The sequence below is a fragment of the Paraburkholderia monticola genome (assembly GCF_001580545.1).
GTDB classification, from domain to species: domain Bacteria; phylum Pseudomonadota; class Gammaproteobacteria; order Burkholderiales; family Burkholderiaceae; genus Paraburkholderia; species Paraburkholderia monticola.
Genome location: NZ_LRBG01000035.1, coordinates 1 through 56,265 on the forward strand (window position 1 = coordinate 1; position 56,265 = coordinate 56,265).

The following is a 56,265-nucleotide window of genomic DNA, read 5'->3' on the forward strand; positions in this document are numbered from 1 at the left end:
GAGGAGTAGTTTGGTAAGCAAGCAGAAGAAGGAAAGCGAGAGGGAGAGAGGTACCGTGTGGTCGAGGATGAGGATAAGAGACAGGACCACGAGCGACACCTTCGCGCCGAGCGAGGCGCGCAGCAACTCGCGGCACGACGGCAGCCAGCGTTCGAGCGACAGCGTCTCGGTGCGCAGCGGCTGCTTGCGCGCGACGCCGAGCAGCTGCCGCGTCAGCGACTGGCCGCTTTTCAACGCCCGCTCCATCGCCGACATTTCGCGCTCCAGGCCGCCGACGCCGCGTCGTCGCATGATCTGCACGTTGGCCGACAGGATCATCAGCAGGTTGTTGAAGTCGTGCGCGACGCTGCCGACCAGCGTGCCGAGCGCTTCCATCTTGCGCGACTGGCGGTACGCGGATTCGACCGAGCGGCGCATCGACGCCTCGGCCTGCCAGCGCCGCCACGCCTCCTCCTCCGCGCCGAGGCGGCGCAGCGACAGCCAGATCACGCACCACAGCGCGATCGACGGCGTGAACATCGACAGGATCAGCACGCTCAGGTGCCGGTACCAGCCGGCCCAGACCGCCGACGTGCGATAGCTGCACAGCACGTAGACCGGATACGAGCCGACGTGGCGGAACGCGACGATCACGTTGCCGTTGGCGAAGCTCGAGCGCATCCGCACGACGCCGGAGCGCTGCCCCTGCCTGACCGCTTCGGCGAACGGCGAATCGGCCGCGAGCGCGCTCGGCTCGCGCGGGCCGCGCGGGAAATGCGCGAGCACCGCGCCGTCGGTGCGCACGAGGCTCATGATGATCGGCGTGTCGTCGCCGCTACCGAGCAGCTCGCGATAGAACGCATCGAAATAGCTGGGCCGCAGCGCAATCGACACGATGCCCGCGAACGAGCCATTGGGCGCCTGGCGCTCGACGCCCATGTTGAACACCTGCTCGCCGCTCACGGTCCCGGTCATCACTTTCGACACGTGTTCGAGCACGTTGCCGCTGCGGATGCCGACGAAATCGTCGCGCTGGCCGATCGAGATCGCCGGCGACGGATAGAGCCGGCTACTGACGAGCAGCGCGCCCTCCTGACCGAAGATCGACACCGAGGCCACCTGCGGATAGCCGCCGCCCATCGAGCGCAGCTTGTCGTGAATCGTGTGTTCGCTTCCGCGGATGCCGTCGTCGTCGAGGCCCGCGGTCAGATCGACGATGCGCGAGTTCAGCGTCTCGTTCATGTCGAACACCTTCAACGCGTGTTCTTCGGCGACGCGCACCGTGCGCAGCGTCAGATCGGTCGCGTCGGCCTCGCGCGAGCGCAGATCGGCGAATGCCATCGCCGCGACGTAGACGAACGGCAGGACGATCGCGGCGACCAGCAGCGCGATCAAGGTGACGCGGCGCACCTGGAAATTCTGTTCCGGCACGGCGGGAAACGACGCGTCGTCCTGCTCACGGGCAGGATGACCCGAAAGGCGGCCCGCACGCGCGGAGTCGACCCGGTCTGATGTCATTGTGGTTGATGCAAAAAGTCGTTCGAAACTGGCAGCCCCGTATCGTCGGGCCGGTACCGGCACCATGCCGCCTTCAGAACAAGCATAGACGCAGCGCGGGAGAATTTGGCGCAAAGCGTGGAGAGCGAGCGTTCGACGCGCCAGCCGTTCATTAAAAGCGGCGTTAAATCAGCGACGAATCGGGAAGCGCAAACGTACACAAAAGTATGAACATAGAAAAATATCCCCCGGTACGATAGATTCATTTCTCAAATGGGCCAAGCGTGGAAACGAATCGTTACCGTCGGCGATTCTCGCGAGTTGCCTTTACGCGGCTTTGCTTCGACAATCCTCGCTACGATAAAAGGGCCGTTGTCACGTCTGTGGACCGGATCGTCAAGGTCCGTCAAACGCGTCCTGCTGCATTTGTCTTCCTCTCGCCAACGGCAACTGCAATGCGACAGGCGCCACTGTAGCTGGTCGCGCGTCGGTCGGCATCACGCGAAGGCGTGCCGCCGTCCGCTGTCGGCAACAACGAAAAACGCACGATAACCCGGCGCGCAAAACGCGCAAACGAACGAGCCGATTCTCTTATCCGACCTATCGAAACCGCCCGAGCCGCCGCTGCCATGCTGCCCATTGTGATCGCCGACGATTCGCTGCTCGCCCGCAAGTTGCTCACGAAGGCACTGCCGGCGGACTGGCACGTCGACGTGTCCTACGCGACTAACGGGCGCGAGGCGCTCGAACTGTATCGCGCGGGCAAGGCATCGGTGATGTTCCTCGATCTGACGATGCCGGACATGACCGGCTACCAGGTCCTCGAGGCGTTGCAGCAGGAAGACCTCAATACTTTCGTGATCGTCGTGTCCGCCGACGTGCAGCCGCTGGCCCAGGCGCGCGTGCGCGAGCTGGGCGCGATCGCGTTCATCGCCAAGCCGGTGACGCCGGAGGCGGTCCTGCCCATCCTCAAGGAGTACGGCTTGTATGTCTGAGCCCGCCTTCACCGAAGACCAGCGCGACGCGCTCCAGGAAATCGCCAACCTCGCGATGGGCCGGGCCGCGACGCGGCTCGCCCGACTGCTCGATTCGTTTATCGAGCTGTCGGTGCCGCGCGTGCGAATGGTCGCGGTGAGCGAGGCGGCGCGCACGCTGCGCGAGATGACCCGCATCGACGACACCGTCAGCGCGGTGCGGCAGGGCTTTCGCTCGGACATCAAGGGCGAGGTGCTGGTGATCTGCCGCAGCGACAGCATCGCGCAGCTGTGCTCGCTCGTGAGCGACCCGTACGCGCGCTCGAGCTACGAGTCGGTCGGCGAGCAGGAGCTGATGCTCGACGTCGCGAATCTGCTGTCGGGCGCGTGCGTGTCGTCGATCCTCGACCAGCTTGGCCGGACGCCGGTGTTTTCCGCGCCGGGTCTGCTCGGCGACACGCTGACGCTCGACGAAGTGTTCCAGCCCGGCGTGCTGCAATGGCAGGTGGCGCTGCTCGTCGAAGTGAATTTCGCGCTCGAACACCAGAGTTTTCGCGCGCATCTGGTGATGCTGATGGCCGAAGACTCGATCCGCCATATGAATGAAGCGCTCGACGCGCTGCTGTCCAGTCTATGAATGTCTCCGTGGAATCCTTGAGCGACCTCGTGGTGGAGCGGGTCGGCTTCGGCATCTTCGTGCTCGACCGCGATCTGAACGTGCTGATGTGGAATCGCTTCATGCAGGACCATAGCGGCCTGTCGGCGGAGCAGGTGGTCGGGCGCTCGATCTTCCTGAACTTTCCGGAGCTGCCGCACGTGTGGCTCTCGCGCAAGATCGAGAGCGTGTTCCAGCTCGGCAGTTTCGCGTTCAGCTCGTGGGAGCAGCGCCCCTATCTGTTCAAATTCGACCACGACCGGCCGATCACCGGTGGGGTCGACTTCATGCAGCAGGACTGCACGTTCATGCCGCTGATGCGCGGGCGTGAAGTGGTGGCCGTGTGCGTGACGATCTCGGACGTCACGCACGTGAGCATCGTGCAGCGCGAACGCGAGGAGGCGGTCGCGAAGCTGCAGGAGTTCGCGAATCGCGACGGCCTGACCGGCATCGCCAACCGGCGCTTTTTCGAAGGGCGGCTGCGCGACGAGTTCACGCGCTGGCAGCGCTACGGCGGTGACATGTCGATGCTGCTGTTCGATCTCGATCACTTCAAGAAGATCAACGACCAGTTCGGCCACGGCGTCGGCGATACGGTGTTGCGCGTGATGGCGCAGCGCGTCGCGGGCGTGGTGCGCGCGCAGGACACGTTCGGGCGCTTCGGCGGCGAAGAGTTCGCGCTGCTGCTGCCGTGCACGCCGCTCGACGACGCGATGCTGGTGGCGGAGAAGATCCGTCTCGTGATCGAGCAAACGCCGGTCGAGCTGATCGGTACCACGGTGCCGGTCACGGTGAGTCTCGGCGGCGCGGCCGCGCGCGAAGGCGTGCCCGCCTACGACGTGCTGATCAACGAGGCCGACGCGGCGCTCTATAGCGCAAAGCGTCAGGGCCGCAACCGTGCGGTCGCGTTCCGGCTCGCGGGAGCCTGATGCCTTAGCGAGGGCGGCGCGGTTCAAACCCGCCGCCCGGCACCCGGCGCGGTGCGAGCCTTCCTTTCCGTCCCTCATTAGTCCTCGAAACTGCGGTCACCGGCAAAGATTGCTATACTTTTCGCCGTTTCCGGCCGCCCAGCCGGATGTTTCGCGCGTGTCCGCGCGCGCGGGCCCACAGCCCTGCGGGTCGGCATAAAAACTTCTTTGATCGCCTTTCAGCGGGCGCCTCCAGCGGAGATCGTCTTGGCTGTTTCCAATCTTGTCGTGGACGATACTGAAATCGACGCCGCTGCCGCCACGTCCGGCAGCTCGTTCTATCTCGCGATGCGCATCCTGCCGGCGGCGCAACGCGATGCGATGTATCAGGTCTACGCCTTCTGCCGTGCCGTCGACGACATCGCCGACAGCGACCTGCCGCGCGCCGAACGTGCGGCCGGGCTCGAGCAATGGCGTGCCGACATCGACGCGTGCTACGCCGGCCAGCCGCGCGCTTCGCTGCGCGCGCTGACGCGACACATTCACACGTTTCATCTGCAACGCGAGGACTTCCACGCGATGATCGACGGCATGGCGATGGACGCGGCCGCCGACATCTGCGCGCCCGACGACGCCAGGCTCGACCTCTATTGCGACCGCGTTGCGAGCGCGGCCGGCCGTCTGTCGGTGAGGATATTCGGGATGCGCGAGGAGCCGGGCCGGCTGCTCGCGCACCATCTCGGCCGCGCGCTGCAACTCACCAACATCCTGCGCGATATCGACGAAGACGCCGCCATCAACCGCTGCTATCTGCCGCTCGAACTGCTCGCGCGCGAAGGCATCGCGGTCACGAACCCGAAGCAGATCGCCGACGATCCGACGCTGCCGCGGGTCTGCGCGACGCTCGCCGAGCGCGCGAAGCAGCACTTCGCCGAGTCCGACGCGATCATGGCTCGCGAGCCGCGCGGCCAGGTGCGCGCGCCGCGCATCATGTCGGGGGTTTATCGCGTGCTGCTCGAGCGCACGCTTGCGCGTGGCTTCGACGTTCCGCGCGAGAAGGTCAGCAAGCCGAAGCTGCGCCTGCTGTGGATCGTCGCGCGTTACGCGTTTTTCTGAGCTGATGCCGAAGCTCGTCCACGTGGTCGGCGCGGGCGTGGCCGGGCTCGCCGCCGCCGTGCAGTTGCAACGGCGCGGCGCGCGGGTCGTGCTACACGAAGCGCAGGATTACGCGGGAGGCCGCTGCCGGTCCTACTACGACGCGCAGCTCGGTGCGACGCTCGACAGCGGCAATCACATCGTGCTGTCGGCCAATACCGCGACGCTGAACTACGTGCGCGCGATCGGTGCCGCCGAGGAACTGGTCGGCCCCACGCAGCCCGAGTATCCGTTCGTCGATCTGGCCACGCGTTCGCGCTGGACCGTGCGTCTGTCGCCGGGCCGCTTGCCGTGGTGGATTTTCGATGGAGAAGCGCGCGTGCCGAACACGGGCCCGATCGACTACCTGTCGCTCGTGCCGCTGCTGTTCGCGAAACCGGGCCGCAGCGTCGCACAGACGATGCGCTGCGACGGACCGCTGTGGGACCGGCTGCTACGGCCGCTGCTGCATGCGCTGCTGAATCTGGAGCCGCGCGAGGCGTCGGCCGAACTGACCGGCGCACTCGTGCGCGAAACGCTACTCGCGGGCGGGCTCGCGTGCCGGCCGCTCGTCGCGCGCAATGGTCTTGGCAGCGCGTTCGTCGATCCGGCGCTGCGGCTCCTGCAACATGGCGGCGCGACGATCCGGCTCGGCGCGCCGCTGCGCGACATCACGTTTGCGGCCGAGCCGGCGAGGGTGCAAGCACTGCATTTCGCCGACGAGAGCATGACACTCGGCGCGAACGAGGCGGTGATTCTCGCGCTGCCGCCCGATGCCGCGGCCGCATTCGTGCCGGGTCTGCGCGCACCGACACGCTTTGCGGCCGCACTGAGCGTGCATTTCGCGGTCGAGCCGCCGTTCGGCTTGCCGCAGGTCACGGCGCTGCTGAACGGGACGGCCGAGTGGCTGTTCGCGTTCGACGAGCGCCTGTCGGTGACGGTGAACGGCGCCGAGCGGCTGCTCGACACGCCGCACGACGAACTCGCGGCGACCGTCTGGGCCGAGGTCGCGCGGGCGGCGAATTTGCCGCTCACGCCGCTGCCCCGGTGGCAGGTGGTGACGGAACCGCGCGCGACGTTTGCCGCGCTGCCCGCGCAGGAGACACTGCGACCGGGCACGCGCACTCGCTGGAACAATTTGCTGCTCGCGGGCGACTGGACGGCCACCGGCCTGCCCGCGATGCTCGAAGGCGCGATCCGCTCCGGCCAGAAGGCCGCGGATACGCTGCTGAATCAACCGATGGAACGCAGATGAACGACTTATCCCAAACCCAGCCCGTCGACGCGGTGCTGCCCGAAACCGCCGATGCGGCGCTGAACCCGGCCGAAGCTGCGGTGCTTGCCGACGCTCCCGCCGTGCCGGAGGCATTGGCCGCCGCAACGCCGGCATCGCCGCAAGGCGCCGACGCGAGCGCGCTCGACGCCTCGATCACGCGTGCGACCGACGCGATCCTCGCCGCGCAACAGCCCGACGGCCATTGGGTCTACGAACTCGAAGCCGACGCCACGATTCCGGCCGAATACGTGCTGCTGGTTCACTATCTCGGCGAAACGCCGAACCTCGAACTCGAACAGAAGATTGCGCGTTATCTGCGCCGCATCCAGTTGCCGAGCGGCGGCTGGCCGCTCTTTACCGACGGCGCGTTCGACGTCAGCGCGAGCGTGAAGGCGTACTTCGCGCTGAAGATGATCGGCGACCCGGTCGACGCGGAGCACATGGTGCGCGCGCGCGACGCGATCCTCGCGCACGGCGGCGCGGAACACGTGAACGTGTTCACGCGCATCCTGCTGGCGCTGTTCGGCGTGGTGTCGTGGCGCGCGGTGCCGATGATGCCGGTCGAGATCATGCTGCTGCCGATGTGGTTCCCGTTCCATCTGTCGAAGGTGTCGTACTGGGCGCGTACGGTAATCGTGCCGCTGCTCGTGCTCAACGCGAAGCGGCCGCTCGCGCGCAATCCCCGCAAGGTGCGCATCGACGAACTGTTCTGCGGCGCACCAGTGAACACCGGCATGAACCAGCGCGCACCGCATCAGCATGCGGGCTGGTTCGGCTTTTTCCGTTGTGTCGATACGGTGCTGCGGGCGGTCGACGGTCTGTTGCCGAAAGCGACGCGCGAGCGCGCGATCCGCGCGGCGGTCGCGTTCGTCGACGAACGGCTGAACGGCGAGGACGGCCTCGGCGCGATTTTCCCGGCGATGGCCAACTCGGTGATGATGTACGACGTGCTCGGTTATCCGGCCGATCATCCGCATCGCGCGATCGCTCGCCAGTCGCTCGACAAGCTGCTCATCGTCAAGGACGACGAAGCCTATTGCCAGCCGTGTCTGTCGCCGGTGTGGGATACCTCGCTCGTCGCGCACGCGTTGCTCGAAACCGGCGAGGCGCGCGCGGAGCAGGCGGCCGAGTGCGGGCTCGCCTGGCTGCGCCCGCTGCAGATTCTCGACGTGCGCGGCGACTGGATTTCGCGCCGCCCGAACGTGCGGCCCGGCGGCTGGGCGTTCCAGTACAACAACGCGCACTACCCGGACGTCGACGATACCGCGGTGGTCGTGATGGCGATGCATCGCTCGGCCGCGCTCACGCAATCCGATGTCGATCGTGAAGCGATTGCCCGCGCGCGCGAATGGGTGGTCGGCATGCAGAGCAGCGACGGCGGCTGGGGCGCGTTCGAGCCGGAAAACACGCAGTACTACCTGAACAACATCCCGTTCTCCGATCACGGCGCGCTGCTCGATCCGCCGACCGCGGACGTGTCGGGCCGGTGTCTGTCGATGTTCGCGCAGATCGGCGAGTTGCCGCACGGCAGCGAGCCGGCGCGGCGCGCCATGGCGTATATGCAGCAGGAGCAGGAGTCCGACGGCAGCTGGTACGGCCGCTGGGGCATGAACTATATCTACGGCACGTGGACCGCGCTGTGCTCGCTAAACGCGGCCGGCATGCCGCACGACGACCCGAGCATGCGCCGCGCGGTGCAATGGCTCGTATCGATCCAGAACGAGGACGGCGGCTGGGGCGAGGGCGGCGAGAGCTACAAGCTCGACTATCGCGGCTACGAGCGCGCGTCGAGCACCGCGTCGCAGACCGCGTGGGCGCTGCTCGGGCTGATGGCGGCGGGCGAGGTCGATCACGAGGCGGTGGCGCGCGGCATCGACTATCTGCAGCGTGAGCAGCGCGAGCATGGCTTGTGGGACGAAACGCGCTTTACCGCGACGGGCTTCCCGCGCGTGTTTTATCTGCGCTACCACGGCTATCGCAAGTTCTTCCCGCTGTGGGCGCTGGCGCGCTTCCGTCATCTGAAGCGCAATGGGCTCACGCGCGTCACGGTCGGGATGTGACCGATGGCTGTGTCGATGACGCCGTCCGTCGGGACGGGAGCTAGCAGCTTGCCGGTGATCGTCGTGACGGGCATGGCGTTCGAAGCGCGCATCGCGCGCGGCGACGGCAGCGAACCCGTCGAGGTCGTGTACGCGGCGCGTGCCGATCTGCTCGAACGCGCGCTGAGTGCGGCGGTCGCTCGCGGCGCGGCGGGGATCGTCAGTTTCGGCACAGCGGGCGGCCTCGCACCGGATCTGGAGCCGGGCGCGCTGATCGTCGCGGATTCGGTGCATGGACCGTTTGGCCGCATCGACACCGACCGGCAATGGACCGAGCGGATTGCCGCCGCCGTGACGGCCGGCAGCAACGCTGCGGGGCTCGCGGGGCGTCTGCGCCGTGGCGCGATGGCGGCGGTCGCCGCGCCGCTGATCACCGCCGCAGACAAGCGCGCGCTGCACGACTCGACCGGCGCGCTCGCGGTGGACATGGAATCGCACATCGCCGGCGCGACCGCTGCTGCGCACGGTCTGCCGTTCGCCGTGTGTCGCGCGGTCGTCGATCCGGCCTGGCGTACGCTGCCGCCGGCCGCGACGGCGGGGTTGCGCGACGACGGCAGCACTGCGCTCGGGCCGATTCTGCGCGAATTGCTGCGCCAGCCGTCCCAACTCGGCGCGTTGCTACGTCTCGCTGCCGATGCGCGTGCCGCGCGGACCACGCTGGTCGAGGCGCGTGAGGCCTTGGGGAAGGGCGGCGCACTGCGGATGACCACCGTTGCTTGAGACGGCGGCGCGGCGAACCAAAGGCATTGCCTATCAGCGCAATTAATTATGCAATCGTTGAAATACTAGGGAAAACCCCTATATTTGGTACAATATTAGTGTTAACCCTAGGTTCGAGGCGCGCAATGCGCCCGGCCGGGAGCCTCAGACACGGAGTGCCAAATGAATTTCCATACCAGAAAGTGGGTCAAGCCCGAAGACCTGAACCCGAACGGGACGTTGTTCGGCGGCAGCCTGCTGCGTTGGATCGACGAAGAAGCGGCGATTTACGCGATCTCCCAGCTCGACAACCAGCGGGTCGTGACCAAGTTCATGTCCGAGATCAACTTCGTCAGCTCGGCGCGCCAGGGCGACATCATCGAACTGGGCATGACTGCCACGCATTTCGGCCGCACCTCGATCACGCTGCGTTGCGAGGTCCGCAACAAGATCACGCGTAAGAGCATTCTGACGGTCGAGAAAATGGTGTTCGTCAATCTCGACGAAAACGGCGATCCCGCGCCGCATGGGCGCACGCGCATCCGTTACGCGGACGAGCAGTTCGCCCACTATCGCGCGAACTCCAAGCCGGTGCCGCAAAGCGCAGCGGTGGCAGCCGTCGACGAAGAGCGGGTCGCGGCGCGCAGTGAGGTCGAGAGCCTGCATTGAGCAGGTTGCTGCGCGGTGAGCGGCGCTTCAGGGGGAATTGAAGCGAGGTCGCTCGACGTAAATATTTCGTCAAATCCCATGCCAAAAATAGACTCCTTTTTGCGATAGAGGTAAAGAACAAATTCCTCTTAACAAGGAGTTTGATAAACATGGCATGGGATAAAGTCGGTGCGGTGCATTACCTTCAATCGCACGCGGAGCCAAGGAGTCTGAGCCGGTGCGCGGAATATACGCGGCGGGCAACTGGATGGGGCGGTCTCTCGCTCATGCACACAGCTCTATCGCCACGACTGAAATGAAAAAATATTTTGCAGTGGTTTGTTTTGCGCTGGCATTCGTTTCAGGGATTATTCAGCCCGCACAAGCCGCAGAGTCAAGTACCCCCGAGGCCACCGTACGGGCGTTTTACACGTGGTATTTGCAGCGGGAAAGCGGTCCTTACCAGTTGACGGATAATGCGATCTATCGCTTTGTAGCGAAGTCAACGGTAGATAATCTGCGGGATGAATATCGGCATCACCGCCTGCCGGGCGGAAGTGATTATTTCACGCGGGTTCAAGACCTTGACGCGCGAGACTGGCTTAGTCACATGGTTGTTCACCCGACGATCATGCTCGACGGGACGGCGGTCGTGCCCGTGACGTTCGGGACAGCGGAAAAACAGAACCTCGTGGTGTTCGTGCGGTTAGAGCAAGGACTTTGGAGAATCACCAAGGTGGAGGATACGGAAGGGTATCTGGGCTTTCATCAATACGACCCGACAGACTGAAAATCCAGAATCAGCAGCCCGCGCAGTGCGGGCTTTTTTCGTGCACAGTCAATCGCGCGGACGACCCAGCCAGCGGCGCGCTCCGGATGGCATTGCGGGCCGCCGCCGCGGCCACCTGCCGGCAACCGCGGACGCTACTGCGGCGCCGATGCCGGCACAGCAGGCGCGGCCGGCATTGCGCCCGCGCCGCTCTCACCCGGATCGGTGTAATTCGGCAGATCCCCACTGGGCGCGTTTTGCGCGCCGCCGGAAGCTCCGTCGGGCGCCGGCGCGGACTCACCCGGATCGTTGTAATTCGGCAGCGCGCCCGGCGCGCTCTTGCTCGCGCCGCCCGCTCCCGAAGCGCCATTCGGTGCCTCCCCCCCATCGCCCGGATCGGAATAGTTCGGCAGCCCGCCCGCCGGCGCGCCGCCGGCGGGCGCGGCCGGGCTCGTATCCCCGTGATCGTCGTGATCCTCGTAATTCGGCAGCGGCGGATTGGCATTGGTCGTGCCGCGCAGACGCGCGAGGCGCTGCTGCGTATAGGCATCGCGGACGAACGAGTATTTGTCGAGCGCGGCCTGTTGCAACAGGTTGGTCGCGCCGAGCAGATCCGAACGCGTGCTCACGAACTGCAGCACGTACAGCGGATTGCGCGTCGCGGGTTCGATATAGTTCAGCGGATTGAACTTCACATCGACGATGAGCCCCATGCTGTCGCGCACCGTGCTCGGCCCAAACAGCGGCAGCACAAGAAACGGACCCGACGGAATGCCCCAATGCCCGAGCGTCAGGCCGAAGTCCTGATTATGTTTGGGCAGCCCGGCCGGCGTCGCCCAGTCGAGCAGGCCGCCAATACCAAACACCGAGTTGAACGCGAAGCGCATGATGTCTTCGGTCGCATCGGTGAATTTCAATTGCAGCAGGTTGTTCGCGGCGTTGGTCAGGTCGCCCAGGTTCGAGAAGAAATTGCTGACAGCGGTGCGCAGCGGCTGCGGCGTCACTTTCTGGTAGCCCTTCGCGACCGGCTGGGCGATAAAGCGATCGACACCGTCGTTGAAATTGAAGATCACCCGGTTCACCGGCTCGAACGGATCGCCCGGCTTGCGGTCGGGGGCGGTTGCGCAGCCGGAAATAAGACCCGCGGCGGTGAGCGCCAGCGCGGTGTTACGCAGCTTCATGCTTATATTCCTTTTTGCTTCCCGCGACGTTGACGCGGCTTGCCCATCAGCACCGGCTGGAACACCACCGCGCCGATCAGCGTGCAGAACAGCGAAAGCGCGAGCAGCCTCCCCATACTGGACGTGCCCGGATGGTGCGACAGCCACAGGCTACCAAACGCCGTGGCCGTTGTCGCAGCGCTGAACAGCACCGCATGCGTGAGGCTCGATTGCAACAGGCCGGTCTGGCCGTGCCGCCACGCCATCACGAAGTAGATTTTGAACGCAACGCCAACCCCGAGCATCAGCGGCAGCGCGATGATGTTCGCGAAGTTCAGCGGCATGCCGAACACCACGCACAGCTCGAGCGTAACGAGCGCCGAGACCAGCAGCGGCACCAGCGTGCGCAGCACGTCGCTGACTCGACGCAGCGCGACCCACAGCAGCACGGCGATCGACAGCAGCGCGTAGACCGCCGCTTGCAGGAACGCCTTGATGATCGTCTCGGCCGAATGCAGGATCGAGATCGGTCCGCCGATCGCGCCCGGCTCGGCCTTTTTCACCGCGTGGGCGAAGCGGGCGAGCATCTGGTCGTCGTTCGGATCGACGCCGGGCGGCACCTTCGGCGCGATATCGACGAGCGCGCGACCACCCTTGCCGATCCACATCGCGGTGATGCCTGGCGGCAGATTCTGCTGGGTGATTTCAGTCGGCTGCAGCAGGTTCTCCAACTGCTTCAACGCGATGCGCAGCGTATTGGACATCGCGACTTCGGCGCGCTCGCGCGTGGCGGCGTCGGCGGCGGCCAGCTTTTGCAAGGTCGCCGACAGGTGTTGCGCTTCCGCCGCGCCCGGACCTGGATGGTCCTCGGCGGCGAGCGACAGCTGATTCGCCGCGCGCTTCAGTGCGGCGACGCGGACTTCGTCGGTGGCCTGCGGCGCGGGCTGCTGTTGCAGCGCCGGCAGCAGTTGCTGCGCGGCGCTCGCGATCAGCATCATCTTCTGCTGCTGGTCGGTCGGCAGGAAGGTGCTCAGCGTGGTGACGCGGCCCACTTCGGGCAGCTTGCGCAGACGCTCGGCGATCGCGTCGGCGCCGGCAAGCGATGGCGCGAGCGCCTGCACGTTGTTGACCGCGGCTTCGGGCGAATCCTTCAGCGACAACAACGTCGCCATCGATTCCGTATGCGGATCCTTCAGATGCAGCGGATTGAAGTCGAAACGCAGGTGCGTGAGCAGCGGCGTCGCACCGAGCACGACGATCAGCGTGCCGATCAGCACAGGCTTGCGATTGCGGTCGAGGAAGTCGTCGACGGGCGCGAGCTGCTGGAAGCCCGGCGAGGCGGCTTCGCCCGGCGGATTGAAGAGCTTCAGCAGCGCCGGCAGCAGCGTCATGTTCGTGAAATACGCGACGAACATGCCGACACCCGCGATCTGACCCAGCTCCGACACGCCCCGGTACGCGGTCGGCAGGAACGAGAAGAAGCTCAGCGCGACGGCGACGGCCGCGAGCGTGAGCGGCACGCCGATGCTGTGCGCGGTGTGCATCAGCGCGGCCGATAGCCGGTCGTCGCGATTGCGCTCCTCGCGGTACTTGACGCCGAACTGCACGCCGAAATCGACGCCGAGCCCGACGAACAGCACCATGAACGCCACCGAAATCATATTGAGCGCGCCGACCATCATCAGGCCCAGCGCGGCCGTGATCGCGAGGCCGACGAACAGCGTGATGAACACGGCGGCGATCATGCGGCCCGAGCGCAGCGCGAGCCACAGAATGACCAGCACGACGATGAAGGTGCCGATGCCGTTCAGGACCGCGCCGTCCTGCACCGAGGCGAACTCCTCGTCCGCGAGCGGCTGCTCGCCGGTCAGTCGGACCGTCGCGCCGTAGCGCGATTCGAGATGCAGCGAGACCGCGGTCTCGCGAATCGCCCTCGATGCGCTCGCGCCCGGCTCCAGCGCGTCGTAGTTGACGACCGGCTGGACCACGACGAACGAGCGCGCCGGCTCGGTGGCGGCGCCCTTGTCGACCAGCGCGCGCCACGAGAACGCGGCGGGCTGGCCGGCCAGCACGCGATCGAGCGTGTTCGCACTTTGCGCAAGCAGCCGGCTCATGTCGGGGAGCTTGACCTGGCCGAGTTGCAGCGGCAGCAGCAGGGTCGTGGTCAGCGTGCCAGCGAGGCCGGTCAGGCTTGGGTCATGCGCAAGGGTGTTGACGAGCGGGCGCGACTGCACGAGTTGCGAGGTGGTGGACATCACCTCGTCGGTGGGCAGGAACAGCAGGCCGTTGTGTTCGAAGAACGGGCCGCCGGAAGGCTGCGAGACCGACGTGAACTCCTTTGGATCGGCCCTGAGCGCGGCGGTCAGCGCGTTGGCGGCGGCATCGGCGAATTCGGGCGCGCGTGCCTCGACCACCACCAGAACGGTGTCGCCACGGTCGGGGAAAGCGGCATCGAGCGCGTTCTGGACTGCCGACCACTGCTTGTCGGTCTCGATGAGGCGGCTGATGTCCGTGTTGATCTTGAAGTTATGCGCGACATAGATGGCGCTCAGAACAGCGAGCACGATCGACAGCGCGATGATCCTGAGCGGATGACGCACCGAGTACGCGACGATACGGACGATATATGGCTTCAGCATGTAGGCGTACGTGGCCTTATCACGGGTGTTGTTTTTGACGAAGGTGCATAAGTATACAGAGCCCGGGCAAGCAAGCCCGACTTCGGTAGCAAGTACGACTCCCGACCGGTCTGCCGAAATGGGAACGTAATCCCCGCTATACTGGTCTACCCCTCTTTGGCCAGGCGGCTGCGGCCCGCCGGCGCTACTTCTTTCGAGTCACGACAAGCGTATGAAACGATATCTGTCAGCTTTTCTGGCTGCGGCCGTGGTCTCCACCGCAGCGTTCGCCCAGAGCGCGCCCGACGCGGTGGTAAAAAGTGCAGTCCAGGGCACGGTGACTGCCATGAAGGCCGATCCGCAGGCGCGTGGCGGCGACATGGCGAAGATCACCCAGGTCGTCCAGACGCACTTCCTGCCCGCTACCGATTTCCAGCGCACCACGCGTATCGCGATCGGCAAGCCATGGGCGACCGCGACGCCGGAGCAGCAGAAGCAGTTGTACGAGCAGTTTACGCTGCTGCTCACGCGCACCTATGCTGCCTCGCTGTCGCAATTGCGCGACCAGGACGTGAAGTTCCAGTTCGCGCCGGTGAGCGCGCCAGCGGGCGCCACCGACATCGTTGTGCAATCGCACGTGATCAGCAACGGCGGTGACGATGCGATCGACTACCGGCTCACCAAGAGCCCGTCGGGCTGGAAGATCTACGACATCAACATGATGGGCGCGTGGCTGATCCAGGTGTATCAGACGCAGTTCGCCGACCAGATCAACAAAGGCGGCATCGACGGGCTGATCAAATTCCTGACCGAGCATAATGCGCGCGGCGCGTAAGCGGGTCGACAGAACTTTTAATCGGTAAAAGAAAAGCGCGGTGGCCAACCATGGCCACCGCGCTTTTTTCATGCTGCATGCGCTCACGATCATGCGCAATGCAGGGGCGGCGCACGGCCGCCATCCTGTCGAACCGGTCAGTGCGCCGCCGTGACGGTCTCCACCTTCTTGCCCTTGCCGGCGCGCGTGATTTCTTCGAGCTTGATTTCGACGTGCCGCGAGAACACGTACTCGGCGGGCCGCTGTTTGTCGAGCGGGATGTCCTTGGCGAACGCGCCCGTGGTCTTCGGGCCGCGCATGCTGACCTTCAGTGCCTTGAGCGGATGCGCGACCGTGTCCATCACGGCCGTCGCTTCGAAACCACAGTGGACCATGCAATCCGCGCACTTCTCGTAGTTGCCGGTGCCGTACTTGTCCCAGTCCGTGGTTTCCATCAGCTCCTTGAAGGTCTTCACATAGCCTTCGCCGACCAGATAGCACGGCTTCTGCCAGCCGAACACGGTACGCGCCGGGTTGCCCCACGGCGTGCATTCGTAGGTCTGGTTGCCCGCGAGGAAGTCGAGGAACATCGCCGACTGGCTGAACGACCAGTTCTTGCCGTTGTTGCCGCGCTTGAAGATTTCGCGGAACAGCTGCTTGGTCTTGTCGCGGTTCAGGAAGTGCTGCTGGTCCGGCGCGCGCTCATAGGCATAACCCGGCGAGACCGTGATGCCGTCGACGCCCATCGGGCCCAGCGTGTCGAAGAACTTCGCCACGCGTTCCGGCTGCGCGTCGTTGAACAGCGTGCAGTTGATGTTCACGCGGAAGCCGCGGCGCTTCGCTTCGCGGATCGCGGCGACGGCCTTCTCGTACACACCTTCCTGCGACACCGAGTGATCGTGTGCTTCCTTGTCGCCGTCGAGGTGGACCGACCAGACGAAGTACGGATTCGGCTCGTAGTCGTCCATCTTCTTTTCCATCAGGAGCGCGTTCGTGCACAGGTACACGAACTTCTTGCGCGCCATGATGCCCTTGACGATTTGCGGCATTTCCTTGTGCAGGAGCGGCTCGCCGCCCGCGATCGAGACGACCGGCGCGCCGCATTCGTCGACGGCTTGCAGGCATTCTTCGAGCGACAGACGCTGGTTCAGGATCGGATCCGGATAGTCGATCTTGCCGCAGCCATTGCAGGCGAGATTGCAGCGAAACAGCGGCTCCAGCATCAGGGCGAGCGGATAGCGTTTGTTGCCGGAGAGATGCTGGCGCATGATGTATGCGCCGACGCGGACTTTCTGTAGCAGCGGAATAGACAAGGCGTCCTCCTTAAACTTCGCGTGCAGCGAGTGGTTGCATCAGTTTCGATGGCAACTTGAATTCGACTTTTTCTTCACGGCCCGCCATCGTCGTGACATCGACGGGCCCCAATGCGCGGAGCGCATCGATTACGTTCTCAACCATTTCTTCCGGTGCCGACGCGCCGGCCGTGATGCCGACCGTCCGCACGTTGGTGAACCATTCCGGCTTCACTTCGGAGCCGTCGGCGACGAGATAGCTCGCCACGCCGCTCTCGCTACCGATTTCGCGCAGCCGGTTCGAGTTCGAGCTGTTGGTCGCACCAACCACCAGCAGCACCTCGACCTCTTTGCTCAACTCGCGCACCGCCGCCTGGCGGTTCTGCGTCGCGTAACAGATGTCGCGCGTGTCCGGACCGACGATGTCGGTGAAGCGGCGCAGCAGCGCATCGATGATGCCGCGCGTGTCGTCCACCGACAGCGTGGTTTGCGTCACGTAGGCGAGCGGCGCGTCGATCGGCAGGTCGAGCTGCGCGACTTCGGCTTCGCTTTGCACGAGCAGCACCGTGCCGGGAATCTGGCCGATCGTGCCTTCCACTTCCGGATGGCCGGCATGGCCGATCAGGATCAGCGTGCGGCCGGCGGCCACGTACTGACGACCTTGCACATGCACCTTGGTCACGAGCGGGCAGGTCGCGTCGAGCACATCGAGGCCGCGGGCTTCAGCGTCACGTTCGACGGTCTGCGCGACGCCATGCGCGCTGAATATCGCGACCGCGCCTTGCGGCACTTCATCGAGTTCCTCGACGAAACGCGCGCCCTTCTGGCGCAGATTATCGACCACGTGCCGATTGTGGACGATCTCGTGGCGAACATACACGGGCGCGCCGTGTTGCTGTAGCGCACGATCGACGATTTCGATTGCGCGGACAACACCCGCACAAAAGCCGCGGGGCTGAGCAAGGATGACTCGCATAAGTTGGCGAACTCCGACTAACGCGGGTTTCGAAGAAGTCGTGAAGCTGACTTTATCGCCGCGCTCATCATGATTAGTTGACGTCTTGAGCCCCGGCGACCGGCCGGTACAGCAAAACCAAACGCGCATTCTAACGCTATCGGGGCCGCCGTGCTTTTTGGCGCGGCCCGTGTGTTGGGCGCTCGCCGCAGGCGCAGGGCCTTGCAGTGAACCGTGACCGCGAGGGTTACAACGATGTAAGCAGACCCGCGCGACAATGCCTCGTCGCGCGCCGGGCCACCACCTTACGCTGCACCGCCGCGGCGGAACCCTTAAACTACCGATCCTCGCTGCGCGCTCAGCGCGCCGCATTACAGAATGGTTTCGAGGCTCGCTGGTTGGACGTCGATCAGCACGAAGACTTTCCGCTCGCGAGCGTGTTGCTGCCCAAGGCGCTGCGCGCGCCTGTCGGTATTATCTACCAGGTCGTGCGCAGCGCGGCTGATATCGTCGAGGAAGGCGACGGGTGCGTGGTGACGGCGCGCACCCTGACAATGCAACTATCCAGACGCGTCGGCGTGGCGGCGCGCTCCATCGAGGGTCATGCTTAATGGCGGTAGTCCTGTTCATTCTTTCGTGTGTTTCCCTGCTGATCTGGTGCGTGCTGCTATTCGCGCGCGGCGGCTTCTGGCGTGCGCGTCCCGCCGCGTCGCTCGCCATCGCGTCGCGCGACGCCTGGCCTGCCGTCGCGGCCGTCGTGCCGGCGCGCAATGAAGTCGATGTGATCGCCGAGGCGGTCACGTCGCTGCTCAAGCAGGACTATCCGGGCGCGTTCCATGTGATCGTCGTCGACGATCACAGCACCGACGGCACCGCCGATGCCGCACGTGCCGCCGCGCTACAGCTGCAATGTCCGGAGCGGTTGACGGTGTTGAGCGCGAAGCCGCTGCCGCCGGGCTGGTCCGGCAAGGTATGGGCGCAGTCGCAAGGCATCGAGGCGGTGCGCACGCTCGATCTGTCCGCCGAATTCCTGTTGCTGACCGATGCCGACATCGGCCATCCCGTCGACGCGCTGACGCAACTCGTCGCTCGCGCGGATGCCGAAAAGCGCGACCTCGTCTCGCTGATGGTCAGGCTGCGTTGCGATTCGTTCTGGGAAAAAGCGCTGATCCCGGCGTTCGTGTTCTTCTTCGCGAAGCTGTATCCGTTCGCGTGGGTCAACAATCCACGCAATCGCACCGCGGCCGCGGCGGGCGGCTGCATGCTGGTGCGCCGCGCGGCGCTCGAGGAAGCGGGCGGCATCGAGTCGATCCGCGCCGAACTGATCGACGATTGCAGCCTCGCCGCGCGCATCAAGCATCGCGGTAGCGGGCATCATCCGATCCGCCTCGACGTGGCGGCGAAGAGCGTGTCGCTGCGTCCTTACGATAGCTGGCGCGACATCTGGAACATGATCGCGCGCACCGCGTTCACGCAGCTGCGCTACTCGCCGTTGCTGCTCGCGGGCACGCTTCTCGGCATGGCGATCATCTACCTGTTGCCGCCGGTCGCGGCGTTGTTCCTCGGGCCGCTCGGCTGGCCGGCCTGGCTCGCGTGGGCGGCCATGGGCTGCGCGTATGCGCCGATGCTCGTCTACTACCGGCGCTCGCCGCTGTGGGCGCCGTTTCTGCCTCTCGTGGCGCTGTTTTATGTCGGCGCGACGTTCGCGTCGGCGGTGCGTTACTGGCGAGGCAAGGGTGGGCAGTGGAAGGCGCGCGTGCAGGCGCCGGTGCAGGAGCGTTGAAATAAAAAAGCGGCGTTACGCCGCTTTTTTTACATCACGCGTTCGTCAGCATCATGTACATCTGGATCACGACGTCCGGCGAGAACGTGAACGGCACCCAGCCGTGGCCGGTGTGACGCATCACCAGCAGACGATCGCCGTTCGACTGCTTCTGCACGGCCATCATCGGATTCTTCGTCGAGACGAATTGCCAGCCCGGCGGAATGCCCTGCGGCTGCTCCGGCGTCATCGACGCACGCGCATTCGACAATTCCTCGACCAGCCGGCTGATCTGATCCGGGCGCAGCACGACGGTCTGATTGCCGATCGTCATCGTGATTTCGTCGCGCGTGGGGCGGTTGATTTCGAGCGTCGGCTGGATTTGCGGGGCCGGCGCCTCGTCCGCTTCGCTGGGCGCGGGCTCTTGCGCTGCCGCTTGAGTCGTTTGTGTCGTTTGTGCCGCGTCTGCCGATACATCGTGCGCGGCAGGCTCCGACGCCGCGGGCGATGCCGTCGCGTCAGTGTTTGTCTCGGGAGTGTTCTCGGCCTGCGTGGCCACGACAGCCTGAATGAGCTGATCGACGCCCGTTTCGAGCGCGCCGAGCTGTTCGTGAAGGTTCATGCGAGGTTTCTCTGATAGGACCCGCGATTTTACCTGCTGCGCGAGGCCTTTGACCCGTCGCGGGCGCGGGACTTGTAACAAAATGCTTACGGCCGCGCTTCAGCTCTTCAGATAGCCTGCCTGCCGGAACCATTCGAGCGCATCGGCGAGACCCTCGCGATAAGGACGCGCGCGATATCCCAACTCGCGCTCCGCCTTCGCCGACGTGAAATACATCTTGTTCTTCGACATCTTCAGCCCGTCGACGGTGACGAACGGTTCGCGCTTCGTGAACTTCGCGACTGCTTCGGCGCCCATCGCGAGGGGATACAGCGGCCAGCGCGGCAGGCTCAGCGTCGGGGCCTTGCGGCCGGTCAGCGCGGCGATATCGGCGAGCATCTGCTGCAGCGGCAGATTTTCGCCGCCGAGGATATAGCGCTCGCCGATCTTGCCGCGTTCGAGCGCGAGGAAATGGCCGGCGGCGACGTCGTCGACGTGCACGAGGTTCAGCCCCGTATCGACGAAGGCCGGGATCTTGCCGAGCGCGGCTTCGACGATGATGCGCCCGGTCGGCGTCGGCTTCACATCGCGCGGGCCGATCGGGGTCGACGGATTGACGATCACCGCGGGCAGGCCGTCCTCGGCGATCATGCGCTCGACCGCGCGCTCGGCGAGCACCTTGCTGCGCTTGTAGACGCCGATCGCCTGGTCGGCGCGAAGCGGCGAGGTTTCGTCGGCGGACTGGCCGGAACTGGTCACCTTCAGCGTCGCGACGCTGCTCGTGTACACGATACGTTCGACGCCTTCCTTCAGCGCCGCGCGCATCGTCGCCTCGGTGCCTTCCAGATTCGCGCGCTCGATCTCGCCAGGGTCCGGCGCCCACAACCGATAATCGGCGGCCACGTGCAGCAGATAGCGCACGCCGGAGAGCGCGTTGCGCATCGACGCTTCGTCGCGCATGTCGCCGACGACGATTTCCGCATCGAGCGACTCGACGTTCTGGCGCGGACTCGTCGCGCGCACCAGCACGCGCACGCGGAAGCCCTTGCTCTGCGCAATGCGCGCCACCGACGAGCCGAGGAAGCCGGACGCGCCGGTCACGAGCACGAGATCGCGATTCTGTTCGGTCATTCTGAGTCCATCTCCTGCATGAAGGTCGACGGATTGTACGTGGCACGCGCGACGGATGGGCGCCGTCGAGCACGCTCGCCGCGACGCGACTAGAATGCCGGCTTGAAAGACTGTCAGGCATCAAGAGGAGGTAGTGGCATGGCCCCGGATCTGGACGAACGGATCGAAACGTATTACGCGCGGGTGCGCGGCACCGTGCAGGGCGTCGGCTTTCGGCTCGCGACAGTGCGTCAGGCGCACGCGCTAGGCATCAAGGGATGGGTCGCGAATGTCGACGATGGCTCCGTCGAGGCGATGTTGCAGGGACCGGCCAATCAGATCGACCGGATGCTGTCGTGGCTGCGGCACGGACCGCCGGCGGCGCGCGTGACCGAGGTGAGTGGCGAGGAACGCGTGACGGACAAACGTTACGAGCGGTTCGAGCAGCATTGAGCTTGAGCTGCGCAGGTAAAAAAGCGGCGCGCCGCTTTTTCGTTCGAGTCGTAGTTGCGCTGGTTTGCCGGGTCGTCACCGCCGCTTAGCGCGCCAGCAGCAAACTCTCCGCGAATCCCCACTCATCCTCGATCCATTGATGGCTGCACACGAAGCCGGCGTCATCGGCGATCGCGGGCAATTCTTCCGCGCGATACTTGTGGCTGCTTTCGGTCCAGATCGTCTCGCCCGCCTTCAGCGACACCGTCAGCTTCGCGGCACGAACGTGCGCCGTGATATCGCGCTTCGCGCGCAGGTGCATCTCGATGCTGCGCGCGTCCGGATTGAAGCGCGCGACGTGCTCGAACGCCTCGAGCGGGAAGTCGCCGTCGAGCTCGCGGTTGATTCGCGCGAGCAGGTTCAGGTTGAACGATGCGGTCACGCCGACGGCGTCGTCGTAGGCGGCAACCAGCATCGGCGTCGGCTTGATCAGGTCGGTGCCGAGCAGCAGCGCATCGCCCGGCGCGAGCATGTTGCGGATGTCGCGCAGAAAGCGCGTCGCCGCGAGCCGGCCGAAGTTGCCGATCGTGCTGCCGAGAAACAGCACGAGTAGCCGGTCGCCCGGCGCGCGCTGGCGGCTCACTTCGGCGAGGCCGGCCAGATAGTCGCGCTCATAACCGACGATCGAAATCCGCTCGATGTCGCCGAGTTCGCGCCGGCACAACTGCAACGCACTGCGCGAAATTTCAATCGGGCAGTACGAAGTAGGGCGCTTTTTACACAGCGCTTCGAGAATGCGCCGTGTTTTACGGCCGCTGCCGCTGCCGAGTTCGGCGACCGTCACGTCATGCGGCAAATGCTCGACGATATCGGCCGCGTGCTTCGTGAGCAGCCGCTCCTCGGCGCGCGTGACACCGTATTCGGGCAATACGGTAATCACTTCAAAAAGTGCGGAGCCGACTTCATCGTACAGATATTTCGACGGCAGCTCTTTCTGCGGCGAGTGGGTGAGGCCGGCGTACACCTCGGCGGCGAAGGCGCGGCGTAGTTCGGAAGGCGAGTTGCTAAGCGATAGGGCTGGCTGGGTCATGCTGGCTCCAGTAGTCACATTCGATGAGCGGGATTGCTGCCGGGTGGTGGCATGCGCGATAAAACGCGGTTGGGGCATGCCGTGGGCGAGATGCGCGGGCGTCGGTTCGTATTGGACTCCAAGACTACGCTCAGAGCTGCATTCGCCGACCCGGCTCGTGGGTGCTGCTCGTTTCGTGCCACTGTGGTTATCACTCGCGCGGGCAACGCGGCCACAGCGTGCAAAACTTCGTAGCAAGATTCGCGCGCGAGGCGATGACGAACCGGAGTGGCATTCGTTGGCCGCGGCGCGCAAAGTTATGTTCTAGTGCATCGACGCGCAATGCGCACGACTAATTGCAGCCGATTGACGGAAAAGCGCAGGCCCGTTATTAGCGCGAACAGGCCCTAGCCCGTCTAGAATGCCCGTTTCTCACCATCTTTGCTGCCGCTCCAGACCAACAAAGCAGCGTCGGCCGCGTTGCCCGCCTGCCCACGAGACATCAGATTCATGACCAGCACCCACGCCGCGCGCCTCGATCGCGCGCCGCAAGCCCTCGCGCCACACCGAGCCTGGACCGCGCGATGAACCACAACGACTTCAGGCGCGGCATCGCATTGGCGGTCGGCGCGTCGGCGATGTTCGCATTACTGTCCGCTTACGCGACGCTGCTCAAACCGCTCTCGGGGCTCGACATCTTCGCGTGGCGCATCGTCTGGACCGTGCCCGGCGCGCTGCTGCTCGTCGCGGTGCGCAAGCGTCTGCCGATTCTGCGCGCGCTCGTTGTCCAAATGATGACGCAGCCCTTGCTCGCCGCCGCGATGATCGTGGCCGCGGGCTTGCTCGGCCTGCAGCTATGGTTGTTTTTGTGGGCGCCGCTGCATGGGCGCATGCTCGAAGTGTCGCTCGGCTATTTCCTGCTGCCGCTCGTCATGGTGCTGGTCGGGCGCTTCCACTATCACGAGCGGCTCGACGGGTTGCAGTGGCTCGCGGTCGCGTGCGCGGCGCTCGGCGTCGGTCACGAACTGTGGGCGACGGGCGCGTTTTCGTGGCCGACCCTCGTCGTCGCGCTCGGCTATCCGCCTTATTTCGTGCTGCGTCGTCGGATCAATCAGGATTCGCTCGCGATGTTCACCGTCGAAATGGCGTTGCTGCTGCCGGTGGCCGTCGTGTGCATTCTCGCTGGCGGCTCGCTGCAAGCGATCGCCGGCCGCACCGAAGCCGGCCGCGCCGAAATGTGGTGGTTGCTGTTGCCCGGCCTCGGCGCGTTGAGCACGCTCGCGCTCGCTTCGTATCTGAAGGCGAGCCGCATGTTGCCGGTCGCACTGTTCGGGATTCTCGGCTACGTCGAGCCGGTGCTGCTCGTGTTCGTGTCGATCACGCTGCTGCGCGAATCGCTGAGCGCCGGGCAACTCGCGACCTATGTGCCGATCTGGATCGCCGTTGCGCTCACCGCGCTGCACAGCGTGCGCTTCGTTCGGTTCGCGTCGAATTGAGCGGCGGCGCGCGTTCAGCGATGCGCTTCGGCGCGCTGCGGATTGATGCGCGTCGGGCCCACTTGCGCGTCGATCGCATCGCGCAGCTCGGGTCGCCAGCCGACGCCGAATAGCGCTTCGGCCAGCACGAACAACGGGCCGATCAGCAGGCCGACCACGTCGTCGACGAATGCCGGCTTGCGATGTTCGTACGCGACGTGACCGACGAACTGGAACACCCAGCCGATCACGAAGAGGCCAATGCCGGTGGCGAGCCACACGAGCGTCGTTTGCGCGGCGATCCACTCGCCGAACGCAAGACATAGCGCCGAGACGCATGCCATCGTCACGCCGAGCGGCACGTCGAGCGCGAGGTAGTAGACGGTCGCTGCGACGAACAACAGCCACGCTGGCGACAACGTGACCGGAAACATCCCGGCGCCAAACGATGGGCGGCTCAGCAACACCGCCAGCGCGAGCACGATCATCGGAATGCCGACGAAGTGCGTGGCGATATTGCGCCGGTCGCGATGGTAGGCCGCGTATTGCGTCAATTGCTGCGTCAGCGTTCTCATCAATGCCGCTCCTGTGTCAAAGTCAGCATAATCGCGGCCAGCGGATTTTCAAACCATCGGGTAGCCGACAATCAGCGAGGATTGCCCACGGATACCGTCCATGACAGAGCGTTTTTCATCGAATGAGCTTGCCGTGCTGCTCGAACGCAGCGCGTGGTTTCGCGCGGCGCCGGCCGATCTGAGGAGGCAGTTGCTGGACGCGGGGCGCATCGAAAGTCTCGCGGCCGGTCAGCGGTTGTTCACACGCGGCGATGCCGACGACGGCCTCTATTGTGTGCTGGACGGACTGATCAGAATCGGCGCGGCGAGTTCGACGGGCAAGGAAGCGTTGCTCGCGGTGATCGAGCCGGTCAACTGGTTCGGCGAGATCGCGCTGTTCGACAACCGTTCGCGAACCCACGACGCCTATGCCGAACGCGATTGCGCGCTGTTTCATGTGCCGCGCGCGGCGCTCGCCGCGTTGCTCGAGCGCACGCCGGCCCACTGGCATGCGTTCGGCCTGCTGCTCGCGCACAAGCTGCGCCTCGCGTTCGAGGCGATCGAGGAAACCGCGCTGCTGCCCGCCGCGCCACGTGTCGCACGGCGCCTGTTGCTGATGGCGGGCAGCTATGGCGAACCCGGCGCATTGCGCAGCGTGCTGAAGGTCCCGCAGGAAGATCTCGCGATGATGCTCGCGTTGTCGCGACAGACGATCAACCAGGTGCTCAAGCACTTCGAGACGCAGGGCGCGTTGAAGCTGCGTTATGCGGAGATCGAAATCGTCGATGCGGACAAGCTGCGCGAACAGGCTCTCGTCGAGCGCGCTTAAGGCGCGCTTGCGTGGCTGACGCGGCGTTTCAGCGGGCCGATCGTCGCGAGCGGCAACGTGCTGAGCAGGGTGTGCAACGTGAAGTCGAGATCTTCGCGCGCGATGTCGAGTTGCACGCGGTCTTCCTCTCGCCCGGCTTCCGTGTTGACGACATAGACGCCGAGCGGCGAGTGAAGCAGTGCGCGCAACTGGGCGTGCGGCAGCGTCACGAGCAGAAGCGCGCGCGCCGATGGAAACGGAATGACGTTGTTGCGTTGAGCGTGATTGCTGGCCGGTTGCGGTGAAAGCTTGTCGAGCGATTGCGTGAGAGCCATGTGATGTGGCGTTCGTGTGACGCGATGGTGAATTGGAACGATTCCAGAGTAAACGCAGGCGAGTAAAGACGGTGCAAAAATTCGCCTGGCTGTCGACAAAAAGATACGACAGGAAAGTACTTGCCGCGCAGAAAAAAAGGCGAGTCATTCGACTCGCCCCTCCCGAACGACACGTCCCGGCTTCGATCAACTTCTATTTGAACAGCACCTGCATGGCCGGTTAGCGCCGGAACCGATCACGTGTTATTGCGTTTTGGTCGTGTCGGTTTGTGCGCCGTCGGCTTTCGCCGGGCTCGTGCTGGCCTCCTTCGCGCTCTCCGTTTTAGACTTAGCGGCGCTCGTTTCGACGGCGTTTTTGCTAGTGGACTTGTGGGTCTTCTTCGTATGGGCGGCAGTCTTCTTCACGTGCTTTTGCGTTGCCGCTTCGGCAGGCGCTTTCGCCGTGGTCGCGCTATCGGTCGACGCGCCGGCTTGTACCGCGGTGCTCGCCTTCAGATTCGCCTGACCGGCGCCCGGCACCTGCGTGGCTTGCGCCGGTTGTGTGGCGGCCGGTGCGGCCGTCTGGGCAAATGCGGTCGATACGAGCAGTGCGGAAGCAACAGCGGCGAAAAGCGTCTTCATGGTGTGACTCCTGGTTGAATCGGTGGATTCGTTTATCGCGGCTGAATCATTTCAGCGCTGCCGGTTTAACGTAGGGCGGATTACAGGAGTTGACGCTGCGCTGGTGACAAAACGTAAGTAGTGCGTCAGCGCGGATACATGTCGCGATTCAGAAGGCGAAGCCCCGGAAGCGCGCCACGCTCGATGAAGAATCGACCGCGGTCTTCCCGAGAATTTGCGCTAAAGCCTCGGGCGAGACCGCCGGGCTGAACAGGAAGCCTTGAGCCACCGTGCATCCATGGCGGACCAGAAACTCGCGCTGGACCTCGAGTTCTACGCCTTCAGCGACGACATCGAAGCTCAGCGTTTCAGCAATCGCGATGATCGCCAGTGAAAGCGCTTCGAGTTCCGTGTCCCGGCCGATTTCGCAAACGAACGCGCGATCGATCTTGATGCGATCGACGCTAAAGCGTTTCAGATAACTCAGGCTCGAATAACCGGTACCGAAGTCGTCAATGGCGATCGAGACACCGAGTTCGCGCAGTTCACGAAAGGCCCGTTGCGCTTCTTCCGCGTTGCGCATCAACGTACCTTCGGTGACTTCGAGTTCCAGGAATTCGGCAGGCCAATTGGCGTCCTTGAGCGCCGAGCGCACTACGCCAGGAAGATCCGCGCGCTCGAGTTGAAGCGGCGAGACATTGACCGATATGCGCACAGGTGGAAGGCCTGAGCGTACCCATGCACTCGCCTGCAGGCACGCCTGCCGCAATACCCAGGTGCCGATGCTCTGGATCAGACCGGTTTCTTCGGCTAGCGGGATGAATACGGCCGGCGAGACCTCGCCAAGTTCCTCGTCACGCCACCGTAAAAGCGCTTCCGCGCCGACGATGCGTCCGGTTTGCATGTCGATCTGCGGCTGATACGCCAGATACAGTTCGTTGGCTTTCGCGGCGCGCCGCAGTCGCGTCGTGAGCCGCAACTTCTCGGCGGCGGCGCGGCTCAGTTCCGGTTCGTAGAACTGGTAGCCGTTTCGCCCGCGCGATTTCGCCACGTACAACGCGGCATCCGCATTTCGCGTGAGCAGATCGGGTTTGGCGCCGTCTTGCGGAAAAGTACTGACGCCGATGCTTGCTTCAAGGTAGAGCTCGTGCTCGCCGATGCTATAAGGCTCGCTCATCTCGCGGATGATCCGGTCCAGCATGTCGGTGAGTTGCGCCGTGTCGGCTCGTTCGGCGACGATGACGAACTCGTCGCCGCCGTAGCGCGCGACGAAATCCGTGGCGTCGAGCAGCCGTTGAAGCCTCCGCGCCACGGCCTTTAGCAGCAAATCGCCAACGCGATGTCCAAGCGAATCGTTGACGTCCTTGAAGCGATCGAGATCCAGGAAGAGGACGGAAACGTTCCGGCCAGTGGCTGCCGCGCGTGCCAGCGACCCGGAAAGGTGTTCGCCGAGCAGTACCCGGTTCGGCAGATCGGTCAACGCATCGTAACGGGCTTGATGCTCGAGACTTCTAAGCGAGCGACGCAGATGCGCGCCAATCCGCCCATTCCAGTGAATCAGCGAAACCAGCAACAGGGCCGACGCGACCCCGCAGCTCAACAGCATGCGCGTGAACCACTTCGCGTCGAGCGAGGATTGGCTGACGACCGAGGCGACCTTGGCGTCGGCCGCAAGCCGCACATTGACGACCCGTTCGAGGACGCGATAGAAATAGGCGTCGATTTCCTCGAGTTCGGGGTCGCCCACCGCCACGCTGCCGGGATGTTGCGCAACCTTGCGCGCAAGACCGAAGCTCTGCTCGCTGAGTCTGCCGATCATGTCGTCCAGGTCCGACAGTCGCGACACGCATTCCTGATTCTCGCTACAACTCTCGCGCGCGTCGCGGGTCAGTGCGAGCAGTTGCAGCATCGGAAAGCTGTAGGGCGCGCGTTTGTAGAGCGGCACCGTCGCTATCGAGGTGTAGAGGGTGGCATGCTCATCGAGCATGACCTGCTGAACCTGGTCGAGGTCATGGCGCAGGCGCCCGGAAGCCTGGATCGTCCGAAGCGCACTGTCCTGCTCGCTGCTCTGGCGAATTGCGAGGAAAGTACTCGTCGCAATGACAGCGAGAATGGCAAGCACGGCTATGACAGTAGGGGCTTTGCGCGTGGCTTCCTGTCCCAAGGTCGTCCGCCTATCGATCGGCAAATTCCACGCGGTTGCGCCCGCCTCGCTTGGCGCGGTACAAGGCCGCATCGGCGAGGCCATATGCGGTGTCGAAGCCGGTTCCGACTTCGTTGAAGCTGACGCCAAAGCTGGCCGTGATGCTGCGTTCGACCGGTGGAACGACCAGCGAGTCGCCGATGGCTGCCCGCATCTGCTCGGCGAGCAGAGCACCGCTGGCCGGATCGTGACCGGGCAGCAGCACGGTGAACTCTTCACCGCCGACTCGTCCGATGAAGCCTTGTTCGCCCACGATTCTGCGCAGACAACCGACGACACCCGAAATGACCTCATCGCCAGTGGGGTGGCCGTAGTCGTCGTTGATCCGCTTGAATTCGTCGATGTCCAGGATGATCATCACGGCGCTGTTGATGCGCAAGATCCTGGTGGTCCGCTCGATCACGGCACTGCGGTTCAGTACACCCGTCAATGCGTCGTGCGATGCGCGATACGCCAACTGCTGCGCCAGCGCCTGCATCTCGCGTTCGGCCCGGTCGCTGCGGCCGATCAGGCGCCGTGTTTCGCGCATCAGGCGCTGGAAGTGCTCGATCAGCTCGCCTAGCGACTCGCGATACTCCGCGGCATCCGCATCGAGGATCGAATGCATGGCGCGAGCCTTGTCGAGCGCGGAGCTCTCGTTCTGGAACAGATCGGGCGCGCCGCCGGAGGACGCATCACGGGAAGAGGGCGAGCGCACCTTATTGGCCCAGGTGCGCAATGGGACGATCGGTGAACTCGATCGCGCGGAAATCGGCCTTCAGCTCCTCGCCGAATTCGGCAATCGTCTCGTCTTCCTCGTCGCGATACCAGTTCATCAACACGCGGCTTCCCGATTCGGCCGCCTGATCCAGCGCGTCGAAGATGCTGAACAGCATTTTTGTGCTCGAGCTATTGAAGTACGTCAGCGCGACGTCGATGGTGATCTCGGCGCCGGTGCTCGCGGCCAGGTACTTGCGCATCTGTTCGATGATCGGCGCGTAAAAAGCCGCCGCGTTTTCCGGGTAGGACTCGCCCTTGATCGACAGCGCGTGCTGGTCGAAGCGAAAATCGACTTCGGGCGACGTCGCCGTCGCGGGGATGTGTAGGTTTTCCATGATTCGTGCGCCTTCCTGCTCAGATGATGGCCATAAGGCAAAACAGCGTGGTGCCGGGTTCGTCGGCACGCGGATGAAAAGCGAATTCAAGTGGCGCGCTCGCATCGCGCGCCATCGTCAGGAAGCCGAGGCCGGCACCCTTGCTGTCTTTCGGCGCGTCGGTGCGCAATGTCACCTTGTACGCCTGCTTGATTTCTTCGAGAGACATGTTGCGCAGAGGCTCGAGCCTGTTGCGCAGACCCTCGACCTCGGCAGTCGCAATGGGATTCACGCACAGCATCACATGATGCTCGCCATGCTTCGAGATGCACACCGCACCCTCGCGTATCTCGCCGCTCCCATCGCCGCCAGCCTCGAGCGCGCTCGACGAGTAATGAACGATGTTCTGCGACAGCTCGATAAACGATGAGAAAAGCTTGCGGCGGGTCGGACCATTGACCCCAGCGACTTCCAACTGCAATTTCACGACCTCGCCCATCGACGCGACGATGGTATGGGAGAAGTAGCCCTTATGGTAGAAGAGCACGTTACGCCGCTGTGCGAGTTCGAAAAAGGCGCTGTCTTGTTCGAGTAGTTGGGACATTCTGGTGGTTCACTAAATGCGGGCACAGAAAAGCGTGACGTCGTCACGGCGTGATTGCTTGCCTTGCCATTGCGCGAGCGCGAGCCGAACGCGCTCGCAAATCGTCGCCGGCGTTTCGGCGCGGTTTTCGATGATCACGTCGAGCGCGCGGCGCCGGCCGAAAGAGATGTTGCGCGGGCCGCCGATCTGATCGGCGAGACCATCGGTATAGATGAACAGCAGGCTGCCCGCCGTGACGGGAATCGAGCGCAAGCTCCACGCATAGTCGGCGCGGCTGTCCACATAGCCGACGCCCATGCGGTCCGCGCTGATCGTTTCGAACTCGCTGGCCTCGGGTGCGAGGATGTGCAGCGCGATCCTCGCGCCGGCAAAATGCAACACGCTCTCGGTGGCATCGAACCAGAAGAATGCTGTGTCCAGACCGTCGTTCGATTGGGTCCCTTCATCCGCACTGTTCACTTGCCCCAGCAAACTCTTGACGTTCCGGTTGACGGCCGCCAGCAGCGCGGCCGGGTCGTGCGGACCGATCTGCTCGAGCGCCTTCGACAACGACGCCGACGCAAGCAAGGTCATGAAGGCGCCGGGAACGCCATGCCCGGTGCAATCGGCGACAGCGCCGAACCATCCGCTCGGAAAGGCCGCGAAATGATAGAAGTCTCCGCCGACGACGTCGCGCGGTTCCCAGACCATCGCTGCATCGCGTAGCTTCATCGACAGCGTCTCGCTGGAAGCGCGCAACATGGCGCGCTGTATCACGCTCGCGTACTCGATGCTCTGCATGATCTGGCGGTTCTTCTCCGCCTGCATTTCCGCCACCGCGCTGATCAGCTGCAAACCGCTGCCGAGGCCCGAGAAGAGTCCCTCACGCGTCACGATGAAACCATCGACCAGCGCCTTTTCACCGGCCTCGACCGTCCTGAAGGTCAGCGCTTCGATGCTCACGTCGGCATCGACGATGAGCGGCTCCTTGTCCATGAACGCGATGCAGCTCTTCTTGTCGTAAAGCTCCCGATGGAACGGCCTGCTCATCTGCGACATGAAGATATCGCGGTTGATCAGGCCGATGGGACGATGGTTGTCGATGACAGCCAGGCTCTGCATGTCGCGGCGCGCTGAAAAGATCTCCATCACGACAGCGTTGGGATCTTCAACGTCTACCGATGGAACTTGCTGGCACAAATCTCCGGCAGTGCGCGGATTCCCCTGTGCGGAAGAGCGGCGAAATCTCGAGAACGCTGGATGCATGGCGTCGCCAGTCGATGTATGAAGAGACCTCGCACGCTAAGGTTTCTCTATGTACATTATGTGACAGAGCGAAGGTGATCCGTTCTATTGGCGCGAGATTGGAAGAGAGGCGGTCACGCAAAGGTTTGCGTGACCGAAATGGGGAAAAACTGAGGTTTGCGGGGTTGCGCAAAAGCAACGCCCGCGGCGAGTCCAATTATTGAAACGGGTTTGGCACGACACCCGGCTTTTCGTCCGGCTCGTCCTTCACCTTCGCCGGCAAATCCGCTTGCGCCTGCAGATTCGCGACGATCGCATCGAGCGCTTCCTTCAGCGCGAGCGCCGCCTTCAGGCCACGCTGATCGCGTGTCAATTCGAGCGTACCGTTGAGTACGACTCGCGTCGTGCCATTGCTGAGCGTGAGCGCATCGCCCTGAATGTTGAGCACGTCGTCGTCGTTCGAATAGGGCTTAAACACCTTTTAGTCCTCCTGGCCGCTGGTCCTTGAGGTTATCCGGAATGCCGGGGAATCGGATGCCCGACATCGCTTCGAGTTCGTGAATCGTCCGGATGTCGTAGCGGTTGGTCGCGACATTATCGACCACGACTGCGAAAGCCAGTTGCCGCGACGGCACATAGACCACCTTGTACAACTGCGTCGGCACGAACACGCGCGTCGGTCCGATCGTCTGCAATTGCTGGCCGGTGAACAGCGGGCCGGTGACGACGTAGGTGTCGTCGTAGGCGAGCGCGATCTTGCGCACCGCGGTTTCGATGCGAGCCCACAATCGTTGGTTGTTCTGACGGTTTTGGGGCACGATGTTCGCGAGCGAGAACGATTGCGCCATCGCCTCATCGTTCCAGCGATTTCCCGCCGGACTCATATGACCGCGATCGAAGCCGCTGCGTTTGTAGTCGGCGAGCGTCGCGCCTTCGCCATCGGGCAGGCGCGTGTCTTCGAAGAACTTGTTGGTGCGCACCATCTCCTTCGCTTCTTCGATGTGCTCACGCGTCAGGTGTTCGGCCGACCACAGCGGACCGTGTGTGATACCCGAATGCAGCACGGCGAAATCGCTATAGCAGAGCAGGCGCGTTTTCGGCGCCATCTTCTGATTGGTGAGAACGGGCCATTGCGCGTTCGGCGTGAAACCGGTGCAGGAAGGTGCCGCGCCCGCATGAGCGGCGACGGCGAATAACAGACAGGCAAGCCACTTCTTCATGTGTCGGTGGTTCGATGGATGGGGCCGCAAGTATAGCGTCGCGGTCCGCATCGAGCGACAGCACAATGCGAATCGAAGAAAGGGAATTGGAAAGAAGCGGCGAGCGCCGGGCAAAAAAGTGGGCCGCTTTGCAGCGACCCGAATGCGTGGACTTCCGACTCTACGCACGGAAGCTTAAGGACTTCTTAAGCGTTGCAATGTCCCGTGACGGGTTATGTTCGTTAGCGCACGAACGCATTTACCCGTGCAAGCAGTGCTCGCGCATGAGCCGGAAGTTTCGACCGGAAAGGAGAAAAGCGCGACGAATCGCGCAAGAACTTAATTACCGAACACGCTGTTTTCAGCGCGTACTTTTTGACGATCCACCGCCTGCAAACGCCAGAAGCCGCTAGTCGCCTTGCGTGATTGCAGCGCGGTCCATGCAGCGGCGCCTTGGGCGGCGCTCACTCGCTCCTTGCGATCGACGTGCAGACCGCGCAGCGTACACAGCGGCGCGTCGGCGCTCGGTGCGCACAGCGTGGTCACGCCGTTCTCGTCGCGCAGTTCGCCCCAAGGGGGCAGGTCGATCCCTTGATGCGCTTCTCTCGACCACCGATGTTCATCGGTATCGAGCCAGAGCACAGCGTAATCATGGCTTACGGTGGGATCGGAACCGTTGATCAGGATGGTCAGTCGCATATCAGTTCCGTAATTTGCGAAGTGCTTTATCAGTCTAGGCGCCGCCGCGCTTTATGCAAGTCAAAGGCAGGGCGGGCGAGTGGAAAAAGATTTCGCGAAATGTCGTGGCGAGGTACGGCGCATGCTCACGCCGCTGCGGCATGCGAAATGCGTATGCCGCAGCGGCACCAGGTACGTTGCGAGCCGCGGCAAATCAACGCGGCCGACTGGCGCTCAGGCGAGATCGAGCGAAGCGGTCAGGTCGCCGAGCGGGGCGAGTCCGTTGCTCGCGAACGCCTTGTCGCGCGCCACCACGCCATCGAGCGGCGCGAGACCATGCACGCGGCTAATGAAACGCAGAATCGAATTCGTGTCGTACACGGTGTGGTCGACATGGCCCTTCTTTGCAAGCGGCGAAATCACGAGTGCGGGAACCCGCGAACCCGGACCCCAGCGATCGCCGATCGGCGGCGCGACGTGATCCCACCAGCCGCCGTTTTCGTCGACGGTGACGATGACGACCGTGTTCTGCCATTGGGGGCCGCGCTGAATATGCTCGATCAGCGTCGCGATGTGCTGGTCGCCTGACGCGACGTCCGCGTAGCCCGCGTGCATGTTCAGATCGCCTTGCGGTTTGTAGAACGTGACGGCCGGCAAGCGTCCCGCATCGATGTCGGCGATCAGCCGGTTGGTCGACGCGTCATTGCCCATGCCGCCGTCGCGCAGATAGCGGCGGCGCGCGGCGGTGCCGGGCGCGTAATTGACGAAGTAGTTGAACGGCTGATGGTGGTACTGGAAGTCGGGCATCGACCCCGTATCGCGATGATCGAGCGCGAATTGCCACGCGCCGCTGTACCACGCCCAGTCGACGCCCTTGTCGGTCAGCCGGTCGCCGATCGTCGCGTAGTGCTGCGGCGGCATCACGCGCGGGTCCGACGGATCCGCGAGGGCCGGGTCTCCGCCTTCGGCCGGCCGCACGCTGCTCGGCTGATAGGGCGGCGCCATCGTGTTGACCGCGTAGCCGTCGGCCGTGAAAGCGCCGTCATTGACGAACTTCGGCGGACCGTCGAGTGCCGACGCCGGCGAATTGGGCGCGAGCTTCAAACGGGTGCCGGTCGGATCGTCGCCTTCCACGACCGACACCATCTTCTTCGCCGGACTGTTGTGGATGTCCGGGTAGTACGGCGCCTGCGCCGAGATCAGAAAGATGTGATTCAGCCACGAGCCGCCGAAAGCGGCCATGAAGAAGTTGTCGCACAGCGTGTACTGCTGCGCGAGATTCCAGAGGCGCAGCGTGTCGGCGGAATTGCGGTAATGCCCCATCACGAGGCCGCCGGAATCGCCCCACGCGGCGAACTGGTTATTGCGCCCCGCGTTGATCTGCATCTGGTTCTGATAGAAGCGATGCACGAGGTCGCGCGTGATCACACTGGTCGGCAGCGGCGCGCCGTGCGCATCGACGATACGGAACGGCCGGTTGTGCAGATGATCGAGATCCTTTTGGCCGATCATGTAGCGCTTGCCGTCGACCTCCTGGGCCTGCGGCACGAGTCCGCCCCAGATCGCCGGCAGTCGTGGCAGCGGCGTCTTGCCATCGCGGTCGAGTTGGACGTAGCGCTCGGCGGCGACCGCGTCGAGCGGATGTTCGACGCCTGGGTAGTTGCCGTACAGATTCGCGAAGCTGCGGTTCTCCGCATAGATCACTACGATGTTCTTCACCTGATCGTGCAGCGCAGCATCGAGCCGCAGATCGGCGGCGCTGCGCGGCGGGCCATTGTCCGCGAGCGCCTCGCCCGTTTTGCAGCCGGTCAGTGCGAGACCGAGGCCGACTGCCGCGAGACCGGTCAGGACGCGGCGCCGTTCGGGATCGTCGGGAGCGTCGTTGGTGTGATCGACTGAATCGGGGTTGTTCAGCTTCGGCGGCAGGTGGGGATCGTGGTCGGTCATCGGTGAATTCCGAAGGTTACGGATCCGCCGGGGCCGGCTGGCCTCGCGGCTCTACGGCAGCCGGCGCTTGACGCGCCAGCTGTGATGCGTTGCATCGACGGCCAATAATAGCCAATGCCTTGCGTCGATCGGATGACGTTTTTGCGTTGCGTAACGGTCGACGGTCAATTCGAGTTCGTCATGCGCGCGCAGATGGCAGGTGGCGTGGGCCCCTGAGCCATCCGCGAATTCGACGCGCGCCTCGGCGAGGTCTGGCGCTCCGGCCGCTACGGGCAGATCGGCGATGCGCACTGCGCAGCCCGGATAAAGATGCGAGTCGGCAACCTGAATCTGGATCGCGTTGGGCATGGCGTGGTCTCCATACGCTTGGGCGGCGCGAGCACGCGACTGGGATACACCAGCGCGGCTGGATCGGATCAAAGCATAGCACCGGGTGGCCGATTCGCCGCATGCTTCGCGCTATCATCACGATCTGAACCCGATGAATCGCACAATACGGCAGCCAAGATGGCAAAAGAAGAGCAGACAGGAGTGGGACGCAGGCAGGCCAAACCCCGCGGGGCAACCGCCTCCGCATCGCAGCATGAACCGGTGCAGTCGCACGCGGAGAGCGCGGACGTGCCCGCTTCCGCCGACGACGACAGCGCCGGCGGATCGACCTATCTGGTGCCGGGCCTCGAACGCGGCCTGCGCATCCTCGCCGAATTCAGCGCGCGCGAGCCGGTGCTCGGCGCGCCGGAGTTGTCGAAGCGGATCGGCATTCCGCGCACCACCACGTTCCGCTTACTACAAACACTCGAAGCGCTCGGCTTTCTCGAACGCGTCAATGGCGACCGCTATTTCCGGCTCAGCGTCGCGGTGCTGCGGCTCGGCTTCGAGTATCTGAGCTCCCTCGAACTGACCGACGTCGGCACGCCGATCCTCGAACGCCTGCGCGACGCGACCGGGCTCAGCACGCATCTGCTGATCCGCGATCAGCGCGACGTCGTGTTCGTCGCGAAGGCGCAGACGCACGAACCGATGTACAGCTCGGTCAAGGTCCACGTGGGCACGCGCCTGCCCGCGCATGCCACCGTGCACGGCCAGGTGCTGATGGGCGATCTGAGCTTCGAGGAATTGCGCCAGCTGTATCCGGAGCCGCAACTCGAACGCTTCACCGAGCGCACGCCTGCGACCGTCGAGGAACTGTATGGGCGGGTGCGCGAGAGCGCGGCGCTTGGCTATGCGCTCAGCGAGGCGTCGTTCGAGCGGGGGATTTCGGTGGTGAGCGCGCCGGTGCGCGATCAGAGCGGCAAGATCGCCGCGGCATTGACGGTCACGATTCCGCGTTCGGATATCGGCGAGGCCGGCGAGCGCGAGCCGCTGATCATCGCGGTGTGCCAGGCGGCGCTGGAGCTGTCCGAGCGACTGAGCTATCGGCCGAGGCCGGACGATCCGACCGCGATGCAGGCGCGCCGCAGGTCGGTCGCCGCGCATTGAGCGTGCGCTGACTTCACGGCGCGACTACTTCAAATACTTATTTCATCTCTGTTTCGCGAGTCCCGCTGCCTTGCACAGCGGGACTCGCCGCATCGCGTCGTCAAATCATCAGAACGAGTGATGGATGCCGCTCAGGATGATCGCCTGATTGCGGCCGCTCGACACGCCCGCGGTGAAGAACGCCGCGTCGGTGTTCGAACCCGCGCGCTGGTACAGCGCGTTGATATACACCTGCGTCGACTTCGACAGCGCGTAGATGTTGCCGATCATGAACTGCGTCCAGCGATGGCCGGCCAGCGTCGTGGTCGCGGCGCCACCCGCGATCGTGTTGAACGGCGTGACTTGCCAGTTCGCGCCTGCGTCGTAGCTCTGATAGGTGTCCGAGTAGCCCGGGTTCTGCAGCTTCACGCGGGTGTACAAACCGTGCACCAGCACGCTGCCGAACTGATACGACAGGCCCACGCCCATGTTCTCGAGCTTCGCGGCCGTGTAGGTGGCGGCCGGCTGACCCTGGAACGTCGTGATGCCGGTCGTGACGATCGACGGCGTGCGGTTGTTCTCGTCGGAGTAGCTCGCGCCCGCCTTGAAACCGCCGTTCGCGTAGGTCGCCGCAAAGCCGTAGGTGCGGCCGGTCGCAAAGTTGGTCTGGTTGCCGAGACCCATCATGGCGCCGACGGTGAAGCCGCCGAACGTCGCCGAGCGGAATTTCGCCGAGTTGTCATACGGCACGACCGCGGTATTGGCGAGCGCGTCGATATTGCCCGGGTGGAACGCGTACCAGCTCGCCGCCTGGTAGCCGGTGCTGAACGGGCCGAGCACGTCGAAGCTGAACGGCGTCTGGTGGCCGAAGGTCAGCGTACCGATCCGGTCGGAGGCGAGACCGACGTAAGCCTGACGGTTGAACAGCACGCCCGCTTTGGCCATCGCGCCCGTATTCGTATAGAAACCGTTTTCGAGCTGGAACACCGCCTTCAGGCCACTGCCCAGATCTTCGACGCCCTTCAGGCCCCAACGGTCCGGCTGCATGTTCCCCTGTTCCTGAATCCACTTCGAGCTGCCGCCCACGTTGCTGATATACGCGACACCGGCATCGAGGCTGCCGTATAGCGTCACGCTGCTCTGCGCCCACGCGCCCGTGGTCATGCAAGCTGCCGTCAAACCGGCTGCAATGATTTGCTTCACCGTTGGTTCTCCTGATCAAACGACGTAGACACTCGCCGAATGCGCCGTCCCTGATCTGTTCTCTGGGTTAATCCCGTTCTGGTTTCTGCGCCAGAACCACATCGGTCTTACGTTATGCGTTCCACCTATGGACAAACGTATCGCCTATGGAAAGTATAGAGAAGCTGAGATCAATCAAAATAAATTTTGAGATCAGTACAAACCCGCGGTTGCCGATCGTCCATGTCTGAAGATTCGGGCGAAGCCGCGTCCGGCAAAGACCCGCGTGGCTTAAGGTTGCGCGCCCTGCAACCGGCGCCGATGTGTGTCAAAAACGACAGTCGGTGTTTTCCCCTAAGGGCTCAATTTTTTATTTTCTCGGCGCAAAGCGACTCCTATAATTGACCATACACGAACTGATGTTCCTTGTATGGAACGTCAAGGACTCAGGAGAACGTGAGAAATGACTGAACAATGGCGCTGTGCCGGACATGCCGGCGAGCTGTCCGAAGACTCCCCGCTCGAGTTCAAGCTCGACGACACGGAGATCGGCATCTACAAGGTGGGCGACGAGATCTACGCGATGGAAAACGTCTGCCCCCACGCGTACGCGTTGCTGACGCAGGGCTTCGTCGACGGCGATACCGTCGAATGTCCGCTGCACGAAGCCGTGTTCCATATCCCGACCGGCAAGTGTCTGAAAGAGCCGGGCGGCCGCGACCTGAAGATGTACTCGGTACGTCTCGCAGGTGAAGAAATTCAGATCAAGGTGGAATGACATGCGAGAGGTAGCCGTGAACTTCAATCCCTTCCTGAAGCCGTGGCTCGCGCCGCAACCGAACAACGTCGCTGGCAAGGGCGTGATCGAGAAGCCGGGCGAGAGCGGCAACATGGTCTGGCAGAACCGCAAGGCCGAGCCGACCCAGTACGAAAACGACTTCGGCGATGCGCTCGAACGCGTTTTCGAAGCCGGCGCGACGGAACTGCAGGAAGTCGTCGACGGCTTGAACCGCGACGGTTTCCGCACCCCGGAAGGCACTCAGTGGAACGCCGAGCGTCTGGCCGCCGAATTCCGTCAGCTCGCCGACTAAGCGCGCTTTTCCGAACACGTTTCATCGCATTCGTACTGGAGTCTCTTCATGACGTCCCCCACTACAACTGAAGGCACGGCCGATCCGGTCAAGTCGTATCTGGACCGCGGCCTGCGCAATTACTGGTATCCCGTCGCTCCGAGCTGGCAGGTCGGCAACGCGCCGATCGGTGTCACGCGTCTGGGCGACCAGATCGTGCTGTGGCGCGATGGCGAAGGCAAAGTCCGCGCGCTCGAAGACCGCTGTCCGCACCGTGGCGCGCGCCTGTCGCTCGGTTGGAACCTCGGCGATCGCGTTGCGTGCTGGTATCACGGCGTCGAAGTGAACGGCAGCGGCACCGTCATCAACGTGCCGGCCGTGCCGAGCTGCCCGCTCGAAGGCAAGACCTGCGTGAAGTCGTACCCCGTCGAGGAACACGCCGGCGCGATTTTCCTGTGGTTCGGCGACGAAGCCCACAAGGAACCGGCACCGCTCGTGCTGCCGCAAGAGCTGGTTGGTGAGGAGTACGCGAGTTTCCTCTGCATGTCGAACTGGAAGTGCAATTACCAGTACGCGATCGACAACGTGATGGACCCGATGCACGGCGCCTATCTGCATGCGACCTCGCACTCGATGGCCGAAGGCGACAAGCAGGCCGACATGCGCGTGCGCAAGACCGAAACCGGTCTGATGTTCGAGAAGACCGGCCAGCGCGACGTGAACTTCGACTGGGTCGAACTCGGCGACACCGGCACGCTGTGGATGCGTCTCGCGATTCCGTACAAGAAGAAGTTCGGCCCGGGCGGCAGCTTCGGCATCATCGGCTTCGCGGTTCCGGTCGACGGCGACAACTGCCAGGTCTACTTCTGGCGCACCCGCAAGGTGCAGGGATGGCAGCGCGACGCATGGCGCTTCCTGTATCGCAACCGCCTCGAAGGTCTGCACTGGGACGTGCTCGAGCAGGACCGCTACGTCCTCGAAAGCCTCGCGCCGAACGCGCGCGATCACGAGTTCCTCTATCAGCACGACGTCGGCATGACGCGTGTGCGCCGCATGCTGCGTCAACGCGCGCAGCAGGATCTCGCCCAGCTCGACGCGCATCGCGCGGCGAACGCGGCGCCCGCAGCCACCGAAGCCGGTCACAGCCATGCATAACGACGCACTCGCAACGCTCGCGGGCCGGCGCGTCCTCGTGACGGGCGGCGCGCGCGGTCTCGGCGCGGCGTTCGTCCGTGCCCTCGCGGCTGCCGGCGCACGGGTCGCGTTCGGCGACGTGCTGCACGACGAAGGCCGCGCGCTCGCGGCATCGCTGCGCGAGCAGGGCCACGCCGTGACCTATCTGCCGCTCGATCTCGCCGACCCGGCCAGCATCAAGCAGTTCGCGGAGCAGGGCGCGGCCCAGCTCGGCGGTCTCGACGCGCTGATCAACAACGCGGCAATCACGAATTCCGGCGGCAAGTTCGCGGACGAGCTTTCGGTCGACACGTGGGACGCCGTGATGAACGTCAACGTACGCGGCACCTGGCTGATGAGCACCGCCGCGCTGCCGTATCTGCGCGACTCGGGCCGCGGCAGCATCGTCAACATCGCCTCGGACACGGCGATGTGGGGCGCGCCGAAGCTGCTCGCCTATGTCGCGAGCAAGGGCGCCGTGATCTCGATGACCCGCTCGCTCGCGCGCGAATTCGGCGCGCACGGCGTGACCGTCAACGCGATCGCGCCGGGGCTCACCGAAGTCGAGGCGACCGCATACGTGCCTGCCGAGCGTCATCAGTATTACCTGCAAGGCCGCGCGCTCACGCGCGCACAAGTGCCCGACGACGTGACCGGGCCGGTGCTGTTCCTGTTGTCCGATGCCGCTCGCTTTGTGACCGGCCAGCTGCTGCCGGTCAACGGCGGCTTCGTGATGAATTGATCTAGTCGAATCGAAAGGAGAAAGAGAGATGGCGGACGTCGAGAACGAACGTAAATCCTGGGACCAACCCGCGGACGCAAGCTTCCAGCAATGGCTGGACAGCCGGGTCGCACGCCTCGAAACGCGTCGCTACGACTGGGACGCGCTGAAGTTCCAGGCCGACTACGACCCGAAGTATCGCCGTGCGCAGATGCGCTACGTCGGCACGGGCGGCACCGGCGTCGCGAAGGACATGAACACGGTGCCCGCTGGCAACTTCACGTTCTCGACGATGGTGATCCCGGCCGGCAACATCGGCCCGAGCCATATTCATACGGACGTCGAAGAAATCTTCTTCGTGCTGCGCGGCAAGATGAAAGTGGTCTGCGAGCGCGATGGCGAAACGTGGGAAGCGGTGCTCGGCGAGCGTGACCTGATCTCGGTGCCGCCCGGCGTGTACCGCACGGAAATCAACATCGGCGAGGAAGACGCGCTGATGTGCGTGATGCTCGGTTCGCCGAAGCCGATCACGCCGACGTATCCGCCGGATTCGCCGCTCGCGAAGATCAAGCGCGGCTAACGCGCTGCCACGCAGTCCCCGTCGTTCCACTTTACCTGCGAAGGAAATCATGTCCGCCGTCCCGTCCGTCCACGCCGATCAGCAAGCCGCGCTCGAAGCGCGTCTCGCAAGCTATCCGGCGCAGCAACGCAGCCTCGCTGCACAACGCGGGCTCAGCTATCGCGAAGTCGATCGCGCCGGTCACGCCGCGTTGCCGCTCGTGCTGCTGCACGGCATCGGTTCGGGCGCGGCTTCATGGGTGCAGCAGTTCGACGCGCTCGGCGCGACGCGCCGCGTGCTGGCCTGGGATGCGCCGGGGTATGGCGCTTCCTCGCCGGTCGCGGCTGCTTCGCCGGTTGCACCGGATTACGCCGCTGTACTGAAGGAATGGCTCGACGCACTCGGCATCGAACGCTGCGTGCTGGTTGGGCACTCGCTCGGCGCGATTATCGCCGGCGCGTTTGCCGCCGCGCATCCACGCCATCTGGCGGGTCTGCTGCTGCTGTCGCCCGCGGGCGGCTACGGCGCGGCCACGGCCGAGGTGCGCGACGCCAAACGCGATCAACGTCTCGCGATGCTGAACGAGCTGGGACCCCAGGGTCTCGCCGACAAGCGCAGCGCGAACATGCTGTCCGTCCACGCGAGCGACGCGGCACGCGCATGGGTCCGCTGGAACATGTCGCGCGTGATCCCGCATGGCTATGCGCAGGCCACGCACCTGCTCGCCAACGCGGACCTCGCCGCTGACCTCGCGCGCTACGACGGCCGCGTGAGCGTCGCGGTCGGCGCCGACGACACGATCACGACGCCCGAGGCCTGCGAAAAAATCGCACTCGCCGCGCGGACCCGCTTGCAGATCGTGCCGCGCGCGGGCCACGCCGGCTATATCGAGGCACCCGCCGCGTACACCGCGATCATCGATACGTTCTGCCGCGCAAGCGACAGCCCACTGACCCAAAGCGGAGCCAAAGCATGACGCCCGACACTCTTGACGCAGAGCGCGACCTCACCGCAGAGGGCACCGAAACGAGCAGCGATTCGGGTTACCGGGTGCCCGGTCTCGAACGCGGCCTGAAGATCCTGATGGAGTTCTCGCCGCGCGAGCCGGTGCTCGGCGCACCGGAACTGTCGCGGCGCCTGAGCATTCCGCGCACGACGGTGTTCCGTCTGCTGCAGACGCTCGAATCGCTAGGCTTTCTCGAACGCGCCGACAAGGACCGCAACTATCGCCTCGGCGTCGCGGTGCTGCGTCTGGGCTTCGAATATCTGAGCTCGCTCGAATTGACCGATCTCGGCCTGCCGATCATCGAAAAGCTGCGCGACGAGACCGGCCTCACGAGCCACATCGTGATTCGTGACGCACGCGACGTCGTGTTCGTCGCCAAGGCACAAAGCCATGCGCCGATTTTCAGTTCGGTGAAGGTCAACGTCGGCACGCGGCTGCCCGCGCATGCGACGACGCATGGCCAGGTCCTGATGGGCGACCTGACGTTCGAGGAGCTGAAGAAGCTTTATCCGGAGCCGGAGCTCGAGCGCTTCACGGCGCAGACGCCGGCCACGATCGACGAACTGTACGAACGGATTCGCGACGACGCGCGACGCGGCTTCGCGATCAGCGAGTCGTCGTTCGAACGCGGCATTTCGGTGGTCAGCGCGCCGGTGCGCAACGACTCGCGTCGGATCGTCGCGGTGATCACGACGACGATTCCGCGCCGTGAGATCGACGCGGCGCTGCTTGACAGCGGTCTCGTCGACAAGGTGCGCCGCGCGGCCGACGAACTGTCGCAGCGGCTCAATTACCGGCCGAAGTCTGGGCCGAATGGTGGCAACAAGTACATGAAGGCACTGGGGCTCTGATGATCCAAATCGATTTGACCGGTCAGGTAGCGGTGGTGACGGGCGGTTCGTCCGGCATCGGTCTCGCCACCGCCGAACTGTTCTTGCGCGCGGGCGCTTCCGTCGCGATCTGCGGCCGCGACAGCGAACGGCTTGGAGAGGCGCAAGCCGCGCTCAGCGCGAAGCATCCCGGCGCGCAACTGCTCGCGCAACGCTGCGACGTGCTCGACGCAGACCAGGTGAACGCATTCGCGCAGGCGGTGCAAGAGCGCTTCGGCCGCACCGACATGCTGGTGAACAACGCGGGCCAGGGCCGCGTGTCCACCTTCGCGGATACGAGCGACGACGCCTGGCGCGAAGAACTCGACCTGAAGTACTTCGGCGTGATCCGCCCGACCCGCGCGTTCCTGCCGATGCTGTGCGACACCGGCGGCGCGGGACGCAACGCGGCCATCGTCAACGTGAACTCGCTGCTCGCGCTGCAGCCGGAGCCGCACATGGTGGCGACGTCGTCGGCGCGCGCGGGCTTGCTGAGCCTGACGAAGTCGCTCGCGGTCGAGTTCGCGCCGCAGCGCATCCGCGTCAACTCGATCCTGATCGGCATCGTCGAATCGGGTCAATGGCGCCGCCGTTACGCGACGCAGGCAGAGCCCGGTCAGAGCTGGGAAGACTGGACCGGCGAACTCGCGCGCAAGAAAAACATTCCGCTCGGCCGCTTCGGCCGTCCCGAAGAAGCCGCACAGGCGCTCTTTTATCTGGCTACCCCGCTGTCGTCGTACACGACTGGCAGTCACATCGATGTTTCTGGAGGCGTTGCACGACATGTCTAACAAAACTACCGTTGGCGAGCTGATCGCCGCCTTTCTCGAGCAGTGCGGCGTCAAAACCGCATTCGGCGTGATCTCGATCCACAACATGCCGATCCTCGACGCCATCAACACGCGCGGCAAGATCCGTTACGTCGGCGCGCGCGGCGAAGCCGGCGCGGTGAACATGGCCGACGGCCTCGCACGCGTCTCCGGCGGCCTCGGCGTCGCCTTCACGAGCACCGGCACCGCGGCGGGCAACGCGGCCGGCGCGATGGTCGAGGCGTTGACGGCGGGCACGGCCCTGCTGCACGTGACCGGCCAGATCGAAACCGAATACCTCGATCAGGACCTCGCCTACATCCACGAGGCACCGGATCAACTGTCGATGCTGCAATCGATCTCGAAGGCCGCGTTCCGCGTGCGGTCGGTCGAAACCGCGCTGCCGACGATCCGCGAAGCCGTGCGCGTCGCGCAAGCCGCGCCGAGCGGCCCGGTCAGCGTCGAGATTCCGATCGACATCCAGGCCGCCGAAATCGAATGGCCGAACGATCTCGGCGCTCCGCACGTCACGACGCTCACGCATTGCAAGGAGCGCGTCGCGCAACTCGCGGAGCAACTGACGAAGGCGAAGCGCCCGCTGTTGTGGCTGGGCGGCGGCACGCGTCATGCGCGCTCGGCGGTCGAACGTCTGGTCGCGCTCGGCTTCGGCGTCGTGACCAGCGTGCAGGGCCGCGGCGTGTTGCCCGAAGATCACCCCGCGACGCTCGGCGCGTTCAACGTGCACACGGCGGTCGAAAGCTTCTACAAGACCTGCGACGCGCTGGTCGTGGTCGGCTCGCGTCTGCGCGGCAATGAAACGCTGAAGTACAAGCTCGCGCTGCCGCAGCCGCTGTATCGCATCGACGCCGACGCGCTCGCCGACAACCGCGGCTATCGCAACGAGATGTTCATCCACGGCGACGCCGCCGCGGTGCTCGACGAACTCGCGACGCTGCTCGAAGGCAAGCTGAAGATCGATCCGACCTTCGCGCAGGATCTGGCCGCCGCGCGTGAAAGCGCGGTCGCCGACGTCAGCAAGGGCCTGGGTCCGTACAAGCGCCTCGTCGACGCACTGCAGGAAGCCGTGGGCCGCGACTACAACTGGGTGCGCGACGTCACGATCTCGAACAGCACGTGGGGCAATCGTCTCCTGAAGATCTTCACGCCGCGCGCTGGCGTGCACGCGCTCGGCGGCGGCATCGGCCAGGGCATGCAGATGGGTATCGGCGCGGCGCTCGCGGGCAATGCGGCGAAGACCGTGGCGCTGTGCGGCGACGGTGGCCTGATGGTCAACGTCGGCGAACTCGCGACGGCCGTGCAGGAAAACGCCAACGTGATGATCGTGCTGATGAACGACCAATGCTACGGCGTGATCCGCAACATCCAGGACGCGCAGTACGGTGGCCGCCGCTGCTACGTGCAACTGCATCAGCCGGATTTCGCGCAGTTCTGCGAAAGCCTGAAGCTCACGCACTACCGCATCAAGTCGCTCGACGACGCCGCCGCGATCATCCGCGAAGGCATGGCGAAGACGGGGCCGGTGCTGGTCGAAGTGGACATGCTGTCGATCGGCTCGTTCGCCACCGCGTTCGCGGGCCCGCCGGTCAAGAAAGAGGAGCCGGAACATGCATGAGGCCGGCTACGCGGGTCATCACGCGCCCCTCGACATCGCGATGATCGGCTTCGGCGCGATCGGCCAGGCGGTGTACCGCTCGGTCGCCGCCGATCCGACGGTGCGCGTGTCGCACGTGATCGTGCCTGAGAATCATGTGGCGTCGGTGCGCGACGTGGTGGGCGCGAGCGTCGACGTGGTCTCGTCGGTGGCGGCACTGAGCACGAAGCCGCAGTTCGCGCTCGAATGCGCGGGTCACAGCGCGCTCGTCCATCACGTCGTGCCGCTGCTGAAGGCGGGCACCGATTGTGCGGTCGCGTCGATCGGCGCGCTGTCCGACGTCGGGCTGCTCGATTTGCTCGCCGCCGCCGCCGATGAAGGCGACGCGACGGTCACGTTGCTGTCGGGCGCGATCGGCGGAGTCGACGCGATCTCGGCGGCGCGCTTCGGTGGTCTCGACGAGGTGCTGTACACGGGCCGCAAGCCTCCGGTCGGCTGGCTCGGCACGCCGGCCGAAGAGGTCTGCGACCTGGCCACGCTCGCCGAAGAGAAAGTGATTTTCGAAGGCAGCGCGCGCGATGCTGCACGGCTCTATCCGAAGAACGCGAACGTCGCCGCGACGATCGCGCTCGCCGGGCTCGGCCTCGACAACACGATGGTGCGGCTGATCGCCGACCCCAACGTGACGCGCAACGTGCATCGCATCGTCGCGCGCGGCGCGTTCGGCGAGATGGCGCTCGAAATGTGCGGCAAACCGCTGCCGGACAACCCGAAGACGTCCGCACTGACTGCCTATAGCGCGATCCGCGCACTGCGCAATCGCGCGGCGCGTTGCGTGATCTAAGACCCTCGCTAGAAAGAACCGGAACGACCGACATGACTCACTTCGATACCAGCCTCGTGCCCAACGGCGATATTTTCATCGGCGGCGAATGGCGGCAAGGGCGTGGCAACCCGTACAAAAGCCTGTATCCGGCGGATCAGTCGGTCAACATGGAAATCTCGACGGCCAGCGCCGACGACGCGCGCGAAGCCATCGAAGCCGCCGACGCGGCATGGCGCAAGCCGGACTGGTCGGGCCTGAAGCCGCATCAGCGCGCGCTGATCCTGTATCGCATCGCCGATCTGATCATGGCGCGCCATGAAGCGCTCGCGAACCTGCAACGCCGCGATAACGGCAAGCCGATCGGCGAGACGCGCGTGCTGGTCGCGAGCGCGGCCAACACGTTCCGCTATTTCGCGGCCTGCCTCGAAACGCTCGACGAAGACGTGACGCCGTCGCGCGGCGACTATCTGACGATGAGCCTCTACGAGCCGATCGGCGTGGTCGCGGCGATCACGCCGTGGAATTCGCCGATCGCGTCCGACGCGCAGAAGCTCGCACCGGCGCTCGCGGGCGGCAACGCGGTGGTGCTGAAGCCCGCCGAAGTCACGCCGTTGGTGTCGCTCGCGCTCGCACGCATCTGCGAGGAAGCCGGCGTGCCGAAGGGCGTGGTCAGCGTGCTGCCTGGCAAAGGCTCGGTGATCGGCGACGTGCTCGTGCGTCATCCGCTCGTGAAGAAGGTGTCGTTCACCGGTGGCACCGAAGTGGGCCGCGGCATCGCGCGCATGGCGGCGGACAAGCTGATGCCGGTGTCGCTCGAACTGGGCGGCAAGTCGCCGACCATCGTATTCGACGACGCCGATCTCGATCATGCGGTGAACGGCGTGCTGTACGGCATTTTCAGCTCGTCGGGCGAGGCGTGCATCGCGGGCTCGCGTCTGTTCGTGCAGCGCTCGATCTACGACACGTTCATGCAGCGGCTCGTCGAAGGCGCGCGCAAGCTGCGCGTCGGCGATCCGTCGCGCGAGAACACGCAGATGGGTCCGCTCATCACGCAGGCGCATCGCGAGACGATCGAACGTTATGTCGCGCTCGGTCTCGAAGAGGGCGGCCGTCTGCTGTGCGGCGGCGAACGTCCGGTCGGCGATGGCCGCGAAGCCGGCACCTACTTCCAGCCGACCATTCTGGAAGGCCTCACCAACGAAGCGCGCATCTGCCAGGAAGAGATCTTCGGCCCGGTGCTCGTCGCGATGCCGTTCGACGACGAAGCGTCGCTGCTGAAGGAAGCGAACAATAGCGTATTCGGCCTTGCCGCCGGCATCTGGTCGCGCGACTACAAGCGCGCCTACCGGATCGCGCGCGGCCTCGAAGCGGGCACCATCTGGATCAACACCTACAAGCTGTTCTCGATCTCGACGCCGTTCAGCGGCTGGAAAGAGAGCGGCATGGGACGCGAAAAAGGCCGACTCGGCATTCGCGAATACATGCAACAGAAGAGCCTCTACTGGGGCTTGAACGACGCGCCGCTGGCGTGGGCGAACTGACGCGGCAACGCAGAGGCAAGGAAGAGGCACGTTATGACGATTCTCGGCATTGAACAGATTACTTACGGCGTGTCGGATCTCGCCACCTGTCGGCAGTTTTTCGCGGACTGGGGCATGAAGGAGACCGCGCACGACGAAACGCACGCGCGCTTCGAAACGCTGAACGGCTGCACGGTGCTCGTCGCCCTCGCGAACGATGCGTCGTTGCCGCCGGCGTTCGAGGACGGCCCGACCTTGCGCGAAGTGACATGGGGTGTCGCGACGAAGGCGGAACTCGACGCGCTGCGCGGTCGCTTCGCCGGTCAGCCTGGCCACTACGAAACCGACGACGCAGTTGGTTGCATCGACCCGAACGGCATGGCGGTGCGTGTCGAAGTCACGCGCAAGTGGTCGGTCGACGTGCAGGGCTCGCCGTCGAACGTGTGGGGCAAGACGCTGCGCGTCGATCAGCCGTCGCCGGTCTATGAACGCGCGGAGCCGGTCGAAGTGGGCCACGTCGTGTTCTTCACGAACAACCTCGCCGAGCAGGAAAAGTTCTATCACGAGCTGCTCGGCTTCGAGACCTCGGACCGTTATCCGGGCCGCGGCGCGTTCATGCGCTGCGCGCCGCACGGCGGTCACCACGACCTGTTCCTGCTCGCGCTTCCGAACGGCAAGCGCGGCCTGAACCACGTCGCGTTCACCGTGCGCGATATCCACGAAGTGTTCGGCGGCGGCATGCACATCAGCCGTTGCGGCTGGGAAACGCAGCTCGGGCCGGGACGTCATCCGGTGTCGTCGGCGTACTTCTGGTACTTCAAGAATCCGGCCGGCGGCCTGATCGAGTACTACGCCGACGAAGACCAGCTGACGCCCGAATGGCAGCCGCGCGATTTCGAGCCGGGCCCGACCGTGTTCGCCGAATGGGCGATCGATGGCGGCATCGACGGCAATACGCGTCGCCAGAAAGACGCGAAGGCGCCGGAAGGCAAGTTCATGACGGAGCGCAAAAATGACTGACGTTGCCACCGAAAAGGCCCAGGCTGCGCATGCGGGGCTCGAGGCGCCGCGCACGATCGTCGTGATCGGCGGCGGCCAGGCGGCCGGCTGGGTCGTGAAGACGTTGCGCAAGGAAGGCTTCGCCGGCCGCCTCGTGATGATCGCCGACGAAGTGCATCTGCCGTACGAGCGCCCGCCGTTGTCGAAGGCCGTGCTGGCCGGCGACGCGGACATTGAAACGGTGCGGCTCGTGAAGCCCGCCGATTTCGATGCATTGAACGTCGAGGCATGGCAGCCGGACTGCGCGACGTCGATCGACCGCGAACAGCGCATCGTGCGCACGAAGTCGGGCCGCGAAGTGCAGTACGACCGCCTCGTGATCGCGACGGGCGGCGCGGCGCGGCGTCTGCCGGAATCGCTGGTGCAGACCTCGCATCTTGCCTATCTGCGCACGCTCGACGAAGCGGTCGCGCTCGGCGAACGCCTGCGCGGCAGCAAGCGCGTGCTGGTGATCGGCGGCGGCTGGATCGGTCTCGAAGTCGCGGCAACGGCGCGTAAGCTCGGCGTCGAAGCCTGTGTGGTGGAAGGCGCGCCGCGTCTGTGCGCGCGCTCGCTGCCGCCGCTGGTGTCCGATTTCCTGCTGGAGCTGCATCGCGCGAATGGCGTGGACGTGCGTCTGAAAGCGGCGCTCGTCAAGCTCGAAGATCATCCTCGCGACGTCAACCGCCTGCGCGCGACGTTCGCCGACGGCTCGACGCTCGACGCCGATTTCGCGGTGGCCGGCATCGGTCTTGCGCCGCACACCGCGATTGCGCAAGCGGCCGGCGTGAAGGTCGAGGACGGCATCGTCGTCGATCACTTCGGTGCGACCGACGATCCGCGCATCTTCGCGTGCGGCGACGTCGCGAATCATCCGAGCGCGTGGCTGAAGCGCCGCGTGCGTCTCGAATCGTGGGCCAACGCGCAGAACCAGGCGATCTCCACGGCCAAGGCGTTGCTCGGCACGTTCGAACCGTACGCGGACATCCCGTGGTTCTGGTCCGATCAGTACGACGTGAACCTGCAGATTCTCGGCGACATTCCGGCCAACGCGGAACTCGCAGTGCGCGGCGATCTGCCGGGCAAACGCGCGACGCTGTTCTATCTGGAAGACAACACGATTCGCGGCGTGATCGCGATCAACACTCCGCGCGAGCTGAAGCTTTCGCGCAAGTGGATGAACCAAGGCCGGACCATCGACCTTGCCACCCTGACTGACGCCTCTACGGCGCTTGCCTAACCATTCTTACGGACGGCACCTCGGCATGAGAACCATCGATAACACTACAGGAGACCGCAGCAGCGCCGGTGTTTCAGGCGCTGTGACGCAGGGCTCGATCATTGCGCGTCTGGAGCGCTTGCCGAGGAACCGGATGCAGGTGCGCGCGCGCATACTGATCGGCCTCGCGACGTTCTTCGACGGCTTCGACGTCATCGCCATCGCGGCGACGCTGCCCCTGCTGATCGCGAAATGGAATCTGACGCCTTGGGACGTCGGCTTTCTTCTTGGCTCCGGTTCCGTAGGACAACTGATAGGGGCGTTCGTGTTTCCGTGGTACGCGGAACGCGGCGGCCGCGTCAAGGCCATCGCGCTGAGCTCGGGCATTATCGGCATTACCAGTATTGCGTGCGGTTTTGCGCCGACCTTCGCCGTCTTCGTCGCGCTGCGTATCGTCCAGGGTCTTGGCCTTGGCGGCGAGTTGCCTGTGGCGGCGACCTATATCAACGAGATCAGCCGTGCGCACGGTCGCGGCCGCTTCGTTCTCCTGTATGAGATCGTCTTCCCGATCGGGCTGCTCGCGTCGAGCGCGCTCGGCGCGTGGATCGTGCCGCGTTTCGGCTGGCAGGCGATGTACTTCATCGGCGGCATGCCGTTGATCCTGTTCTTCGTGCTGCGCAAGCTCGTGCCTGAATCGCCGCGCTGGCTCGCCGTGCGCGACCGGATGGCCGAGGCCGATTCCGCCGTGCTCGCGTTCGAACGTGCCGCCAAGGTGCCGCTGCCGCCGGTGGCGCACGCCTCGGAGTTCGACGAGATGGTCAATCGCCATCCGAAGCGCCGCGTCGCGGACCTGTTCGGTCCGGCCTACCTGAAGCGCACGCTCGCCGTGGCGATGCTGTGGGTCACCTGCGGCTTCATCCAGTACGGTCTGTCGACCTGGCTGCCGACCATCTACCGCACGATCTATCACGCGCCGCTGCAACTCGCGTTGAACCTGGCCGTCGCGGCGTCGGTGCTCGGTGTGCTCGGTTCGCTGGCCTGTGCGCTGCTGGTCGACAAGGTGGGACGCAAGCCGATCATCAACGTCTCGTTCCTGCTGTGCGCGCTGTCGCTGGTCATGGCGGGGGTGTTCCACGGTTCGTCGGTGTACGTGGTCGCAACCTGCTGCGCGCTGGCGCTGGGCTTCCTCGCGAGCGGCTTCATCACGGCCTATGTGTACACGCCGGAGCTGTATCCGACCAGTATCCGCGCGATGGGCTGCGGCGTCGGCGGCGCGTGGCTGAAAGTGGCGGCGATCTTCGCGCCGGCGATCGTGTCGAAGACGATGATCGGCGGCAACCTGGAAGTGGCGTTCTATATCCTCGCTGCCGTGCCGTTCCTCGCGGCGATCGTGGTGCACTTCCTCGGTATCGAAACCAAGGGCAAGGTGCTGGAGCAGCTCGAGGCCTGATTTCCGCTCGAGTCGTGAAACGAAAGGCGCACCGGCTGGTGCGCCTTTTGTCTTTGGCGAGGCGGGGCGTCGCGCGTTACAACGACTTGCGATAAACCACGAAGCCCGACTTGTCCGCGACCTTGTCGTAAAGCTGCATCGCGGTGTGATTCGTCTCGTGCGTCTGCCAGTAGACGCGTTGCGCACCGTCGGCTTTCGCGCGCGCATAGACGGCCTCGATCAGCGCGCGGCCGACGCCCTTGCCGCGCTCGCTATCGAGCGTGTAGAGGTCTTGCAGATAGCAGATCGGTCCCGCCATCGTCGTGTGACGGTGATAGAGGAAATGCACGATGCCCTGCAAGTGCCCAGCACGTTCCGCGACGAACGCATGCATCGGCTCGTAGCCATCGAAAAAGCGATTCCACGTGATCTGCGTGATTTCGCGCGGCAACGCGGTGTCGCCCGAGCGGCCGTAAAACGCGTTATACGCGTCCCATAGCGGCAGCCATGCATCGAAATCGTCAGGGGTGACGGCGCGAATCTGCAGCGGGGCGGACATGTGGACGGCTCCTTGGGAAAGCTGTGGAACCGTCAGCATAGAAAATTTGCGGCGCGATTGTTAGCTCCACCAGGTGCGCAAAATCTGGAGCCACGCGCGCGTTCGACAGCGCGGTGATCCGGTGCAGCACCGGGTAGCGCGAAATCAGTGCTTGCGATGTTGCCTGTGGCGAAGCTCGCTGCGGACTTTCTTCGCGGCGAACAGCGGCACGTAGTCGAGCACCCGCGCTTCTTGCCGGAATTCGGCGAGCGTATCGGCGTACATGCGGGACACCGTTTCCGCCGGTGTGTCGGTTTCTTCGGCGATGCTGCGGACGACTTCGTCTACATTCGGCTCGGGCTGGGACATAAGGGTCTCTCCGGATCGTGCGGGGGGCGGGATGAACGGAACGCGGACGGCAGGAGTCCATTACAGGTTGCGATTCCCGAGGGCGCCAATTGAATCGACCTATCGCGCGAGTCATCTCACAGAGATTTTTTTCTTGCACTGCGGCAAACGTCCCTATGCCGGGGCCGCTCGCGAAATCAACAGTCACAGAGGTGGTGAATACCCGGGAAACGCGCATGGGTAAGCGAGCGCCGTCTCTACTTCTCCAACTTCTGCGCCACATGCGCGATCCGGTCCCGCACGATTCTGATCGCCTGCTTCAGCGCGTAAACGTCCTGAAAGTACTTGTAGGGAATTCGGATCTGGCTGGCGTTCGCGTCGATGCTTTCAATTTCCTCACTCCATTGCGCGATCTGCGCGCGAGACGGCTGGTTGTTCTTCCACACCTCGTCCTCGAGCGCCTTGATCGCGCGATACCAGACCACGAGCCGTTTCTTCATACGCGTTTCGAGCATGCGCGGCAGCGCCTGCGCGAGACCGATCAGCAGCGCGAGGAACGGCACCAGGATCAGCAGCCGCCGTTCGATCAGACTCGCGAGCCAGAACGGCAGATAGCGATACAGAAACGGCCGGCCCGATTTGAAGTAACGCACGCTTTCGTCGGAGATCGGGAATTCTTCGGTGTTCAGGTTCGGGAACGTGCCGAGCGGCGTGAAGTAGTCCTCGCCGCCGTGCACCGTGCGCGCCGCGTCGAGCAGCAGATAGACGAGCGCCGGATGCAGCGTGTCCTTCGACACCAGCAGCGCGGTCGCCGCGAGCAGCGTGACGTCGCTGCGCGGCAGATCGTCGGCGACGCTGGTCGATGCGCGCGGCAACACGATCTTCGATAGGGACGGGAATTTCTGCGCCAGTGCGTCGGCCTGCGCGAAACTCATCAGCTTCAGGTTGCTGGTGAGCAGCGTGTGCTGCATCTCGGCGTCGGGCCGGCCGATGAAGAACGCCGCGTCGATCTGACCGCTTTCGAGCCCTTGATACGCGGCGTTCGCATCCATCTGAAGCAGCGTCGAGTTCTGATTCGTGATGCCGCTATAGCCGAGCAGCACCTGCGAAACGTTGAGCAGGCCGCTGCCCGGCACGCCCATCGAAATGCGCTTGCCGCGCAGTTGCGACAGCCGGTCGATCGTCTCGTCGCCGCGATAGAACACCCAGATCGGTTCGTACGACACGGCCGCGATGGTTTGCAGATTGTCGGTGTCTTTCGGATTGGTGGTGCCCGACTGGATGAAGCCGACTTGATACGCGCTGTCGGGGTCGGCGAGCCGCTGATAATTTTCGACCGAGCCCGACGAGCTGCGAATGTCGAGCTTGATGCCTTCGCGCTTGAGCAGCGGCGCGTAGCGATCGGCAAAGCCGCGATAGATGCCGCCCTGCGCGCCGGAGGTGATGACGATCGTGCGCTGGAACGCGGGCTCGAGCACGAGCGCGAGCATCCAGCCGAACGCGGCGACGAGCACGATCGCGCCGGCGATCAGAAGACGCCGGCGCCGCCGTGTCATTGGGGTTCTCGGGCTGCGGGGAAGCGCGGGGTCAGGTCTCGGCATCGTTACCCGTGTCTGGTCAGGTCTGTCGTCGGTGCGCGCCGTGTTGGACTCGGCTCGTGGTATTTCAACTTTACGATATCGGCGCGCTTTATTCGATAGTGCTACGCAAGCACCTCCATCTCACCCCCCAACTCACGCGCAATAAACTCGACGAACGCGCGAATGCGATTCGACATCTGATGCCGAGGCGAATACACCGCGAAGATATCCGCGTTCGGCGTGTCGTGATCGGGCAGCAACTGGACCAGCGATCCATCCGCGAGATATTGCCGGATGTCCCACTCGGCGCGCATCAGGATGCCGTGCCCTTCGAGCGCCCACTTGACGGCGATCTCGCCGTCGTTGGTGGTCAGCGTGCCCTTGATGCGCACCGCCTCGGTCTTGCGCGCGGCGCCGCGCCCCGAAGTCAGCCGCCAGACGCCGTACGCTTCGTCGCCCTGGCGAATGCCGATGCAGTTGTGGCGCGTCAGATCGTGCGCGGTGAGCGGCGTGCCGTGCGCCGCGAGATACGACGGCGCCGCGCACAGCAGACGCCGGTTCGGCGCGAGACGGCGCGCCACCACGCGGGTATCCGGCGGCTCGCCGAAGCGGATGCAGACGTCGAAGCTGTCGTCGGTGAGCGGGGGCGGCGTGACCGACAGTTGAAGCTGCACCGACACCTGCGGATAGCGCGCGACGAAGCGCGAAATGACCGGTCCGACATGGCTGCGCCCGAAGCCGAGCGTGGCGTTCACACGCAGCAAACCCTTCGGCGTTTTCTTTGCCGAGCCGAGCAGTTCGGCCAGCTCATCGATCTCGTCGAGGATTCGTCGCGCATGTTCGAGGTATAGCTCGCCCTCGGGCGTGAGCATCATGCGGCGCGTCGTACGGTTCACCAGCGCGACGCCCGCGCGCTGCTCCATCTGCGTGAGACGCTTGCTGACGGCGGCGGCCGTCAGTCCCAGCTCGCGCGCGGCCGCGCTCAGGCTGCCGCTCGCGGCGAGGGTCGAGAAAAAGCTCAGATCGGCAGCCTGGACGGTGTCGCGCATCGCCTGTTCCGTGCCTTTGCATTTGTGAATGCAAGTTAAAGATGCTTTGAGTTTAGCACCGGTTTTTACCCGTGGGATCGCGCTAGAGTGCACTCACACCCTTCACAAAGCAAAGGACGGAGACATGAAAACCTATCGCATCGCAACCATCCCCGGCGACGGCATCGGCAAGGAGGTCGTACCGGCCGGCGCGCAGGTGCTCGACACACTCGCGAAGACGACGCGCGCCTTCGCGTTCGAGTTCGAGAACTTCGACTGGGGCGGCGACTACTATCGGCAGCATGGCGCGATGATGCCGGCAAACGGGCTCGACGCGATCCGCGACAAGGACGCGATCCTGTTCGGCTCGGCGGGCGACAAGGATATTCCCGATCACATCACGCTGTGGGGTCTGCGGCTGAAGATCTGCCAGGGCTTCGATCAATACGCGAACGTGCGCCCGACGCGCATACTGCCAGGCATCGATGCGCCGCTGAAGTACTGCAAAGCCGAGGACCTGAACTGGGTCATCGTTCGTGAAAACTCGGAGGGCGAATATTCGGGCGTCGGCGGCCGCGTGCATCAGGGTCATCCGATCGAGGCCGCGACCGATGTGTCGATTCTCACGCGCGCCGGTGTCGAGCGCATCATGCGTTTCGCGTTCCGGCTCGCGCAGTCGCGTCCGCGCAAGCTGTTGACAGTCATCACGAAGAGCAACGCGCAGCGTCACGCGATGGTGATGTGGGACGAGATCGCGCTCGAAATCTCGAAGGAGTTTCCGGACGTCACGTGGGACAAGGAGCTCGTCGACGCCGCCACCGCGCGCATGGTCAACCGCCCCGCGACGCTCGACACGATCGTCGCCACCAATCTGCACGCCGATATTCTCAGCGACCTCGCGGCCGCGCTCGCGGGCAGCCTCGGCATCGCGCCGACCGGCAACATCGATCCCGAGCACCGCTATCCGTCGATGTTCGAGCCGATCCACGGCTCCGCGTTCGACATCATGGGCAAGGGGCTCGCCAATCCGGTCGGCACGTTCTGGTCGGTCGTGATGCTGCTCGAACACCTCGGCGAATTCGATGCGGCGAAGCGCGTGATGCAGGCCGTCGAAGCGGTCACCGCGAAC

At 64.5% G+C, this 56,265-nt stretch carries 56 protein-coding genes and 1 pseudogene (1 of these 57 only partly in view); 31 read left to right on the forward strand and 26 right to left on the reverse strand.

The window, feature by feature from the left end; translation table 11 throughout:
• Positions 1-1,497, reverse strand: a pseudogene (locus CI15_RS20775) (hybrid sensor histidine kinase/response regulator); the annotation flags it as partial.
• 608 nt (positions 1,498-2,105) lie between these two features.
• Here CI15_RS20775 and CI15_RS20780 point away from each other — a divergent pair.
• The 9 genes from CI15_RS20780 (at position 2,106) to CI15_RS20820 (ending at position 10,659) form a co-directional block, all read left to right on the forward strand.
• Positions 2,106-2,471 (forward strand): response regulator, encoded by a 366-nt coding sequence (locus CI15_RS20780; RefSeq protein WP_062130437.1) that lies wholly within the window; start codon positions 2,106-2,108, stop codon positions 2,469-2,471.
• A complete protein-coding gene (locus CI15_RS20785; protein ID WP_062130439.1) occupies positions 2,464-3,087 on the forward strand; it encodes a chemotaxis protein CheC in 624 nt (207 codons plus the stop codon). The genes CI15_RS20780 and CI15_RS20785 overlap by 8 nt, the downstream gene beginning before the upstream one ends.
• Positions 3,084-4,034 carry a sensor domain-containing diguanylate cyclase gene (locus tag CI15_RS20790; protein ID WP_062130441.1) on the forward strand — a complete coding sequence of 317 codons (951 nt, stop codon included), beginning with the start codon at positions 3,084-3,086 and terminating at the stop codon, positions 4,032-4,034. Before CI15_RS20785 ends, CI15_RS20790 begins: the two co-directional genes overlap by 4 nt.
• 246 nt (positions 4,035-4,280) lie before the next feature.
• Entirely contained in the window at positions 4,281-5,129 is an 849-nt protein-coding gene (gene hpnD, locus CI15_RS20795; RefSeq protein ID WP_062130443.1) for a presqualene diphosphate synthase HpnD, read from the forward strand.
• A 4-nt stretch (positions 5,130-5,133) separates the two neighbouring features.
• Complete coding sequence (hpnE, locus tag CI15_RS20800) at positions 5,134-6,402, forward strand: hydroxysqualene dehydroxylase HpnE (protein ID WP_062130445.1); 1,269 nt, start codon at positions 5,134-5,136, stop codon at positions 6,400-6,402.
• On the forward strand, positions 6,399-8,483 hold the full coding sequence (gene shc / locus CI15_RS20805) for a squalene--hopene cyclase (RefSeq protein ID WP_062130447.1): 2,085 nt from the start codon (positions 6,399-6,401) through the stop codon (positions 8,481-8,483). Before hpnE ends, shc begins: the two co-directional genes overlap by 4 nt.
• A 3-nt stretch (positions 8,484-8,486) precedes the next feature.
• A complete protein-coding gene (locus CI15_RS20810; RefSeq protein ID WP_062130449.1) occupies positions 8,487-9,242 on the forward strand; it encodes a phosphorylase in 756 nt (251 codons plus the stop codon).
• 162 nt (positions 9,243-9,404) lie between these two features.
• Positions 9,405-9,890, forward strand: a complete 486-nt coding sequence (locus CI15_RS20815) for an acyl-CoA thioesterase (RefSeq protein WP_062130451.1) — start codon at positions 9,405-9,407, stop codon at positions 9,888-9,890.
• 217 nt (positions 9,891-10,107) lie between these two features.
• On the forward strand, positions 10,108-10,659 hold the full coding sequence (locus tag CI15_RS20820) for a DUF3828 domain-containing protein (protein WP_241495885.1): 552 nt from the start codon (positions 10,108-10,110) through the stop codon (positions 10,657-10,659).
• A 134-nt stretch (positions 10,660-10,793) separates the two neighbouring features.
• On the opposite strand, the gene CI15_RS20825 is transcribed toward CI15_RS20820, so the two are convergent.
• Positions 10,794-11,819 (reverse strand): MlaA family lipoprotein, encoded by a 1,026-nt coding sequence (locus tag CI15_RS20825; protein ID WP_062130453.1) that lies wholly within the window; start codon positions 11,817-11,819, stop codon positions 10,794-10,796.
• Between the two features lie 2 nt (positions 11,820-11,821).
• The gene (gene hpnN, locus CI15_RS20830; protein ID WP_062130455.1) at positions 11,822-14,437 is read right to left on the reverse strand and encodes a hopanoid transporter HpnN; all 2,616 of its coding nucleotides are present in this window, start codon (positions 14,435-14,437) and stop codon (positions 11,822-11,824) included.
• 211 nt (positions 14,438-14,648) lie between these two features.
• On the opposite strand from hpnN, the gene CI15_RS20835 reads away from it, so the two are divergent.
• A complete protein-coding gene (locus CI15_RS20835; RefSeq protein ID WP_062130457.1) occupies positions 14,649-15,251 on the forward strand; it encodes an MlaC/ttg2D family ABC transporter substrate-binding protein in 603 nt (200 codons plus the stop codon).
• Between the two features lie 137 nt (positions 15,252-15,388).
• Here the strand turns inward: CI15_RS20835 and hpnH are convergent, their stop codons facing one another.
• Positions 15,389-16,543: an adenosyl-hopene transferase HpnH gene (gene hpnH, locus CI15_RS20840; RefSeq protein WP_062130460.1), complete on the reverse strand. Its 1,155-nt coding sequence runs from the start codon at positions 16,541-16,543 to the stop codon at positions 15,389-15,391.
• A 10-nt stretch (positions 16,544-16,553) separates the two neighbouring features.
• Positions 16,554-17,498 (reverse strand): 4-hydroxy-3-methylbut-2-enyl diphosphate reductase, encoded by a 945-nt coding sequence (ispH, locus tag CI15_RS20845; protein ID WP_062130462.1) that lies wholly within the window; start codon positions 17,496-17,498, stop codon positions 16,554-16,556.
• A gap of 206 nt (positions 17,499-17,704) precedes the next feature.
• Between ispH and CI15_RS37765 the strand changes: the two genes are divergently transcribed.
• Entirely contained in the window at positions 17,705-18,088 is a 384-nt protein-coding gene (locus CI15_RS37765) for a squalene/phytoene synthase family protein (protein ID WP_241495886.1), read from the forward strand.
• Positions 18,088-19,260 (forward strand): glycosyltransferase, encoded by a 1,173-nt coding sequence (locus CI15_RS20855; RefSeq protein WP_062130465.1) that lies wholly within the window; start codon positions 18,088-18,090, stop codon positions 19,258-19,260. The genes CI15_RS37765 and CI15_RS20855 overlap by 1 nt, the downstream gene beginning before the upstream one ends.
• A 34-nt stretch (positions 19,261-19,294) precedes the next feature.
• Here CI15_RS20855 and CI15_RS20860 read toward each other — a convergent pair whose 3' ends face one another.
• On the reverse strand, positions 19,295-19,861 hold the full coding sequence (locus tag CI15_RS20860; protein WP_062130467.1) for a hypothetical protein: 567 nt from the start codon (positions 19,859-19,861) through the stop codon (positions 19,295-19,297).
• A 99-nt stretch (positions 19,862-19,960) separates the two neighbouring features.
• Positions 19,961-20,971 (reverse strand): hopanoid-associated sugar epimerase, encoded by a 1,011-nt coding sequence (hpnA, locus tag CI15_RS20865; RefSeq protein ID WP_062130469.1) that lies wholly within the window; start codon positions 20,969-20,971, stop codon positions 19,961-19,963.
• A gap of 138 nt (positions 20,972-21,109) precedes the next feature.
• Here hpnA and CI15_RS20870 point away from each other — a divergent pair, with 138 nt between their 5' ends.
• Positions 21,110-21,403, forward strand: coding sequence for an acylphosphatase (locus CI15_RS20870; RefSeq protein ID WP_062130471.1), 294 nt, complete (start codon positions 21,110-21,112; stop codon positions 21,401-21,403).
• A gap of 85 nt (positions 21,404-21,488) precedes the next feature.
• On the opposite strand, the gene egtD is transcribed toward CI15_RS20870, so the two are convergent.
• Complete coding sequence (gene egtD / locus CI15_RS20875; RefSeq protein WP_062130473.1) at positions 21,489-22,472, reverse strand: L-histidine N(alpha)-methyltransferase; 984 nt, start codon at positions 22,470-22,472, stop codon at positions 21,489-21,491.
• Between the two features lie 563 nt (positions 22,473-23,035).
• Between egtD and rarD the strand changes: the two genes are divergently transcribed.
• Positions 23,036-23,947, forward strand: a complete 912-nt coding sequence (gene rarD, locus CI15_RS20880) for an EamA family transporter RarD (protein WP_062130475.1) — start codon at positions 23,036-23,038, stop codon at positions 23,945-23,947.
• A gap of 14 nt (positions 23,948-23,961) precedes the next feature.
• On the opposite strand, the gene CI15_RS20885 is transcribed toward rarD, so the two are convergent.
• Positions 23,962-24,501, reverse strand: a complete 540-nt coding sequence (locus CI15_RS20885) for an Mpo1 family 2-hydroxy fatty acid dioxygenase (protein ID WP_062130477.1) — start codon at positions 24,499-24,501, stop codon at positions 23,962-23,964.
• Between the two features lie 100 nt (positions 24,502-24,601).
• Here CI15_RS20885 and CI15_RS20890 point away from each other — a divergent pair, with 100 nt between their 5' ends.
• Positions 24,602-25,309, forward strand: a complete 708-nt coding sequence (locus CI15_RS20890; protein ID WP_062130479.1) for a Crp/Fnr family transcriptional regulator — start codon at positions 24,602-24,604, stop codon at positions 25,307-25,309.
• On the opposite strand, the gene CI15_RS20895 is transcribed toward CI15_RS20890, so the two are convergent.
• The 12 genes from CI15_RS20895 to CI15_RS20950 all read right to left on the reverse strand — a co-directional run bounded on the left by CI15_RS20895 (position 25,306) and on the right by CI15_RS20950 (position 35,499).
• Entirely contained in the window at positions 25,306-25,623 is a 318-nt protein-coding gene (locus CI15_RS20895; RefSeq protein WP_062130481.1) for a hypothetical protein, read from the reverse strand. The two genes, CI15_RS20890 and CI15_RS20895, sit on opposite strands and share 4 nt — an antisense overlap.
• Before the next feature lie 243 nt (positions 25,624-25,866).
• Positions 25,867-26,244 carry a hypothetical protein gene (locus CI15_RS20900; protein WP_062130483.1) on the reverse strand — a complete coding sequence of 126 codons (378 nt, stop codon included), beginning with the start codon at positions 26,242-26,244 and terminating at the stop codon, positions 25,867-25,869.
• A 148-nt stretch (positions 26,245-26,392) separates the two neighbouring features.
• A complete protein-coding gene (locus CI15_RS20905; protein WP_062130485.1) occupies positions 26,393-28,387 on the reverse strand; it encodes a putative bifunctional diguanylate cyclase/phosphodiesterase in 1,995 nt (664 codons plus the stop codon).
• Between the two features lie 10 nt (positions 28,388-28,397).
• Complete coding sequence (locus tag CI15_RS20910; protein WP_062131607.1) at positions 28,398-29,123, reverse strand: GGDEF domain-containing protein; 726 nt, start codon at positions 29,121-29,123, stop codon at positions 28,398-28,400.
• A 1-nt stretch (position 29,124) separates the two neighbouring features.
• The gene (locus CI15_RS20915) at positions 29,125-29,520 is read right to left on the reverse strand and encodes a DUF1987 domain-containing protein (protein WP_062130487.1); all 396 of its coding nucleotides are present in this window, start codon (positions 29,518-29,520) and stop codon (positions 29,125-29,127) included.
• A 19-nt stretch (positions 29,521-29,539) separates the two neighbouring features.
• Positions 29,540-30,103 (reverse strand): SiaB family protein kinase, encoded by a 564-nt coding sequence (locus CI15_RS20920; protein WP_062130489.1) that lies wholly within the window; start codon positions 30,101-30,103, stop codon positions 29,540-29,542.
• 12 nt (positions 30,104-30,115) lie between these two features.
• Positions 30,116-31,231, reverse strand: a complete 1,116-nt coding sequence (locus CI15_RS20925; RefSeq protein WP_062130491.1) for a SpoIIE family protein phosphatase — start codon at positions 31,229-31,231, stop codon at positions 30,116-30,118.
• Between the two features lie 313 nt (positions 31,232-31,544).
• Positions 31,545-31,805, reverse strand: a complete 261-nt coding sequence (locus tag CI15_RS20930; RefSeq protein ID WP_062130493.1) for a hypothetical protein — start codon at positions 31,803-31,805, stop codon at positions 31,545-31,547.
• The gene (locus CI15_RS20935; RefSeq protein WP_062130496.1) at positions 31,798-32,547 is read right to left on the reverse strand and encodes a DNA/RNA non-specific endonuclease; all 750 of its coding nucleotides are present in this window, start codon (positions 32,545-32,547) and stop codon (positions 31,798-31,800) included. The genes CI15_RS20930 and CI15_RS20935 overlap by 8 nt, the downstream gene beginning before the upstream one ends.
• Positions 32,548-32,865: 318 nt before the next feature.
• Positions 32,866-33,225, reverse strand: a complete 360-nt coding sequence (locus CI15_RS20940) for a DUF3564 domain-containing protein (protein ID WP_062130498.1) — start codon at positions 33,223-33,225, stop codon at positions 32,866-32,868.
• Between the two features lie 213 nt (positions 33,226-33,438).
• Entirely contained in the window at positions 33,439-35,151 is a 1,713-nt protein-coding gene (locus CI15_RS20945; RefSeq protein ID WP_062130500.1) for an acid phosphatase, read from the reverse strand.
• A 51-nt stretch (positions 35,152-35,202) separates the two neighbouring features.
• Positions 35,203-35,499, reverse strand: a complete 297-nt coding sequence (locus CI15_RS20950; RefSeq protein ID WP_062130502.1) for a hypothetical protein — start codon at positions 35,497-35,499, stop codon at positions 35,203-35,205.
• Between the two features lie 159 nt (positions 35,500-35,658).
• On the opposite strand from CI15_RS20950, the gene CI15_RS20955 reads away from it, so the two are divergent.
• On the forward strand, positions 35,659-36,630 hold the full coding sequence (locus tag CI15_RS20955) for an IclR family transcriptional regulator (protein ID WP_062130504.1): 972 nt from the start codon (positions 35,659-35,661) through the stop codon (positions 36,628-36,630).
• Positions 36,631-36,738: 108 nt separating this feature from the next.
• Here the strand turns inward: CI15_RS20955 and CI15_RS20960 are convergent, their stop codons facing one another.
• Positions 36,739-37,812, reverse strand: a complete 1,074-nt coding sequence (locus CI15_RS20960) for a porin (RefSeq protein WP_062130506.1) — start codon at positions 37,810-37,812, stop codon at positions 36,739-36,741.
• Between the two features lie 442 nt (positions 37,813-38,254).
• On the opposite strand from CI15_RS20960, the gene CI15_RS20965 reads away from it, so the two are divergent.
• Genes CI15_RS20965 through CI15_RS21030 form a run of 14 tightly spaced genes read left to right on the forward strand, consistent with a single transcriptional unit; the run spans position 38,255 to position 51,663 of the window.
• Complete coding sequence (locus CI15_RS20965; protein ID WP_062130507.1) at positions 38,255-38,569, forward strand: non-heme iron oxygenase ferredoxin subunit; 315 nt, start codon at positions 38,255-38,257, stop codon at positions 38,567-38,569.
• A 1-nt stretch (position 38,570) separates the two neighbouring features.
• The gene (locus CI15_RS20970; protein WP_062130509.1) at positions 38,571-38,882 is read left to right on the forward strand and encodes a recombinase-like helix-turn-helix domain-containing protein; all 312 of its coding nucleotides are present in this window, start codon (positions 38,571-38,573) and stop codon (positions 38,880-38,882) included.
• A 48-nt stretch (positions 38,883-38,930) separates the two neighbouring features.
• Positions 38,931-40,016 carry an aromatic ring-hydroxylating dioxygenase subunit alpha gene (locus CI15_RS20975; RefSeq protein WP_062130511.1) on the forward strand — a complete coding sequence of 362 codons (1,086 nt, stop codon included), beginning with the start codon at positions 38,931-38,933 and terminating at the stop codon, positions 40,014-40,016.
• Positions 40,009-40,776, forward strand: coding sequence for an SDR family oxidoreductase (locus CI15_RS20980; RefSeq protein ID WP_062130513.1), 768 nt, complete (start codon positions 40,009-40,011; stop codon positions 40,774-40,776). Before CI15_RS20975 ends, CI15_RS20980 begins: the two co-directional genes overlap by 8 nt.
• Positions 40,777-40,804: 28 nt before the next feature.
• A complete protein-coding gene (locus CI15_RS20985) occupies positions 40,805-41,335 on the forward strand; it encodes a cupin domain-containing protein (protein ID WP_062130516.1) in 531 nt (176 codons plus the stop codon).
• Between the two features lie 49 nt (positions 41,336-41,384).
• Positions 41,385-42,290, forward strand: coding sequence for an alpha/beta fold hydrolase (locus CI15_RS20990; protein ID WP_062130518.1), 906 nt, complete (start codon positions 41,385-41,387; stop codon positions 42,288-42,290).
• Positions 42,287-43,171 carry an IclR family transcriptional regulator gene (locus CI15_RS20995; protein WP_062130520.1) on the forward strand — a complete coding sequence of 295 codons (885 nt, stop codon included), beginning with the start codon at positions 42,287-42,289 and terminating at the stop codon, positions 43,169-43,171. Before CI15_RS20990 ends, CI15_RS20995 begins: the two co-directional genes overlap by 4 nt.
• A complete protein-coding gene (locus CI15_RS21000) occupies positions 43,171-43,980 on the forward strand; it encodes an SDR family oxidoreductase (protein ID WP_062130523.1) in 810 nt (269 codons plus the stop codon). The genes CI15_RS20995 and CI15_RS21000 overlap by 1 nt, the downstream gene beginning before the upstream one ends.
• Entirely contained in the window at positions 43,973-45,631 is a 1,659-nt protein-coding gene (locus tag CI15_RS21005; protein WP_062131610.1) for a thiamine pyrophosphate-binding protein, read from the forward strand. The genes CI15_RS21000 and CI15_RS21005 overlap by 8 nt, the downstream gene beginning before the upstream one ends.
• Positions 45,624-46,454, forward strand: a complete 831-nt coding sequence (locus CI15_RS21010) for an aspartate dehydrogenase (RefSeq protein WP_062130525.1) — start codon at positions 45,624-45,626, stop codon at positions 46,452-46,454. Before CI15_RS21005 ends, CI15_RS21010 begins: the two co-directional genes overlap by 8 nt.
• 32 nt (positions 46,455-46,486) lie before the next feature.
• Entirely contained in the window at positions 46,487-47,977 is a 1,491-nt protein-coding gene (locus CI15_RS21015; protein WP_062130527.1) for an aldehyde dehydrogenase, read from the forward strand.
• A gap of 33 nt (positions 47,978-48,010) precedes the next feature.
• Positions 48,011-48,976, forward strand: coding sequence for a VOC family protein (locus CI15_RS21020; RefSeq protein ID WP_062130529.1), 966 nt, complete (start codon positions 48,011-48,013; stop codon positions 48,974-48,976).
• Positions 48,969-50,234 (forward strand): NAD(P)/FAD-dependent oxidoreductase, encoded by a 1,266-nt coding sequence (locus CI15_RS21025; protein WP_062130531.1) that lies wholly within the window; start codon positions 48,969-48,971, stop codon positions 50,232-50,234. Before CI15_RS21020 ends, CI15_RS21025 begins: the two co-directional genes overlap by 8 nt.
• 25 nt (positions 50,235-50,259) lie before the next feature.
• A complete protein-coding gene (locus CI15_RS21030; RefSeq protein ID WP_062130537.1) occupies positions 50,260-51,663 on the forward strand; it encodes an MFS transporter in 1,404 nt (467 codons plus the stop codon).
• Between the two features lie 76 nt (positions 51,664-51,739).
• Here the strand turns inward: CI15_RS21030 and CI15_RS21035 are convergent, their stop codons facing one another.
• The 4 genes from CI15_RS21035 to CI15_RS21050 all read right to left on the reverse strand — a co-directional run bounded on the left by CI15_RS21035 (position 51,740) and on the right by CI15_RS21050 (position 55,157).
• Entirely contained in the window at positions 51,740-52,201 is a 462-nt protein-coding gene (locus tag CI15_RS21035; protein ID WP_062130538.1) for a GNAT family N-acetyltransferase, read from the reverse strand.
• A gap of 144 nt (positions 52,202-52,345) precedes the next feature.
• Positions 52,346-52,549 (reverse strand): DUF3562 domain-containing protein, encoded by a 204-nt coding sequence (locus CI15_RS21040; protein WP_062130539.1) that lies wholly within the window; start codon positions 52,547-52,549, stop codon positions 52,346-52,348.
• Positions 52,550-52,785: 236 nt separating this feature from the next.
• The gene (locus tag CI15_RS21045; protein ID WP_062130540.1) at positions 52,786-54,084 is read right to left on the reverse strand and encodes a TAXI family TRAP transporter solute-binding subunit; all 1,299 of its coding nucleotides are present in this window, start codon (positions 54,082-54,084) and stop codon (positions 52,786-52,788) included.
• A gap of 146 nt (positions 54,085-54,230) precedes the next feature.
• The gene (locus CI15_RS21050; protein WP_062130542.1) at positions 54,231-55,157 is read right to left on the reverse strand and encodes a LysR substrate-binding domain-containing protein; all 927 of its coding nucleotides are present in this window, start codon (positions 55,155-55,157) and stop codon (positions 54,231-54,233) included.
• Positions 55,158-55,281: 124 nt separating this feature from the next.
• On the opposite strand from CI15_RS21050, the gene CI15_RS21055 reads away from it, so the two are divergent.
• A protein-coding gene (locus CI15_RS21055) for a tartrate dehydrogenase (protein WP_062130544.1) crosses the window boundary here: on the forward strand, positions 55,282-56,265 show its 5' portion. Its footprint extends 111 nt past the window's final position; the window shows 984 of its 1,095 coding nt (coding positions 1-984); its start codon is at positions 55,282-55,284; its stop codon lies beyond the right edge, outside the window.

What these genes read in the sequence shown, in the direction of transcription:
- CI15_RS20780 (WP_062130437.1), top strand. Translation starts at nt 2,106, where the DNA reads ATGCTGCCCATTGTGATCGCCGACGATTCGCTGCTCGCCCGCAAGTTG.
- CI15_RS20785 (WP_062130439.1), top strand. Translation starts at nt 2,464, where the DNA reads ATGTCTGAGCCCGCCTTCACCGAAGACCAGCGCGACGCGCTCCAGGAA.
- CI15_RS20790 (WP_062130441.1), top strand. Translation starts at nt 3,084, where the DNA reads ATGAATGTCTCCGTGGAATCCTTGAGCGACCTCGTGGTGGAGCGGGTC.
- hpnE (WP_062130445.1), top strand. Translation starts at nt 5,134, where the DNA reads ATGCCGAAGCTCGTCCACGTGGTCGGCGCGGGCGTGGCCGGGCTCGCC.
- shc (WP_062130447.1), top strand. Translation starts at nt 6,399, where the DNA reads ATGAACGACTTATCCCAAACCCAGCCCGTCGACGCGGTGCTGCCCGAA.
- CI15_RS20810 (WP_062130449.1), top strand. Translation starts at nt 8,487, where the DNA reads ATGGCTGTGTCGATGACGCCGTCCGTCGGGACGGGAGCTAGCAGCTTG.
- CI15_RS20815 (WP_062130451.1), top strand. Translation starts at nt 9,405, where the DNA reads ATGAATTTCCATACCAGAAAGTGGGTCAAGCCCGAAGACCTGAACCCG.
- CI15_RS20825 (WP_062130453.1), bottom strand. Translation starts at nt 11,819, where the DNA reads ATGAAGCTGCGTAACACCGCGCTGGCGCTCACCGCCGCGGGTCTTATT.
- hpnN (WP_062130455.1), bottom strand. Translation starts at nt 14,437, where the DNA reads ATGCTGAAGCCATATATCGTCCGTATCGTCGCGTACTCGGTGCGTCAT.
- CI15_RS20835 (WP_062130457.1), top strand. Translation starts at nt 14,649, where the DNA reads ATGAAACGATATCTGTCAGCTTTTCTGGCTGCGGCCGTGGTCTCCACC.
- ispH (WP_062130462.1), bottom strand. Translation starts at nt 17,498, where the DNA reads ATGCGAGTCATCCTTGCTCAGCCCCGCGGCTTTTGTGCGGGTGTTGTC.
- CI15_RS20855 (WP_062130465.1), top strand. Translation starts at nt 18,088, where the DNA reads ATGGCGGTAGTCCTGTTCATTCTTTCGTGTGTTTCCCTGCTGATCTGG.
- CI15_RS20860 (WP_062130467.1), bottom strand. Translation starts at nt 19,861, where the DNA reads ATGAACCTTCACGAACAGCTCGGCGCGCTCGAAACGGGCGTCGATCAG.
- hpnA (WP_062130469.1), bottom strand. Translation starts at nt 20,971, where the DNA reads ATGACCGAACAGAATCGCGATCTCGTGCTCGTGACCGGCGCGTCCGGC.
- CI15_RS20870 (WP_062130471.1), top strand. Translation starts at nt 21,110, where the DNA reads ATGGCCCCGGATCTGGACGAACGGATCGAAACGTATTACGCGCGGGTG.
- egtD (WP_062130473.1), bottom strand. Translation starts at nt 22,472, where the DNA reads ATGACCCAGCCAGCCCTATCGCTTAGCAACTCGCCTTCCGAACTACGC.
- rarD (WP_062130475.1), top strand. Translation starts at nt 23,036, where the DNA reads ATGAACCACAACGACTTCAGGCGCGGCATCGCATTGGCGGTCGGCGCG.
- CI15_RS20885 (WP_062130477.1), bottom strand. Translation starts at nt 24,501, where the DNA reads ATGAGAACGCTGACGCAGCAATTGACGCAATACGCGGCCTACCATCGC.
- CI15_RS20890 (WP_062130479.1), top strand. Translation starts at nt 24,602, where the DNA reads ATGACAGAGCGTTTTTCATCGAATGAGCTTGCCGTGCTGCTCGAACGC.
- CI15_RS20895 (WP_062130481.1), bottom strand. Translation starts at nt 25,623, where the DNA reads ATGGCTCTCACGCAATCGCTCGACAAGCTTTCACCGCAACCGGCCAGC.
- CI15_RS20900 (WP_062130483.1), bottom strand. Translation starts at nt 26,244, where the DNA reads ATGAAGACGCTTTTCGCCGCTGTTGCTTCCGCACTGCTCGTATCGACC.
- CI15_RS20915 (WP_062130487.1), bottom strand. Translation starts at nt 29,520, where the DNA reads ATGGAAAACCTACACATCCCCGCGACGGCGACGTCGCCCGAAGTCGAT.
- CI15_RS20920 (WP_062130489.1), bottom strand. Translation starts at nt 30,103, where the DNA reads ATGTCCCAACTACTCGAACAAGACAGCGCCTTTTTCGAACTCGCACAG.
- CI15_RS20925 (WP_062130491.1), bottom strand. Translation starts at nt 31,231, where the DNA reads ATGGAGATCTTTTCAGCGCGCCGCGACATGCAGAGCCTGGCTGTCATC.
- CI15_RS20935 (WP_062130496.1), bottom strand. Translation starts at nt 32,547, where the DNA reads ATGAAGAAGTGGCTTGCCTGTCTGTTATTCGCCGTCGCCGCTCATGCG.
- CI15_RS20940 (WP_062130498.1), bottom strand. Translation starts at nt 33,225, where the DNA reads ATGCGACTGACCATCCTGATCAACGGTTCCGATCCCACCGTAAGCCAT.
- CI15_RS20945 (WP_062130500.1), bottom strand. Translation starts at nt 35,151, where the DNA reads ATGACCGACCACGATCCCCACCTGCCGCCGAAGCTGAACAACCCCGAT.
- CI15_RS20950 (WP_062130502.1), bottom strand. Translation starts at nt 35,499, where the DNA reads ATGCCCAACGCGATCCAGATTCAGGTTGCCGACTCGCATCTTTATCCG.
- CI15_RS20955 (WP_062130504.1), top strand. Translation starts at nt 35,659, where the DNA reads ATGGCAAAAGAAGAGCAGACAGGAGTGGGACGCAGGCAGGCCAAACCC.
- CI15_RS20965 (WP_062130507.1), top strand. Translation starts at nt 38,255, where the DNA reads ATGACTGAACAATGGCGCTGTGCCGGACATGCCGGCGAGCTGTCCGAA.
- CI15_RS20970 (WP_062130509.1), top strand. Translation starts at nt 38,571, where the DNA reads ATGCGAGAGGTAGCCGTGAACTTCAATCCCTTCCTGAAGCCGTGGCTC.
- CI15_RS20975 (WP_062130511.1), top strand. Translation starts at nt 38,931, where the DNA reads ATGACGTCCCCCACTACAACTGAAGGCACGGCCGATCCGGTCAAGTCG.
- CI15_RS20980 (WP_062130513.1), top strand. Translation starts at nt 40,009, where the DNA reads ATGCATAACGACGCACTCGCAACGCTCGCGGGCCGGCGCGTCCTCGTG.
- CI15_RS20985 (WP_062130516.1), top strand. Translation starts at nt 40,805, where the DNA reads ATGGCGGACGTCGAGAACGAACGTAAATCCTGGGACCAACCCGCGGAC.
- CI15_RS20990 (WP_062130518.1), top strand. Translation starts at nt 41,385, where the DNA reads ATGTCCGCCGTCCCGTCCGTCCACGCCGATCAGCAAGCCGCGCTCGAA.
- CI15_RS20995 (WP_062130520.1), top strand. Translation starts at nt 42,287, where the DNA reads ATGACGCCCGACACTCTTGACGCAGAGCGCGACCTCACCGCAGAGGGC.
- CI15_RS21000 (WP_062130523.1), top strand. Translation starts at nt 43,171, where the DNA reads ATGATCCAAATCGATTTGACCGGTCAGGTAGCGGTGGTGACGGGCGGT.
- CI15_RS21005 (WP_062131610.1), top strand. Translation starts at nt 43,973, where the DNA reads ATGTCTAACAAAACTACCGTTGGCGAGCTGATCGCCGCCTTTCTCGAG.
- CI15_RS21010 (WP_062130525.1), top strand. Translation starts at nt 45,624, where the DNA reads ATGCATGAGGCCGGCTACGCGGGTCATCACGCGCCCCTCGACATCGCG.
- CI15_RS21015 (WP_062130527.1), top strand. Translation starts at nt 46,487, where the DNA reads ATGACTCACTTCGATACCAGCCTCGTGCCCAACGGCGATATTTTCATC.
- CI15_RS21020 (WP_062130529.1), top strand. Translation starts at nt 48,011, where the DNA reads ATGACGATTCTCGGCATTGAACAGATTACTTACGGCGTGTCGGATCTC.
- CI15_RS21025 (WP_062130531.1), top strand. Translation starts at nt 48,969, where the DNA reads ATGACTGACGTTGCCACCGAAAAGGCCCAGGCTGCGCATGCGGGGCTC.
- CI15_RS21030 (WP_062130537.1), top strand. Translation starts at nt 50,260, where the DNA reads ATGAGAACCATCGATAACACTACAGGAGACCGCAGCAGCGCCGGTGTT.
- CI15_RS21035 (WP_062130538.1), bottom strand. Translation starts at nt 52,201, where the DNA reads ATGTCCGCCCCGCTGCAGATTCGCGCCGTCACCCCTGACGATTTCGAT.
- CI15_RS21040 (WP_062130539.1), bottom strand. Translation starts at nt 52,549, where the DNA reads ATGTCCCAGCCCGAGCCGAATGTAGACGAAGTCGTCCGCAGCATCGCC.
- CI15_RS21045 (WP_062130540.1), bottom strand. Translation starts at nt 54,084, where the DNA reads ATGACACGGCGGCGCCGGCGTCTTCTGATCGCCGGCGCGATCGTGCTC.
- CI15_RS21050 (WP_062130542.1), bottom strand. Translation starts at nt 55,157, where the DNA reads ATGCGCGACACCGTCCAGGCTGCCGATCTGAGCTTTTTCTCGACCCTC.